We start from the raw sequence: 55,506 nt of genomic DNA on the forward strand, positions 1-55,506 counted from the left end.
AACGTGCACCCATCGAAGTCTTGTATAACTTCCACTGGAGTAAACCCCAGCTTCCGTTCGCAAGAACCTCGCCGTCCACGTTTCTCTTTCTTCAATCTTCACAATGTCAAAGAGCTGACCCATCGGCGCAAACCGGACACGTCATTTTGGAAGCTAAGCTTCCGGAGTTCTTAGAGACAAAGCTTTTTGCGCCGTTACCGGCCAAACTGCCTGATCTTTCAGATTTCTGTGCCGCTAGAACTCAGTGCCGGAAGGCGCTGTGCTCTGCAGCGATGACCGGGTTATAGGGGCAGGCCGTTTTGCTGGCAACCCCCTCATGACAAAATCACGACAGTTTTACGTTTCGCAACAAGGGTCAATGTGCAGAACTCGACTGAGTTGCTAGAGTTTCTGCGCCTTAGCGCTATCCGCTCTCATTCTGTGAAATATCCCTAGGCCCTGTGGGTTTTCGCAAGCATTCAAGAAACTGGGGTCACCTCTCCTGAGGCTAGGTCATAGTGAGCGCCGAGGACCGCTAGTTTCCCCTCCCGGTGCGCAGCGCCGATGACGACACTTCGGGTAATAAGGTTGGAGACAGTCATGCGGATGTTCTCATTGACCGCTTCGGCAAGAACGTCATCCGCGCCGGAGAGGAGCGCTTTATTGGCAGCAGGCACAATGTTGTCGATGAGCTTGGGAAGGAAGCCCGGCAGATCGGCATTGTCGCGGGCGACAGCGAGTGCCGCATCGACAGCTCCACACCTTGAGTGTCCAAGAACAACGATGAGACGCGTATTGAGTGACGCCACAGCGTATTCGAGGCTGGCGATTTCGTCCTCCCCAGCGAAATTGCCCGCCACGCGGGGGACAAAGAGATCGCCCGGCGCTTGGTCGAAGGCGAGTTCAGGCACAACACGCGAATCTGCGCAGGTCAGGACTGCAGCGTAGGGATGTTGGCCGAGCGCTAGTGTTGGACGCGCTGCTGCGAAATCGACATTGCGGCGGGTATTATCGAGGAACCGCTGATTGCCGAGCATCAACCTGTCCCACGCTTCTTTTGGTGAGACGGAGATCGCGGGTGCCCCATGCATATCAAGGGCAATGGCACTCTGCGGCGGGAGAGCTGTGGCTGCCGCTAAAGCAAGGCTGCCGATAAGCAGATGACGGCGGGAAAGCGAAACGCTTGAACATGTGTTGCACATTGTCGGGCTCCGAATAATGAAACCCAATATGGCGCACTAAAGCGCTTAGATCACTCTGATTTTCAGGCAGGCTAGGCGCGCGGTGCCGCTGCGCGGGACAAGCGATCATTGATGGCTTCGCCCAGACCCGTGCTCGGGATAGGCGCCACAGCGATCAGACTTGCGCCAGCTTTGTCGAGCTGATGGAGATAGGCAAAGAGATTGCGTGCCGCTTCTCGCAAATCGCCGCTTGGCGAGAGATTGAGCGTCGGACCATGGTGCGCGACAGCGGAGCCGAACGCGAGATAGGCCTCACCCTCTTCAGGGATTGCGTTGAGGCGGATCGCGGCATTGGGGGCATAATGGCTCAGGAGCATGCCGGGCGCGGAGATCTTCGCGCCCTTTTCCGCCAAAACAACAGTTTTTCCGGTGAGGGCCTCTATCTCTTCGCGCGCGAGCGCACCGGCGCGGAGCTGGACGATGGTATCCCCATCGACGGTCACGATAGTGGACTCGACGCCCGATGTGCATGGCCCGCCGTCGAGAACCGCCACACGGCCGGCAAAGCCTTCACTGACCTGCAGAGCCGTCGTCGGCGACAATTTTCCAGATGGATTGGCCGAAGGCGCGGCAAGTGGCCGGTCTGCGGCGCGGATCAAGGCGTTGGCGATTGAATGATCGGGCACGCGAATGCCTACAGTATCGAGCCCTGCCGTGGTGACATCCGCGAGGCCGTGACCTGCGGCCAAAGGCACAACGATTGTCAGCGGGCCCGGCCAAAAGGCCTGCGCCAGCTTGCGCGCCAATGGGCCAAAGACGCCGTAGCGTTCGGCCATCGCCAGATCGGCGCAGTGAACAATCAGCGGATTGAAGCGCGGACGGCCCTTGGTTTCATAAATCGAAAGTACCGCGTCGGCATTGGTCGCGTCAGCACCGAGCCCGTAAACGGTCTCGGTTGGGAAGGCGACAAGCTGCCCTGCGCGCAGGCTTTCGCCCGCCTGCCGGATGGTTTCGATAGCTGGAACGTTCATGCTTGGGTGTTTGACAATAGGCACGCCTGCCGTCAAGACAAACCATCACCCTGATGTATACGGCGGAATAGGCTGGGCGTAGATTATGCGTGATCAGGCCAGTATCGGCATGGAGCTAATGTGACGACCCTTTTGGTCAGCCAGACAAATTACGAAGAGCATCTGACGCCCAAAGGGCATCCTGAATGCGCCGCTCGGCTGGTCGCCGTGGCTGAAGCCTTGTCTGCACCTGAGTTTGACGCTCTTGTCCGTCAAGACGCGCCTTATGGCGATCTCTTTCTGGCCGAACTCGTGCATGATGCCAATTATCTGCCAGCGCTCCGCGACGCGCGCCCTGCCGAAGGCATTCGCTCGCTAACCAGCGACACTGTGATTTCCGGCAACAGTCTGGACGTTGTGGCCACGGGCCTTGGCGGCGCACTGGCTGGTCTGCGTGGCGTTTTGCTCGGCGAAGTTGACAATGCTTTCTGCGCCATTCGCCCGCCCGGTCATCACGCTGAAATCGCGGACACCAGCGGTTTCTGCCTGGTCAACACTGCAGCCATTGCGGCACGGGAAGCCCAGCGCAAGTATGGCGCGGAACGTATCGCCATCGTCGATTTTGACGTTCATCATGGCAATGGCACCCAAGACATCTTTAAAGACGACCCGAGCGTCTTTTATGCGTCGAGCCATCAGATGCCGCTTTTTCCCGGCACGGGTCGGCCCGATGAACATGGCGTAGGCAATATCTTTAACGCTGCGCTCAAGCCCAAAACGGCTGGAGCGGAGATGCGCGCCGCCTATAATGAGATCATTCTGCCCGCGCTCGACAATTTCGCGCCCGATCTGATCATTCTCTCTGCCGGGTTTGACGCGCATATTCTCGATCCGCTCGCCCAGTTGGAATGGATAGAGGATGATTTTCGCTGGGTAACGGGCAAGTTGATGGACATTGCCGAGCGCCGATGCGGCAATCGGATTGTGTCACTCCTCGAAGGTGGGTATGACCTCAAGGGACTTTCCGGTGGGGTCAGCACCCATGTTGCGACCCTACTCAACGGGTAAACAGGATCAGGATTTATCATGGCCGACACTGCACATGACGATGTGAAATCGCTGAGCTTTGAAGCTGCACTCGAGCAGCTCGAACAGATCGTGCAGAAGCTGGAAAGCGGACGCGCGCCTTTGGCTGAATCCATTGCCATTTATGAACGCGGCGAAGCGCTCAAAGCGCATTGCGAGACCCTGCTGAAGACAGCAGAAGCGCGGATCGAAAAGATCACGCTGTCGCGTGAAGGCAAGGCCGTAGGCACCGAGCCGCTCGACGCAAATTGATTTTGGGCTGACCAGCCCTCCTTATTATACGGTCACAAGGTCATGCGAGTGCCGAGCACTGCGTGACCTTTTGGCTATCTGAAAGGCGAAACACATGTCCTCAAACAACTCCTTGCGCATTGTGCGCATCGCACTTTGGGTGCTGGTTGCCGTCGCGGCAATTGGAGCCACGGCTCTTTACGCCTTCCGCCCACCCCAGCAGACCATCGGGGAAGAAGGTCATACGTTTTCGCTCACATCCTCGCGTGGTGGCGAGTTTACCGATCTTGATCTGATGGGTACGCCGAGCCTCGTGTTCTTTGGCTATACCCATTGCCCCGATGTTTGCCCGGTCACTCTGGCCGAGACAACCGCATGGCGCGCACAGCTGGGCCTCACCCAGGACGATCTGCGTATCATCTTTGTTTCGGTTGATCCGGCGCGCGACACCGCCGAGATCGTCAAGGACTATGTCGAAGGCTTTGACCCAAGCGTTATTGGTCTGACCGGCACAGCTGAGGACACAGAGAGCATCAAGAAGGCCTTTGGTGCCTTCTCGGAAATCGTCGGTGAAGGCGAGTATTACACCGTCAACCACACCTCGCTGACCTATATAATCGACGATAAGGGCAAGTTTGTTTCGAGCATTTCCTACGGGGAAGATGCCGAGACAGCGAAGAACAAAATCCAGCGTGCGGTGAAGGTGTGAGCCGGATCCGGCTTGATCTTGCGCTTGAAGAGCGTGGCTTGATGCCAAGCCGCGCTCGTGCGCGCGATGCGATTTTGCGCGGCACGGTTTCAGTGAACGGCGCTCCGGCGAAAAAGCCCAACCAGATGGTGGGGGCCGATGATGTTTTGGGAATTGATGACCCGGCAGCGGACTATGTTTCGCGCGCTTCGCTCAAACTGATTGCCGGGCTCGACGAAGGCAAAATTTTGCCGGAAGGCAAAATCTGTCTCGACGTCGGGTCCTCAACCGGCGGCTTCACCCAGGTTCTGGTCAAGCGTGGCGCGGCCAAAGTCTATGCGGTCGACGTTGGTCACGACCAACTTCATCCCCTGCTCCGCGCCGATGCGCGCGTTGTCAGCTATGAGGGCACCAATGCCCGCGACCTCGATCGAGACCGCATCGTGGAGCCGATTGATCTCGTCGTTTCCGACGTTAGCTTTGTGTCGGTCACCAAAGTGCTCGAAGCCCCGTTGTCCCTCTGCGCTCCAAAAGCGGACGCCATCATCCTGTTCAAACCGCAGTTTGAAGTCGGGCGGGACTTTATCGGCAAGGGCGGGATCGTTAGCGATCTTGAGGCGTCCGACCGCGCCATGGGCGAGGTCATCGCCTTTGTCGAAGCGCAAAACTTCGCGCTTCAAACCAAAATTCTGTCACCGATTACGGGCGGCGACGGCAATCAGGAAACCGTTCTGGTGTTTTCGCGCGGCTAGGCTTTACTGTCGCCAGGCCTCAAACGGACCGCCTGCGATCAAGGCCCAATAAATTTTCCCAGAATTGGTCCGCGCCGTCGCCAGACCGAACTCGACAAAGCGCGTCGACAGCAGCGTCTTGCGGTGACCAGTGGAATTGAGCCACCCCTGAATTGTGTCGGGAAGGGTTTTATATCCCTTGGCGAGATTTTCGCCGACAGCCAGCTGGTAACCTGCCTCCGTCACACGCTCGCGCAGCGTTACACCCAGATCGTGGCTCAGCGTATCCTTGCGTGCCATGAGCCGCGCTTGCGAACGCGCTGCCGCCTCAAGGGCCGAGCTATAGGTCCACTCCCCTGCCCCATTCGCCCGACGGACGGCGTTGATGGTGGCAACGATTTCCTCGCGCGACAGCCCCTCTGGCTGGCTCGACGCCTTGGCCGGAAGGGGCGGGATCGTGGTTGAACAGGCAGAGACGAGGCCCGCAGCGCCAAGAATAAGCAAGGAACGGCGCGAAATAAGGGTCATGAATTAGGCCTGATCGTAAGCGCTGAGCAAGAGAGGCAAGACAGCAAGGTCCCCGTGAATAGCGTTTCCGGCCTGCAAATTCCAGCAGGCGGCAAGGCCCGAATGGACAGCCGCAAAGCCTAGGATGCGCTTACGGTTGAGCTGCAACTTTGCCGAAAACACATCCGCCATATCGCTGATGCGCTTGGCGTTCGCTGCAACCTTGATGGCATTGTGCGGATTGCGGAAGGCAATGGCGACTTCATAATGCGGGTCGCCGTATAGCCCCTTGGGGTCAATCGCCAACCAGCCCCGATCAGAGCGCATAATATTGTCGTGGTGCAAATCGCCGTGCAGCGGCACTTCGCGGGTCGGCTTATCAAAGAGCTTGAGTGCCGTGCCTGCGCAGCGCGCATAAAGATCGCGCGCCGTATGGGGCCATTGCCGCACATCGGTTTCAAACAAGGCATCGAAATTTTGCCGGAGCGGCGCGAGCCCCTTCGGGAAATCCGCGCGTGGCATGTGCAGCTTCTGGACGGTCGAAGCAAAAGCCTCGGTGGCTTCCGCATCGCGCCCTGAACGAGACAGAATTCCCAGCGTGCCTCCGTCGAGCCATTCCATAAAGATGGCGTCTTCGTGGACGTCGAAAACCGTCACCGCGCCTTCACCGGAATAGTATTCCAAAAGGCTTGTGCCGCGCCCTTCTTGGTCGCGGACGTGGGGCTTGATGATTTTGAGGGCCGCCATATCGCGACCGTTCTGCTCGACCTTAAAAACCCAGCCGTTTTGGGTCTCGGCGACCAGCGCCGATTTCGTCAAAGACCAACGGATCATGGCTCGATTGAGCGCCGTTTCGAGAGGTGTCTGATTCATCATTACGCCATTAGAGCAGATGCCGATGCAGGATACGACGGGAATGGCGCGAAAAGCGGGCTGAAGTACGGCACGCCCTAGAGATTTGGCGGAGCCATGCCCCGCCAAATCATTTTCCTGTTTAGCGTATTTTGTAGGCGTCCTTGGCGGCCTGATAGCTCAAGTGCTTGGCCAGATCTTCGGCGGTCGATTTGGTGATGCGATTTTCGCCGACCCAACGGCCTAGGAAACCACAAACCTCACGCCGCCAAACGTCATGGCGCGCCGGGATCGACAGCAAGGCCCGCGTGTCGTCGTTGAAGCCGGCCAAGTTATAAAAGCCAGCGCTCTCCACCACCTGATCGAGATAGCGGCGAATGCCCTGCGGACTGTCGTGGAACCACCAAGGTGGTCCAATCATCAGCGATGGCCAATAGCCTGCCATAGGCGCGAGTTCTCGCGCATAGGTGGTTTCATCCAGCACGAACATCAACAGACGAAGATTCTTCTCGTTGCCACAGCGCGACAACAGGGCCTTCAATCCGCCAACATAATCGGTTGGTCCGGGGATGTCGGCGCCAAGGTCGGTGCCGCGCTCGTCAAAAAGCAGTGGATCGGTATTCCGACGCGAACCCGCGTGGATCTGCATCACCATGCCGTCTTCGACCGAGAGCAGAGCCATTTCCGTCATCATCTGGGCGCGGAACAGTTCTGCGTCCTGCGCGTCGTGGCGCTTGGCCAGAATTTTGTCGAGCAGCGCCTGCTTTTCGACCAAGGGCAAATCGGCGGTATTGGCCGTTGGCACGCCATGGTCGGTCGCCACAGCACCATAGCGGCGGAAATATTCGCGCCGCGCCCGATGCGCATTGATCAGGCCATCCCAGCTCGTAATATTCTCGCCAGTGATCTCACCAAATTTTTGCAGGTTTTCGGCAATAGCTGCGCGGCTTGGATCGGTCACATCGTCGGGGCGATAGGTGGTGCGCACCGGCCCAATGAGCCCCTGTGCCAACATCGACTGATGATGCACAAGCGGATCAAGCGCAAATTCGGTGGTCGCGATCACCTCAACCGAAAAGCGCTCGAGAATGGCGCGCGGACGCAGCTCTGGTGAGCCCAGCTGGCCCTCGATCTGATCAAAGATCGCGTCGGCTGTCGCCCCGGACAATTCCTCGGTGATCCCGAAAACAGCATGCAGCGAGTGATCGACCCAGGTCTTGGACGGTGTGCCTGCGAACAAATAATAGTTTTCCGCAAACAGCTTCCACGCCTTGCGTTGGTCGGTCTCGACCGGCTTGCCATCCTTGCGCGGAATACCTAGCGCATCATAGCTGATGCCGCGGCTCTTGAGCATACGCAGCACATAATGGTCCGGCGTCAAAAACAGAGCTGTCGGCGAGGCAAAGCGCTCGTTCTGCGCGAACCAGCTTGGGTCGGTGTGGCCGTGCGGGGAGACAATGGGGAGATCTTTCACAGCCGGATAAAGGTCCCGGGCAATCGATTGCGCGGGCTCTGAGGCCGGAAAGAGACGATCGGGGTGCAGATGGGCTGGGTGTGTCATGAGGGCGTTTGTGCCACGTTCGCGCGGGCCAATCAACATCTGCCATACAAGATTACAGCGCTCGGCATTTAAGTCGAATTAACCGCGTTCATCAGTTCTGGTTCGGAAGATAACCCGGTGCAGCTAAGCTCCCTTATCCGGGCGAGAACAGAGACAATCGCCAGCCCGCCAGTTGCTCCATCCCAGGAGGAAAAGGTGTCACACAGTCCCGCTCCAATTTCGGCCACCGCGCTGTCTGAAGCACGGCGCAATGCGCGCCATCGCGCGCGCGTCGACCGCATCTACATTATGTTGGCGTCGGCAAGCTTAGCAGCCTTTGGCATCGTGGCCACGGCGAGCGCTTTACTCACGAACCTCTTATAAGCACCGAGCACATGGCTGGTATGCGCTTGGAATTTTTCAAAGCGTACCTATCTTTCCAATCAAGAGAGCGACGACCACAGTTGCTGCTCTCGCAGTTCGGATCGGGTTGAGCTTAGCCTCGTGCGTTTCTCCTCCCTCCATGCGCGCGATGCGTTCCCCGCCGACACCAAAGCCCGGATGCTGGTTTCCCTCCCCAGCGTCCGGGCTTTTTTTTATGCGCGCGCATCAACCATCAAACAACGCCCTCACACCCAAACAAGACTTGGGCAATTATTTCTAGTAACAGCAATTAATTATGATTTTTATTTCTGCCAATTGCGCCACAGCAGCGCCAACAAATCTGCAACACCACGTCAGATGAAGAATATCAAATCCTCAATCGCAGACGTTCTTTCCGAAAAGTGAATAGTCTTTACAGTGCCTTATGATAAATCTTTCTCGAATAATTGAATTCGAGAGAGGGCTTTGAGACTGACGAGAGAACTTTCATTGCGCAGTCTTCTGCGCGCAGAAACCAAAGACATTCATAGTCAACTCGACAGCATCACAGGAATTTTTTCAAATATTGAGCAATATAGGCACTTTGCAACGGCTACCTACCGGTTTAGGCTCTCTTTAGAGTTTGCCCTAGACTCACTCGACATCTGGAGCCCGCAAAAGCTGGGCCCGTATCTTTGCGATGATCTTGACGATTTAGGCGTCACGCGCCGCCCTTGTCCTCGCTCTTATTCCATTCGTTTAAACACCGCCGAACAAGTTGGAGCGCTTTACGTGCTGGAAGGCTCGTCCCTCGGGGCGCAGCTATTGCTGCGTCGTGCCACCGCCCTAGGTTTTGATGCCCAATTTGGCGCCCGTCACTTGGCGCAGCAAGTAAGCGAGCCTAGGCGTTGGCCTCACTTCGTCGCCCTTCTCGATAGCCTTCCTGAACACCTCCATCATCAGGCCATCGCCTCTGCCAAGCGCGTGTTCGAGCTCGCGTTTGAGATCTATAGGGACCCAGCCAATGACATCCATTGACAGGTCCGATCTGAATGCCTGTGACCTCGAGCCCATTCACATTCCCGGCTCGATCCAAGGCAATGGCGCGTTATTTATCGTTGAGCCGACCTCCGGCACGCTGGTTGGTTTCGCCGGCGCGCTCGATGAGAATGTTTTGGGCCAAAAGCTTGCCGATATCCTGGATCTGAATTGGGAGACCTTGAGAGATCAAACACCAGCGCAGGGCGTCCATATCAGCGCCCCAGTGGTTTTCTCTGGTCGCACCTACGACGTTCTCAGCTATCGCAGTGACGAACATTTGGTTGTCGAGCTTCTCTATAGCGAGGAAGCAAAGCCCATTGATGCCTCTTTCCTCGCGCAGTTCCACGCGCATGAGGCTCGGCTTGAACGGGCGGGAACGCTGGAAGACCTCGCCAATGAAACCGCCCTCGCCTTTCACAGGCTCACCGGCTTTGACCGCGTTATGGTCTATCGCTTTGTCGAAGGCGATGCCGGAAAGGTCTTGGGCGAGTATCGCTCCCCCGGCTTCTCCAGCTTTATGAACCATCATTTCCCGGCAAGTGATATTCCCAAGCAGGCCCGGGCTCTCTACGTCCGGAACAAGGTACGGGTCATTGCCGATGTGCACTCCCAGCCCCAGCCGATTATCAGCGCCAGCTCCAAGCTCAAGTCGATCGACCTCTCGGTCTCTGCCCTGCGCAGTGTGTCGCCTGTTCACATCCAGTACTTGAAAAATATGGAGGTGGGCGCCTCAGCGTCCATGTCCATTATCAAGGACGGGCAGTTGTGGGGGCTCATCGCCTGCCACCACCATTCGCCTAAAAACATCGCGCTGACCAATCGCATGGCCAGCCAAGCGCTGGCAACGAGCCTGTCGCGGCTGTTGAAGGTGCGAGAAGAAGGCGAATTTTACCAGCAACGCATTCGCTTGCGCACGCAGGAAGATGCAATTCTCTCGCGCCTCGGCGATGAATGTCACCTCGGGCAATTCTTCGCCAAATCAGGCAGCTATCTGGCCACGCTCTTGGATGCCGATGGCTTTGCCGCTGTGCAAGGCACAGATGTTTATCAAGTCGGAGCCTCGCCGAGCGAAGCGAATATCCGCGAACTGGCAGAATTTGTTCGCGCGCCCGCTCTGGTCAAGCCAATCGCAACCCATCACCTATCGGTGCTCGTGCCGTCCGCCGAGGCTTATAAAAACATTGCCAGCGGTCTCCTCGGCGTCACCATGCCCACGGAAGTGCCGACCATCCTCATGTGGTTCCGGGCCGAACATCTGCAAACGGTGCAATGGGCGGGCAATCCGCACAAATCCAGCACGGGCGACCCCAGCACGCCTTTGACGCCGCGCGCCTCATTCGATGAATGGTCCGAGACCGTCAGTGGTCGCTCACGCCAGTGGTCGCTTGCCGAAATTGAATCCGCGTCACGCGTCGCGCGTATGCTGCTCGATGCACGCAACAACAGCCGCATCCGCCAGCTAAATCGTGAGCTTACGGCGACGGTTCAAGAAAACGAAAACCTGATGCGGCAGAAGGATTATCTGCTCAAAGAGGTCAATCATCGCGTTCAAAACAGCCTGTCCATCGTCGCGGCTTTCTTGCGCATGCAGTCGCGCGGGACGAGCGATGAGGCACGCCGAGAATTGCAGCAAGCAGAGCGCCGTTTGATGGCAGTGTCGCTGGCGCACCGACGCCTCTATCAAGACGAAAGCGTCGAGACCATCGATCTCTCGCGCTATCTTGAGGAGCTGGTTCACGAACTTTTCGACACACTGGACGGCCTGTGGCGCAAGTCGCTTCAACTTGACCTCGCCCCTGTGCTCATTCCCACGGACAAGGCTGTCACCCTTGGCCTGATGCTAAACGAGCTGGTCACGAACCTCGCCAAATACGCCTATAACGGCGCGCCGGGGCCAGTCCATATTTCGCTGTCACAACATCTGCAGACTATTCAGCTGACGGTTTCAGACAAGGGCAAGGGGCTCGACGGCACGGTTACGGGCACTGGTTTTGGCCAAAGAATGGTTCAGGTCTTGATCCAGCGCCTCGACGGAACCCTGAGCTTTGAGGACAATAACCCAGGCACGCGCGCGATCGTCCGTATCCCAATAACCGACGATAAGGATTGATCGGCCAAGGCGTTAGCACGATAGTGTGAGGGAACCTATAGTTAGCGAGATTCATTGGGGTCATGGAAGGAAAACCATGCCCCAGTTTCGTATTGTCGATTTGCGCGCAGCGCAGAAGGAAACCGAACACAAGTTGGACGCACAGACGCCAGAGGCGGCGGCTGGCGAAGCCTTGGGAATGCACCTATTCCGTAGCGGCGCAAAAAGAGACCTTATCTGTCGCGTTTATTGGCAAAGCCCAGGCGGCACCAACATGGTCCGCCTCTACGGCAAGACCCTGCCCAGCCATTCCTGATCAGTCCTGTGATCCATGGTCGCCCCGCGACCTGTATTTCAATACGAAAAGGGCCGCCCCAAGGGCGGCCCTTTTCCTGTATGAGGTCGAGGCTTCTTAGAGCCCAGAAAACCGCTGACGCAGTTCGTCCTCGTTCTGTGGGAAGCGGCCATCTGGGGTTGCCCGATCGACAGCTTCCGGAATGTTTTGCGCAAGGCGATTGAGCAACTCATCATAGTCCAGCCCAGTATCGCGCGACAGATTCATAAGGTTGTCCCGGCCAATGGCCTGCTCAACCTGATCTCGCGACAGTCCCTGCGTGGGCACGCCGGGTGTGATCCAAGAATCGGCCTGTTCACGCTGACCTGAGTTGCGGAAAGTGTCGAGCAGATCATTCAGTCCGCCCATCAGTCCGCCCTGACCAGTGGCAGAGGAGTTTGCACCTTGCCCTGATCCCGCGGTCCGGTTGCCCACCTGGTCTCCAACTTGCCCTAGGATCTGGCCAAGTTTGTCTCGATGCTGAAAGCCTGCGACGGCTGCCATGCCTAGAAGCGCCAGAATAGACGGCATACCACGGTTTGACATGATGAAACTCCTCTTGTGTTTGATTAGGCCCGGCGGCCAGCGACGGCACCCCAGACGAACAGGATGATGACCGCACCAACGATCGCGCCGATCAGCCCTGCACCTTCACCGGCGGAGTACCAGCCGACGGCTTGGCCGAGATAGGAGGCGACGAAAGCGCCGATAATCCCGAGAATGGTGGTGAGGATAAAGCCCGAAGGCTCATTGCGGCCCGGCACGATGAACTTGGCGATCACGCCGGCGATAAAGCCAATGATGATAGTCCAGAGAATGCCCATTTTTAGCCCTCATGTTAACGACTAGAGGGAAACGGGCCTGCACCGACTTCGTTGCGCCTAAGAGCGCATTTGGCGTTCACATTTCAACATCAGCGTCCGGCAAGCGCTTCAGCTGCCGGATAATCGCCGAAAAAATGCGCCCGCCTAAGAGGCAGACGCATCACTTCGCAAGGGATAAAAAAGTTAGAGAAGCGCAGCGCGCACGTCGTCGATGATCACACCGAAACTGATCGGGCCAACCGACTGGTTCCAGGGTTCAATATTCACTTCGTAAACATGCCCCGCCGCAACGGCTGGCAGGCGCTTCCAAAGGTCCATCTCTTCAATCGAGGACATTTTGTTCTGGTCTTCGACCATCAGGAAAATATGGTCTGCCGTAAGCTGGGTGAGGTTTTCAAGCGAGACCTCGGCGTGGTCATCCGCCATTGGAACGCTCTGATGCGCCGTCAAACCCAAGTCTTGATAGAGCACTGGGCCAGATCGACGGGCACCGCCATAAACGCGAATGTCCTTTTCGCGCACGCGCAGCAGCAAAATGGTCTGCTCGCCCAGCGCGGCCTGCAGCTCGCTCTTGGCTGCAGCGGCCTTGGCTTCGTAAGCCTCTAGCGTTGCCTTAACCGCGTCCGCTTGGCCAAGCGCATCCCCGAGCCCGACATACCATTCACGCCATTCTGCTTCCGGTTCATCCAGCAGAATAGTCGGCGCTATGCCGGTGAGGCGCTCGTAATTGCTCTCTTGCTGCTTGGCTTGCGCTAAAATCAGACCGGGATTGAGGTTGAGCACGCGCTCAAAGTCAGGTTCGGAATGGTTTCCCACGGTCTCAGTGGCCGCTAGGCCGTCGACCAGTTGCGATGGCATGCCGGAGGGCCGATCAACCGAACCAATCGGAGCCAGGCCCATAGAGATCAACGCTTCAGCAAAGACATTGTGCAAGGTGACAATGCGCTCTGGGGCGACGGGAATAGTGGTCTCGCCTTTCGCGTGCTGCACGACGCGTTCGGCATCGGTTGCACTAACCACCTGAGCCACTTGCGCCAAAGCCGGCGTCGAGAGGGCAAAGCCAGACAGCAGTCCCGCTACAGACAAACACAACACCCGGTATGACAATCTCACTTCAGCCTCCAGCCCAAATAACATGACAGTGAATGTCACGTTATTAAGCTAGGCACAATAGGGCTGCAGCTTAGGGTCCGTTGTGTGTCCGGCCTTAAGTTTCGGCGTCGAAATCGGGGAGAGGTTCGTCATCCTTTGCCGGGATGACATAGGCGCCCGAAAGCCAGCGGTTGAGATCTACGTCCGCACAGCGACGCGAGCAAAAGGGCTTAAATTTTTCTGCGGCCGGGGCCCGACCGCAGATAGGGCACAGAGCTTCAGCTTTCTCGGCCATTAGACGCCAGAAACGCTGGATTGGTTGAGCCAGTTAAAATGCACGGGGTAGCCATCGCCAGCCAGAAGCTGCGTGGTTTCGTGCAAGGGCAGGCCCACGACGGCTGAGTAGGAGCCGACGAGTTTGACGACGAAAGACCCGGCAATGCCCTGAATAGCATAGCCCCCTGCCTTGCCCCGCCATTCGGCGCTAGCAAGATAGGCTTCCATCTCTTTATTCGAGAGACGCTTGAAGCGAATACGTGTCTCCACCAGACGCTGGCGTTTCGCCCCGGATGGGGTGAGCAGCGTGATGCCGGTGTAAACACGGTGGGCGCGACCCGAAAGCAGCCGCAGGCATTCTGCAGCTTCTTCCATTGTTTCTGCCTTGGGCAGAATGCGCCGCCCCACAGCAACCACTGTATCGGCGCCCAGCACCAGGCCGGTGTCGCCATATCCGGCGATACGAGCCTTGTGCTGTGCGGTGATCGCTTTCAGGTCTGCCAGACGTTGTGCGAGCTTTCGCGGCAACTCCCCCTTCTCAGGGGTTTCATCGACATGGGCTGGCACCAGGTGTTCCGGCTCGATGCCGACCTGGTTGAGCAATGCCAAACGACGAGGCGATGCGGACGCCAGAATGAGTTCCGGACGACTGGCCACGGTTTGCCTTACTTAAAGCGATAGGTGATACGACCCTTGGTCAGGTCGTAAGGCGTCATTTCGCAAAGAACCTTGTCGCCTGCGAGAACGCGAATACGGTTCTTACGCATACGGCCAGCAGTATGAGCGATGATTTCATGCTCATTCTCTAGCTTCACGCGGAACGTCGCGTTGGGTAGCAATTCGGTGACCACGCCCGGAAACTCGAGCACTTCTTCCTTGGCCATACTTTCTCCTGAGAAGGCCCCCGCTGCCACACATTGGCGCGTCAGGGCCACAAATTTGGGCGGAACCTACTTCAATTCAATTGTTTTGTGAACCACCGGAAACCAAAGGTTCCAAGCGTTCGCGAACACGACGTCGCAATTGATCGCGCAAACCTCGATAGGCATCCAAAACGAGAACGCGACTTCCCTCTACAAGGGAGGGGTCTTCCACCTGCCAGTGCTCCACCGCTTTTGCTTCAAGGCCCTTGCGGGCCACAGCATCGGGGGCGTCATCAGACAGTGTGATAACAAGGTCGAACTTGTTGGCAACCAGTTCGTCCAGAATATGGGGCGTATGAACGCTCATATCAATACCAACTTCCTCCATGACCTCATGAACGAATTGGTCGGCCTTACCGCCGTTAACCCCCACAGAACGGGCAATTATTCGTCCTGGGAAGGCTTGGCGCGCAAGCGCCGCAGCGATCGGCGAGCGCACTGAATTCATCGAGCAGACAAACAGCACTGTGGGCAGTTCGCTGGTCGCTTCGTCAATGCGGGAGGCATAGGGTTGCACGGCGCAAATCAGCGTAAACAGGCGGCGCGCGGTGTTGAGATCGATGATGATCTTATTGTCGAGCCGCGTCCTTAAAAGCTCTGCGGCCTCATTGTGCAGACCGCGCCGCGCCATATCGACGGTCTCGATCTGGAACGGTTGCGCCGAACGAATGGCCTCATAATAGGCTTCGCGGATGCGAAAATAGTCGCGGATAAGTCTGCGAAACGGCGTCAGCGAGAGATAATGGGCAGCAATGGGCTTAAAATTCTCTGGGTCGCGGACGTCTAAAACGATCGAATTGCCGATAATCGAGACGTGCAGCGCATAAGGTCCTTCCGCCGCAACGCGTGCGGGGCGGAAGGTGTTGTCCTCAAGCAGATCATAGATAGCAATGCGCCACTCATGCACCTCGTCAGGATTGATCGAGGTGATGGTGTTAGGGTCGAGCGTGACGGTGACCAGACGATTGGTGTCTTTGGTCACCGGCTCTGTGCCCATGCTTATGCTCAACGGTTCAACCGTATGGAAATCGAGCGACCATGCCCGGCGAGGCCTTCGACCTCGGCAATGGTCACTGCAGCATCAGCCAATGCAGCCAGCGATGAGGGCGTGCAGCCCAAAATCGAGGTGCGTTTCACAAAGTCCAGCACACCGAGCCCCGAGGCGAAGCGTGCGGTGCGAGCTGTTGGCAAAACGTGATTCGAGCCACCGACATAGTCACCGATAGCCTCTGGCGTGTGATGGCCCATGAAGATCGCGCCGGCGTGGCGAATCTTGGCCACCAGCGCCTCAGGCTCATTGACCGCCAGCTCCACGTGTTCAGAGGCAATGCGATTGCCCAGCTCAATGGCAGTGTCTAGATTTGGCACGGTGATAACCACGCCAAACTCTTCCCAGCCTTCGCCCGCAATCGCGGACTTTGGCAGAATAGCGATCTGGCGCAAAACTTCAGCTTCGACCGCATCAGCCAGCGCCGCATCGGTCGTGACCAGAATGGACTGTGCACCGCCACCATGTTCAGCTTGCGCGATCAGGTCTGCAGCAACCCAAGCTGGGTTCGCTGAACTGTCAGCGATGACGAGCACTTCGGACGGTCCGGCGATCATGTCGATGCCGACTTGGCCAAAAACCTGGCGTTTGGCTGCCGCCACAAAGGCATTGCCCGGACCGACCACCTTGTCGACACGCGCGATGGTGTCGGTGCCGTAGGCGAGCGCTGCAACAGCCTGCGCGCCGCCAACGCGGTAGATCTCTGTGACCCCCGCAATTTGCGCAGCACAGAGCACCGCTGGGTTCACTTCGCCGTTTGGCGTTGGCACGACCATGGCGATGCGCTCGACGCCCGCAACCTTGGCCGGAACTGCATTCATCAAAACCGAGGATGGATAAGAGGCCAAACCACCCGGCACATAAATGCCAACAGCGTCCACTGCAGTCCAACGGCTGCCCAAAGTCACCCCAAGATCATCAGTATAGAGATGATCGACCGGCTTTTGCTTTTCGTGGTGCGACTTGATGCGGTCATGCGCGGTCTGCAGGGCCGCACGCACATTTTCCGGAACTTGCGCTGACGCGGTAGCAATTTCCTCAGCGGTGAAGCGCAGCGTTTGCGCTGTCACATTGGCGCGGTCAAACTTATTGGTCAGCTCAACAACCGCAGCGTCACCACGGTCGCGCACATCAGCGATGATAGAGGCGACGATATCGTTGACGTCTTGGCTGGCTTCACGCTTGCCCGACAGGAGCGCCACAAATTGGGCTTCAAAATCGGACGCGGCGCTGTCGAGGCGAACGGGCATAGTGAACTTTCGTTAGTCTAGGGAGTGGGCCGGGCGCGCAGTCGCTGCCCAGGCGGCACCAAGATCGGCCAAGCGCGCTTCAAGGCAATCGACCGTCAGGCGCACAGTGCCACCACCGGCAAAGCGCAGCTCAACGATGCCCGCAGGCGCATTTTGCTCTTCAAAGGTAACGGCCAGCAAGGACACCACGCCTTCAGGCGAGGCCGGGTCAAAGCCAGCAAATGCAGTGTTGGTCACGTGCTCGAAATGCATGCCCGTGCGCTTGCGCAGGCCTTTGCTCCGCGGTTGATCGGCGGTCCAATCAAAACGGTTCATCAGCAGGGCGAAACGCTTATCGCCCTTGGCATAGCCCATGTCAGAAACGCGAATAACGGCGTCCTGCACATGTGCGGAAACAACTTCGAGGTCTTCGCTATCGAGCGCGAGCAGCTTGAGGTCGGTCATGGGGCGGCCTTGTTCTTTGTCGGTAAAGCCCATTTGGTCGTGACAGGACCGATCTACAAGGTTGGCGGGCCAAGAGCAATCGCATGCACGCCAGTTGAAATGCATGGGCGCTGTGCAAATGCGCTTTTTTGGAGCAAAAAAGCGCAAAGCTTTTGATTTGAAAGATTTGGACCGAACATGCTGACCCGTCGTCTTTTTCTCACCACCAGCTTGGCGTCGCTCACCGCCCTCGGACTACTCCCCGCAAAAGCGGAACTGTTTTTCGTCGAGCCCAGCGCGGTTTCTGCAGATCAATGGGCGGTACTGAAAAAGCTTCTCGGCGATCAGCTGGTTGCCCCAAGCGACTCAGCCTTTGCCAATGCGGCCCTGCCCAATAACCTTCGTTTCGAAGCGGTAAGGCCCCAGGCCATCGCCTATTGCCGAACGGCTCAAATGGTGGCGGAGGTCGTTCTTTGGTGCCGCGACAATGCAGTGCCCTTCGCCATTCGTGGGGGCGGCCATTCCTACGCCGGCTACTCCACCAGTGCCGGTCTCATCATCGACATGGCCGATATGGGCGATATTGCTTTGGACCCAACGAGCGGGGTCGCCACCATCGGTGCGGGCGCGATCAATTCTGCCATTTACGCTGCGTTGGATGAAGCCGGGCGCACCATCACCCACGGCCGCTGTCCCACTGTCGGTGTTTCCGGTTTCCTCCTCGGCGGCGGCATTGGCTTCAACATGCGCCGCTTCGGCATGGGATGTGATCATGTTGTGGGCGCTGAAATCGTCACCTCCGACGGCAAAGTTCTACAACTCTCTCAAACTGAGAACGCCGATTTGTTCTGGGCTGTGCGCGGCGGCGCAGGCGGCAATTTTGGCGTGATGACCAAGTGGCAGCTACAGACCCACCCCGCCGATGAAAGCTTGACGGTCTTCCGCATGGTCTGGCGCGACAATGTTCTGGACGTCGCTACCAAGCTCTTTGAGACGCTAGATGCGGCCCCAACCACCATCGGCACGCGCGTCTCACTGGGCGCGTTGAACCAAACTATGGCCAACCGTGGTCGACAAGTGCCTTTGACGCTCCTTGGGCAGTTTGCAGGCCCTAAGGAGGCCTTCCTGGAGCTGATGCAGCCTGTGCTTGAAATCGGCACACCCGATTTCGAATCTATCGAGGAAAATACCTATTGGGCGGCCCAGGATTTCCTCGCCGAAGAAGGCGAGCCCGCCTACTACCGCGAGCGTTCGACCTTCCACCAGAGCTCACCCAACCGGGCGTTTCTGGCAAGCGCCATTGAGAAAATGGCCAACTGGCCCGGCACCGGTTCCTCGGGCAATCTGGTCTTTTTCCAGACGGGCGGCCAAGTGAACACTGTTCGCAGCGACGCAACGGCCTTTGTTCATCGAACCAGCCACTGGCTCAGCACAGCAAATCTGAGCTGGTCGGAAGATGACGCCACAAAGCCTGCGATTGTCGATGCCGCCTGCGCTTGGCAGGACGACCTCTATAGCGTGGTCACAAGCGCTGACACCAAGGGCGCGTTCCAGAATTTTCCGGACCCAAGCCTATCCGATTGGCGGACCCGCTATTACGGCGAAAACCTGCCACGCCTTGAAGCCATCAAAACCGCGACTGATCCCGAAAAACTCTTCCGCTTTGAGCAGTCGCTGTAGTCGCGCACAACGCTATACCCATCCCCTCCTCGATCACCGGGAAAAGCCCGGTGACGAGGTGACCGGGCGATAGGCCCAAACAAAAAGCCCCGAACCGAGGTCCGGGGCTTTTCAATGATTGACGAAACGCGTCGACTAGCCAGCCAGACGCTCGATCTCGGCGCCGCAGCGGCTGAGCTTGTCTTCGAGACGCTCAAACCCGCGGTCGAGGTGGTAAATACGGTTCACAACCGTTTCACCCTTCGCCGCCAGACCAGCGATGACCAGCGACACCGAAGCGCGCAAATCAGTTGCCATCACCTGCGCGCCCTTAAGCTGGGACTTACCGGTGATCGTTGCGACCTGACCATTGACCGAGATATCAGCGCCAAAGCGCACGAGTTCTGCCACATGCATGTAGCGGTTCTCGAAAATGGTTTCCCGGATTTCGCTGATGCCATTGCTCATGGTCATGAGCGCCATGAACTGCGCCTGCAAATCGGTGGGGAAGCCGGGGAATGGCTCCGTTTCGACATGCACTGGCAAAATCGGCGAGCCATTGCGGCGCACACGAATGCCATTGCTTTCAGTAATCAGCTCAACACCGGTCTGACCCAGAATGGTCAGAGCCGACTGCAAGTGATCAGCGCGTGCGCCACGCAGCAGCACATCGCCACCGGTCATTGCGGCCGCCATGGCAAAAGTGCCGGTTTCGATGCGATCCGGAATCACTTCCACGGTTGCACCATGCAGACGCTCAACGCCTTCAATGGTCAGCGTGCGCGTGCCAATGCCCGAAATCTTAGCGCCCATGGCAACCAAGCATTCGGCGACATTGGTGATTTCAGGTTCTTGCGCCGCATTCTCAATAACGGTCGTGCCCTTTGCAAGGGTCGCCGCCATCAGAATCGTGTGCGTTGCACCGACCGAAACCTTGGGGAAGTTGACAGTTGCGCCCACCAAACCACCGGCTGGTGCGCGGGCAACCACATAACCCTCATCAATCTCGATCGAGGCACCCAGTGCGCGCAGACCTGTCAGGAACAGATCAACCGGACGGGTACCGATAGCGCAACCGCCCGGCAGGGACACACGCGCTTCGTGGCAACGGGCCAGCAGCGGGCCAATAACCCAGAAGCTGGCGCGCATCTTGGAGACAAGATCATAGGGGGCGGTTGTGTCGACGATATCAGCGGCGTGGAAGGTCATACGCTGACCCACGCCTTCTTCTTCGCCGCGACGACGACCGTGAACGGCGATATCAACGCCGTGATTTTCTAGGATGCGTTCAAGCTGCTTAACGTCCGCAAGGCGCGGGACGTTGTGGAGAACCAAAGGTTCATCGCTCAGCAACGACGCAATCATCAGTGGCAGTGCAGCGTTCTTCGCGCCCGAGATCGGGATTTCGCCCCGAAGCTCATTGCCGCCGACCAAACGAATACGATCCATAAAGAGAAGTCCTCAGAAATGGCCTTAAGGGCCTGCTACCTGAAAGGGAGGTAGGCGAGGTCTTCGTTGCCGCGTAGGCTAGACCAGCCGCACTCTGGAAAGGGTGACGTGTTAAAATCGCCCGAAAATGGTTTACGGAGTCTTGTCCGGCACCGTTTTCGACACCTCAAATTCTGGCCCCGCCTCGCGTCCTGAGACACGAGCGCGAGCCTGCTCTTTGCGGCGCTTGAGATTCTCACGCAGCTTTGCGGCTAATCTTTGCTCACGCATCAGTGCTTGCTCGGTTTTTCCCACAGTTCAGGCCTTCGATTCCAACGGTGGTGTTAATAGAGGCTTTTTGCGCTTGCGTCGACCAAATCGCTATGGCAAATGAGCCCTCGTCGCCGCAAGGAACACCAAGCCTTAGCGAAAATGCTGCCGTAGCTCAGTGGTAGAGCACTCCCTTGGTAAGGGAGAGGCCGACAGTTCAATCCTGTCCGGCAGCACCATTTCCCGAAAGAGGTTCTGTACAGTCCTCCTTTGCGAGCGCAAACCATGCTGCCGTAGCTCAGTGGTAGAGCACTCCCTTGGTAAGGGAGAGGCCGCGAGTTCAATCCTCGCCGGCAGCACCATTTTTCCTCCCAAGACGACACGATCTTTTTAAAGCGATCAGTCGTTTGACCTCGACTTACAGTCTTAAAGAAAAAGGTGCGGCGCGCCCGGCTAGCGGTTCAGTGCCGCGAAATGCGCGCGATTGGTCGCTCCAGATTTTTGCAGAATACGGCGCACGTGCACTTTTACCGTTGAGGGCTCGATGCCCAAACGGTCGGCAATAATCTTGTCCGACTTGCCTTCGGCCAGCAGCAGCGCCACTTCCCCTTCCCGCTCAGACAAAACCCGTTCGGCAGGCGCCACCAACAGTTCTGGTGGGACAAAGCGTTCGCCATCCAAAATCAGCCGCAGCGCATGAATCAGTGTTTTGGGCGTCAGGTTTTTCGGGATCCAGCCGCGCGCACCCTTATCGAGCGCTGATTTGACCAGAACGTTATCCGTATGCCCCGACAAAATCGCCACGGGCAAATCTGGATAGAGTTCGCGCAATTGCGCGACGGCTCTAATCCCATCCGTATCAGGCATGGAATAGTCCAGCAGAACCAGATCCGGCAGGGCTTCAGTTTTGAGCAATCCGAGCAACTGCGCGACGCTGGTCACCGCCTTCACCACGCAATCAGGATCACTTGCTTGCAAGAGATAATGAAGCGCTGAACCAAACATGGCGTGGTCGTCTGCAATCAGAATGCGCATTATTTTGTTCACTCAATGCTAATTATAAAGCTATATATGAATTTTTACGTTCCGCACCAGAATGATAGCTAAAAAATATGTAGGGCAAATCGGTCAACTCGCCATTTTAGTTGTGGCGTGGCTGGCCGCTTATAAGCTCGCCGCGATGGCCGAGGTCTTTAAGCCCTTCTCCAGCTTGTGGTTTTTACCTGCGGGCGTCAGCCTTTCCATATTCTTGGCCGCGCCCGGCTGGCTCAAACTTTCGCCACTGGTCGCCAACCTTGCACTCGCCGTTCCAGGGTTAGATAGTTTTTTCAACGTCGGCGACAATGCGGCTCGAGACCAAATACTGCACGCCATACGTCACTGCGGCATCTATTTTACTGCCGCTGTCGTGCTCAAAAAGCTCCTCGGCCCCAATATGGCTGTGCCGAATATGCGCGCCACCACCACATATATTGTGGTGATCACCATTGCCGCTGCGCTCTCGGCATTTAGTGGCGTTTCGCTGCACGCCCTCTTGGACAATATCTCATGGGACATTGCACTGGACATCATTGCCCACTGGGCCATTGGTGATGCTGTCGCGACCCTTGTGCTGCCGCCCCTGCTCGTCCCAGTTCTCAGCGCCGTATTAGGCGTCAAACCGCTCCCACCCCATTGGCCTTCACTATCCGATTGGCTTAGGGAACTCGGCATTATTGCCCTAGCGATGGGCGTTGCGTTTGGGGCTATGGTGATTGACCCCGCCCTGGGCAGTCTTTGGTACATCACCCTGCTGCCCCCGATTTTCGCCGGTGTGCGCAAGGGCATTATGCAAGCTGCGATCAGCGCCTTTCTCATCGCCTCGTTTACGCCGATCGTTGCCAAGCTGTCCTATTTCAGCAGCGAGCCTTTGGCGCTTTCCGTGCTGCTGGCGATAACGGCCACGGCCTCATTACTGGTCGGGACAGCTGTCTCCATGCAGCGCCAAACCCTCGAGCAATTGGACGCGCAAAACCAAAAGCTTGAGGAAAGTGTTCTCGCGCGCACTTCTGAACTCGCTGAGGCGTACGAGTTTGAACGCCACTTGGTCCGGTCGCTCGGGCACGATTTGCGCCAACCGCTGCAGACCATAACCATGCTGGTCGAAGGCCTGGCGATGCGCAAATCTGAAGACGAACCTGTCCTCAATGCGCTTCGTCAAATCAGCGCAACCATGAGCAATTTTCTCGATGGCGTCCTCAACTACGCCCTCACCGACCCGGGCACAGTAAAGCCCCGCAACACGCCTCTCCGCGCCTGCGCAGTCTTTGCTGCGCTCGAAACCATCTATCTCCCCATTGCCGAAAAGCGCGGGGTGAGGCTGCATGTGCAACGCGCCGATGCTGAGTTTCAAAGCGATGAGGTGCTTCTGCGCCAGGCCCTCTCGAACGATCTCGATAATGCCATTCGCCTCAGCGCGCCGAACAGCACGGTCTCGCTGCGACACGAGATGCGCGACGGAAAGCATGCCTTCATCGTCGCCGATGAAATCGCTGTCGAATACGCCCATCCTCCCGGAACCGCAGGCTTTGGCTACGGCATCATCGCCCGGGTATGCAAAGTCCTCAACGCGACACGGATTAAAGAGAAAAACATCCGCGGGATCTTGCTACCCGTTAACCCATAGTGAGTTTCCAGCGATTTCTGGAACGGACCTTGGAGTGTTGCGTTGATTTCGTGATGGGCTGAGCATGGGGCGACCCGGCATGCGCTTGCCTATCGGTACCGCAGCTCTGTTCCCCCGAGGTCCATGCCCCAGCCGACAGACTACGACCTGTCCTATTGCGGCCCCGCGCCCACACTCGCCGATCTGGCGACCCGCTGGAACTTTGAGCCGTTTCTTCTCACCGCACTCGCCCTTGTCGCCCTATGTGGCTGGCATTTTCTTAAGCACCAGCCGCGCGCGCAAATGAGGGCCTTCTGGGGTGCGTGGTCGCTCGCGGCTCTGCTCTTTATCTCCCCACTGTGCGCGCTCACCGTAGCCCTCGTCTCGGCCCGTGTTAGCCACCACATCCTCCTCACCATGCTCGTTGCGCCCCTGCTGGCCTTAGCTCTGCCAATACGGCTGGGGCAGGCCATGCCAGCTCTCGCAACACTCATCCTCGCCACCATCACGCTTTGGTTCTGGCATTGGCCTGATCTCTACACAGCGGCCTTCGCCCACCCGGCGGTCTATTGGGCCATGCAGGCGACCTTTCTGGGCAGCTATACTGCGCTCTGGCTCGTGCTTTTACGCAGCCCAAGCATTTTCACCGCAGGTCTCACCGCCTTGGCTGCCGCCATTCAAATGGGGTTTTTGGGTGCTCTTTTGGTCTTCGCGCCAACCCCGCTCTACGCACCGCATTTGGCAACGAGCTTTGCCTTCGGCTTAACGCCGCTCGAGGATCAGCAACTAGCGGGTCTCATCATGTGGGTTCCAGCCAATCTACCACTCCTAGGCGTTGCCGTCTGGCGCCTCATGGCACTCCTCGCCCCCGCCACCCAGCACGGGCGCACCAATGGGCAGTGATCTTCTGCTCATCTGGCTCAAGTTCGCCCATGTTGGCTCTATTGCCCTATGGTCCGCCGGGCTCATCTGCCTGCCCGTGCTCTACGCCCAACGCAAAGCCCTCGTCGACGAGCCGCTCCACCGCCTCCACAATTTCACGCGTCTTTTCTATATCGCGCTGGTTTCGCCAGCGGCCTTTGTCGCCATAGGTTCGGGCACGGCGCTGATCATCCTTCAAGGAACCTATGAGAATTGGTTCTCGGCCAAGCTTTTTGCCGTTTCCATCATGACCGGCATCCACATTTTCACCGGTCTCACCATTCTCAAGCTCTTCGAGCCGCATAAATCCTATCCACTCTGGCGCATGGTTTTGGTCATCACCCTGACGGTGATCGTCATCCTCACCATTCTCACCCTTGTTCTGGGCAAGCCGCGCCTTGAGTGGCCCGAATTCTTCATCACCCACTTCAGCCCCGGCAAGCTTCGCGAAATCGCCTCAGACCTCACTGGCGGGTGGAAATGACGGTGCCGATGCCATGATCAAACACCAGTTTGCCCCCGTGCCATCCGGCAAAACCCGCAGCCATGGCGCTGAGCAACGACAACATCAGCCCGCCGGGCAAAACCGCCTCGGGGTTGGTAATGCGCAGCCCGGCATTGGCGGCAACAATGGCCAGCATGACCATCGCCGCGATGGCGTGGTTCCAGCTGGCAACACGCACCCGGATACCCGGCACGGCCAGCAATTCGAGCGTACCAACGATTGCCGCGAGCACACCGAAAACAAAGGCCGCACCCGCCGCCCACATGCCAACTTCCAGCCAAAACGGATTGGCCGACCACCAGTAGAAAATATCGACGCCCAGCGTTGCCATGACGAAGGCGATAGGGAAATGCACCAGCATGGCGTGGATGGGGTGTCCCGCCACCGCAATGGCCGAACTAATGTCCTTGTCCGCCACTTGGCGAATTTGCGGATTGGGATGATCCGAATGCGCCTCGGGGGGCGCTTCTTCCCGCTCGATTTCCCGCTCTTCCGCCTGCCGCGTATTCTCACCCATCACGTCCCCTCCAAACTCGTTGCTCTTGGAGCAACGTCGCTCGTGCTGGCCGGTTGCACAGGCGAGCTCTCCACCCTCGACCCCGCAGGTCCGCGGGCCGAAAATCTCGCAGCGCTGTGGTGGGTGATGTTCTTTGGCGCTGCAGTTCTTTTCGGCCTGGTCTTAGCGCTGTTTGCGCTGGTCTATCTGCGTCCCCATTGGGCGCAAAAGATTACCCCGCGCCAATGGATCATCGGCGGCGGGCTAATCCTGCCTTTTCCGGTCCTGACAGTCCTCACCGGCACGGCATTTTTTTTGGGCGAGCAATTGCTGCCAAAAGGCGATGCACCCCTCGTCATTGGTGTCGAGGCGCAACAATGGGCTTGGACAATATCCTATCCAGCAGCCCCGAATATGGCCCCCGGCTCAACCCTTCACATTCCTTCCGGCGTGCCCGTTGATTTGGAGATCACCTCAAGGGACGTGATCCACAGTTTCTGGATTCCCCGCCTCGGCGGCAAGATCGACGCCATTCCCGGCAAGACCAATCGCTTCCGCATCGAGGCCAGCAAGCCCGGCGTCTATTGGGGCACCTGCGCCGAATATTGCGGCATTGGCCATGACACCATGCAGATGCGTGTCGAGGCCCACACGCCCGAAGACTTCGCCGAACTGATGGAGACTGCGCCATGAGCGATCAGCCCCTATCGCCCATTGCCCTACACAAAGCACTTGACCGCATCTGGCGCACGCCACCCGGCTGGGGTCGCCTATCCAGCGTCAACCACACCATATTGGGCAAGCGCTTCATGGCTTTGGCGCTGGTGTTTTTCGCCATCGGTGGCCTGCTCTCCATGCTCATTCGCGCGCAGTTGGCGACACCCAACAGCGCTTTCATCGGCCCCGAAATCTACAATCAGATTTTCACCATGCATGGCGTGGTGATGATGTTCCTCTTCGCCATTCCCATGTTTGAAGGCTTCGCCATCTATATGCTGCCCAAGCTGTTGGGCGCGCGCGATCTCGCCTTCCCGCGCATGACCGCCTATGGCTATTGGTGCTATCTGTTCGGCGGCAGCATTTTGATCATCGCGCTCTTGGTCGGCGCGGCACCTGACAGCGGCTGGTTCATGTATACCCCGCTGTCCTCCAAGCCCTTTACCCCCGGCATCAATGCCGATGTCTGGCTCTTGGGCATCACCTTTGTCGAAATTTCCGCCGTCACCGCCGCAGTCGAAATTTTCGTCACCATTCTCAAAATGCGCGCGCCGGGGATGTCGCTCACCCGCATGCCGCTCTTTGCTTGGTATATGCTGGTCACGGCCGGCATGATGATCATCGGCTTTCCGCCGTTGATCTTGGGCTCCATCCTTTTAGAGCTTGAACGCGCGTTCGGCCTGCCCTTCTTTGACCCCACACGCGGCGGCGATCCGCTTCTCTGGCAACACCTCTTTTGGCTCTTCGGCCACCCCGAGGTTTACATCATCTTCCTGCCCGCAGCCGGGGCCATCTCGACCATGATCCCGGTCTTTGCCCAGCAACCAATCCTGGGCTATCGCGCCATTATCGCCGCGATTGTCGCCATGGGGTTTTTGTCATTTGGCCTGTGGGTGCACCACATGTTCACCGTGGGCATTCCGCATTTGGCCCTTGCCTTCTTCTCGGCAGCCAGCGCGCTCGTCGCCATTCCCACCGCCGTGCAAATCTTTGCGTGGCTCGGCACCTTGGCATCAGGGAAGCCACGCTGGGACGTGCCGATGCTTTACATCTTCGGCTTCTTTTTCGTCTTTGTGTGTGGTGGGCTCACCGGGGTCATGCTCGCCATGGTTCCCTTCAACACGCAGGCGCATGACACCTATTTCGTCGTCGCCCATCTCCATTATGTGCTGGTGGGCGGCTTCGTCTTCCCCATGCTCGCCGCGCTCTACTATTGGCTTCCTCACCTCAGCGGTCGGCAGAGCCTTTATAAGCTCTCGATTCCGGCCTTCTGGCTGATCTTTATCGGCTTCAACCTCACCTTCTTTCTGATGCACCTCACCGGCCTCATGGGCATGCCGCGTCGCATCTCCACCTATCCCTCAAACTGGGGCTGGGACTGGCTCAATCTCTTGAGTTCGGTCGGTGGTTTCATTCTCACCATGGGCTTTGCCCTCGTCCTCGCCGATCTCATCTTGCAGATAAAACTTGGCCGCCGCTTCGGCCGCGATCCGTGGCAGGCGGCAACGCTGGAATGGGCCACCCCCACCCCGCCACCGAGCTATAATTTCGCCTCCCTCCCCCATATCGAGAGCCGCGCTGACCAAGTACTACCCGCGCTCATCGGGCCACGCCTTGCCGCAGGGGAAGGCTATATCGGCTTTGCCCGCAACAATGAGCAGGAGACCCTCGCCGTTGACATTGTGACGGGCGCGGTCGAGCATCTCGTCATCCTGCCGCAAAATTCCTTCCTGCCCCTGTGGACAGCCCTCGCCACCGGCACGTTTTTTGTGTCCTTCCTCTTTGGGCTCTATTGGTTCGCCCCATTTGGCGCATTGCTCACCATTGCCCTCTTCTTCTGCTGGCCCCATCGTTTGGGTCGACAGCACGACACCGGCCCCGTCGATATCGGCCGCGGCGTCTCTGTTGTCCGCGATGGCGAGAGCCCTTGGAACCTCACGGTGCTCGCCAACCGCACAGCACTCGCGGTCGATAGCACGCTCTATGCCTCGCTGCTGTTCGGCGGGGTTTTCCTTCTCACCATCGCCCCCGCGTGGGATCGGTTGACGCCTATCGCCCTGCCCTCTGTCGGGCTTGTCGCGGCGGCCCTCGCCTCTGGCCTTGCAACACTATGCGTGTTCTGGGGCCGCCGCTCGAACGCACAAAACACCTCCATAGCCATGCCCCTGATCGGCGCGCTGTTCTTCCAACTCACCACGATCATTGCCTTGCTGACACTAATGTTTGCCGTGCCGAACCCAACAGAGCACGCGCGCAACGCCACAATGCTGGTCACTTTGGGCTACGCGGCCATTCACGCTGGCGTCGCTGCCCTCATCACGGGCCATGCGCTCTGGCGCGCCGCCCGAGGCTATGTCTCCGCCGCTCGCGCCACCGATGTCACGCTCACCTGGCTTTGGACTGCCTATGCGTTCGGCGCGCTCATTCTCGCCCTCGCCATGACCCATGGCCTCTCCCTCGTTGGAGGGCTGTGATGATCCGCAACCAGAGGCCGCTACTTCTGCTCATCGCAGGCTTCACTGTTTGGGCGCTGGCTTTCATCGCGCTTTACGCCATTCAGGCGTTGGGCTGCGTGTACAATTGGGGTGGCGCACACCGCGCCATGCTCATTGCCGCCTACACTATTTCTGTTCTGGCCTTAGCGACGATTGCTCTGCTCACGCCCAAACTCACAGACCCATCAATGCCAACGCTGTCCCAATCTGCCATTTGGGCGAATTGGGCAGCGCTGTTCTCCGGCGTCTTGGTGTTCTTGCCCGTCACCTTCGCCAGCACTTGTGTGTAGCTACACAAAGAGAAAGCCCCCTCAGTGACGAGGAGGCTTTCCTTACAAACTTCTGCGGCTGGTTAGATCCAGTACGGGGTCACACCATAGTAGTCGTAGATGCGACGACCGTTGTTTTCCTGCCAGAACGCTTCTTCATCGTCGCTGTAGCGCGGCGCGCCTTCCAGCTGGTCCTTGCTGATATCAACGCGATAGCCGCCAAGGCTTTCATCGTATTTCAGCTTGTCCCATGGCAGCGGGTAGTGGTCCTCACCGAGGCCCAAAAAGCCTCCGAAACTCAGCACGGCATAGGAAACCTTACCGCTGCGCTTTTCGATCAAGAGACGGTTGACCGCGCCGATATGTTCTCCAGCAAGGTCGTAAACCTTGGTGCCTTCAACCTTGTCGGAGGCGATGAGGTCATGGGTTTCCTTAACGTCGACGGTAGCGACGCGGGCGTCATCATAGGCCATTTTCGATGCTCCTTCTTGTGTTGCGATGAAGGTCTAACGGCTCAACACCCGAGGGGTTTCCTCAGATAACGGAGCTGTTACTCGCGCAGCACACAGACGAACTTAAGAGTTCATTCCTAGGAATGATGTCTTTTTACTTGCAAATTCTAAAGAATAAAAATAGCATCATCGCAGTCGCACTTAAGTACTACCCCTATCGGACGGCGCGACTGCTTAGTGCAAACTACAGTTCACGGATGAGTGATGAGGCACGTTGGCCAGAGACCCCTGGGCAGCGCACGATCTTCCTCGTCATGTCCACGACGTACTCAGATGATGAGGGTTTGGATGACGACGCAACCGTACTACCACGCCTATCTCAACCGCGACCGGCTCGTGCATATCGTGGACAGCGATCCCGGCACCTGTGAAGCGCTGAGCGTGCTCTTCCGCTTAGAGGGCTTCCAGACCGTCTTCTCGCTCGACATAAGCAGTTTCCAGCAGGTGCTCGAACGGCGACGCGTCGACGTCATGGTCGTTAATCTCGAGCTTGGCGCGGACAATGGTCTTTCCGTCCTCCGCCGCGTGAAGATGCAACACATGGGTGCCACCGTCATCATGCTGGCCGACCGACCGCATGTTGATCTCGCCGTTACGGCCATGAAAATGGGCGCGACCGACGTCATCACCAAGCCCATCGATACCGAGCACCTGCTCTCCGTCGTCCGCGAGGCCTTGCGCAAAGACATTCACGTCGGGGCCATGCAGGCGGGCGGACGCAGCGTTGAGGTGCGCGGGTTCTCTCAGCTTACCCCGCGTGAGCGTGAGGTGTTGCAGCTCATCACCGATGGTCAATCCAACAAGGAAGCCGGGCGCGAGCTAGGCATTTCCCCACGCACGGTTGAAGTGCATCGCGCCCGTGTCATGGAGAAGCTCGGCGCGCGCAACACCGCCGATCTCATGCGCATCGTATTAACCAGCTAAACAATGCCTGATGACAGAAGCCAGACTGCGTGATCGTATGGCCTCATCACAGGAGGACTGCTCATGGCTCGGGTCACAGGAATTGGCGGCGTCTTTTTTCGCGCAAAAGATCCCGATGCCCTATCGGACTGGTACGAAACCAATCTGGGCATCTCCCAGTTCTGGCAACAAGAGGGTGGCCCCACTGTCTTCGCGCCTTACGAGCTGACCAGCACCTATTTCGACCAGAGCAAACCCTTCATGCTCAATTTCCGGGTCGACGACCTTGATGGCGTCATCGCCGCGCTTGAGAGCAATGATATTGTGGTCGAGCGACGGGAAGAATGGGACAGCCCGGACACGGGTCGCTTCGCGCGCATTACTGACCCCGAAGGTAATCCGATTGAGCTGTGGGAACCCATCCCTGAGTTGCGTTAGCGCCAAACAAAAAGCGCGCGACCGAAGTCGACGCGCTTTGAGAGCGGCACCGAAGTGCCAGCAGGTGCCCCCTGCGGCGAAATTCTGTGCCCGAGGACAAGAATTCCGTGGCCGTCATAAACGACAGTCTGCCCGGCTTGGCAAGGCCGATGACCGCTGTTTGATCGCCCAAAATTGCTTACAATTGGACCGAACAAGACAAAACCCAACGCAAACCAGATCTTGCGGTAAAGACGCGTGGCCCAAATAAAAAGGGACGCATCGCTGCGTCCCCTTCGTCATTCCTGGACCTAATCCTTAGCCGCCAAGGTTAGGCAGCGTCAGATCACCCGAGGTCAGTTTATTGGCAGTGATTGCCGTCTCTGGCTTGCCCAGTGGCAGCTCAAGCGCCTTCCACACCGACACCAATGCATCGCGCAGCTCGAGGATCATTTCCTCAGAGTGCAGCGGCGTTGGGGTGATGCGCAGACGCTCTGTACCCTTGGGAACAGTGGGGTAGTTGATCGGCTGAATATAGATGTTGTGCTTTTCCAGCATCATGTCGCTTGCCGCCTTCACAGCACGCGCATCGCCGACGATGACCGGCACGATATGGGTCGGGGTTTCCATGACTGGCAGACCGGCTTCCGCCAGAATGCGCTTGGTCATGGCTGCCTGACGCTGATGCGCTGCACGCTCTTCACCATTGCCCTTGAGATGCTCAATCGAGGCGCGCGCCGCAGCGCACAGCGCTGGTGGGAGCGAAGTGGTAAAAATGAACTCAGCCGCATAGGAGCGAACCGCGTCGATGATCGCCTTATTGGCAGCGATATAGCCGCCCATCACGCCATAACCCTTGGCCAGCGTGCCTTCGATAACGTCGATGCGTTCCATCAGATTATCGCGGTCGGCAATGCCACCGCCGCGCGGGCCATACATGCCAACGGCGTGGACTTCGTCGATATAGGTCAGCGCGCCAAATTCATCCGCAAGATCGCAGATCTCGGCGATTGGGGCGATGTCACCATCCATCGAATAGACAGATTCAAACACGATCAGCTTGGGACGCTTGCGGTCCACCTGGCTGAGCAGTTCGCGCAAATGCGCAACGTCATTGTGGCGGAAAATCTTCTTTTCCATGCCCGACTGACGCACGCCCTGGATCATCGAGGCGTGGTTGAGCTGATCGGAGAAGATCACGCAATCGGGCAAAAGCCGCGCAATGGTCGAGATCGAGGCTTCGTTCGAGACAAAGCCGGAAGTGAAGACGAGGGCGCTTTCCTTGCGGTGCAGGTCGGCGAGCGAACGCTCAAGCTCAACGAGCGGGCGATTGGTGCCCGAAATATTGCGCGTGCCACCAGCACCAACGCCCATCTTGCCGGCAGTTTCCTGCATCGCAGTCACGACTTTTTCGTGCTGACCCATGCCGAGGTAATCGTTGGAGCACCAGATGGTGATTTCGCGGGCATTGTCGCTGTCGTCACGGTAGATGGCGCGCGGGAATTGCCCAGCAATGCGCTCAAGGTCAGCAAACACACGATAGCGTTTCTCTGCCCGCAGCGTGTCCACTGCATCTTCAAAAATACCGCGATAGTCCATTGGGGCCGTTCCTTTGCGCATGCGCTGGGTCGGGGCAACGCCTCGCCAGGCACCGTAAGATGTAGTTATTCTTCGCTCCGCCGCATTGATATGGGTCAATTCGACGCGCTCGCAGTGGGCCCTCCTGACACCAACCGCGCCATAAAAGCTATACTCATTCTAAAGTGGGCTGCTCCAAAATCAACATCTATAGCGCTTCTGTGAACCGGAAATAGTGTAACGCGCAGGCGCTGCCCGCCGTTGCGTGGTTCCATTATAATCCATCACAGTTGCCGACTTGGCCTGCACAATGTCACAAGAGCTCTCAGCTTTTCAGGCAGGAGAAAAGCACTCAGCCGCTGCGGAGGACATTTATGGAGCAGGCGCATTATCCCAGTTTACGGGACCAAGCTGTTGTTATTTCGGGAGGCGCGTCTGGCATTGGCGAAGCGCTGGTGCGCAATTTCGCACGCCAAGGGGCAAAGGTTGGGTTTGTCGACATCGCCCAAGCGCAGGGAGAGGCGCTCGCGACGGCGCTAACCGCCGAAGGTCACACGGTTAAATTCATCGCGTGTGACATCACCAACACCGCCGCCTACCAAGCCGCTATTGCCGATCTAGCCCAGCTTCATGGCGATGCGCGCGTGTTGGTCAACAATGCCGGTCACGATCAGCGCCACGACTGGCGTGAAGTGACGCCGGAGTATTGGGACGACCGCATGGCGGTAAACCTCAAGCATTTCTTCTTCGCCATTCAGGCCGTCGCCCCCGGCATGAAGCGCGCGGGCGGCGGGTCGATCATCAATTTCGGCTCGATCAGTTGGATGATCCTGACCCCCGGCATTCCTGTCTATGAAACCGCCAAGGCCGCCATTCATGGCATGACACGCGCCATGGCCCGCGAATTGGGGTGCGATGCCATTCGCGTTAATTCGCTGGTTCCCGGTGCTGTCGTCACCCAACGCCAGCTTGAACTTTGGCTGACGCCAGAGGATCTTGCGTCCATAGAGGCTCAACAAGCACTCAATGGCCGGGTCATGCCAGACGACTGCGCGCGCATGGCGCTATTCCTCGCCGCCGAAGACAGTCGCATGATCTCAGGCCAGCAGTTTCTCGTCGATGGCGGTTGGGCCCATACCTAGGCGCAAGAGCCCGTTCATCACGGGTTCAGCCGCCTTCACTCATCTTTCACGCTCCTGCCTTATTCACAGAACAAAAGTCCACTCCGGAATCCTTTTGGGGGAATCACCATGAAGTCCAAGGTCCTCGTCGTGCTCGCGGCAACGCTTGCTCTGACAGCCTGCACGACCACTGATCCGTTCACCGGACAGGGTAAGCTTTCGAACACTGCTGGCGGCGGCCTTTTGGGCGCGGGTGGCGGTGCTATTGCTGGCGCGCTCGTTGGCGTTGCCGTTGGTGGCGATCCGCGCGTTGGCGCGTTGATCGGTGCTGGCGTCGGCGGCCTGACCGGCGCAGCCATCGGCAATTACATGGATCAGCAAGAAGCTGAACTGCGTGCGCAGCTGCAGGGCACCGGCGTTTCGGTCACCCGCGTTGGCGACCAGATCATCCTCAACATGCCTGCCAACATCACGTTTGCGACCGATCAGTCGACGGTTCAGCCGCAGTTCAACCAGACGCTGGTCTCGGTTGGTCTTGTGCTGCGCAAGTTCGAAAAGACCATTGTCGACGTGTACGGCCACACCGACTCGACCGGCTCGAACGAGCACAACCTTTCGCTCAGCCAGCGTCGCGCGGTTTCCGTCGCAACCATCCTGTCGAGCCAGGGCGTCACTCAGGGACGCTTCTATATCGAGGGCAAGGGTTCGGCATCGCCAATCGCTTCGAACGCAACCGAAAGCGGTCGCGCACAGAACCGCCGCGTCGAAATTCAGCTTTCGCCAATTCGCGGCTAAGAGCTGCTCTAGCGATAGACGATTTAAAACGCGGCTCTCGGGCCGCGTTTTTTATTGCGCAGCCGGTGCCGTTGCGGGCGTCTCAACCACAGGCGCCGATGTGGGGCTGCCCGGTTGCATATCCGTGCCCGGCGCGCCTGAGAAAACCTGCAACACGGCCAAAATGCCAATGATCACCGCGAGAGCAATCAAGCCATAAAGGGCCCAGTTTGTTGGCCCGGTCGCACCGACACTCGCTTCGATACCATCAGCCGCCTTGATCGGCGTTGCTGGCTCCAACTCGATCCGCGAGGCATTTTCGTCGAGCAGATAGTCCACCCGAGCATCGGCTGGTTCTGGTTTGCGGGGGTCGACCATCATTGTCTCCTCAGTTGGTGCTGAGGCCCTTCAATGCTTGGTGCCAATGCCGGTTCCGCGCCTTGCCCAACCCGCCCAACAAAAAAGGCCGGCGAAACGCCGACCTTTCCGATTAAAATGTGATCGACCGAACTTAGTTTTTGGCGCGCAAGGCGTCGCGAATTTCGGTGAGCAAGACCTGTTCAGCGCTTGGCGCTGGGGTGGTTTCAACTGGCTCCTTGGCCGCATCGCGCTTGAGCGCATTGATGCCCTTCACAACCATGAACAGCACAAAGGCGATGATGGTGAACTTGACCACCGCATTGATGAACAGGCCGATGTTAAGCGTGGCAATGCCCGCTTCCTTGGCAGCAGTGATCGATGGCACCGCGATATTATTGGGGTTCGACAAGACGATAAACAGGTTCGAAAAGTCGATACCGCCGATGATCAGACCGATCAAAGGCATAAACACGTCGTCGACGATCGATGAGACGATGGCGCCAAAGGCAGCACCGATGATCACACCGATAGCGAGATCGATCATGTTGCCCTTAATGGCAAAGTCGCGGAATTCCTTGAATACGCTCATGGCAAACCCTCTGAAATGACCGCTAATGGCGGTTGTTCTGGCCTATTCCGCCAGCATTGCCGAGGTTTTGTCGCTATTGCAATGGGCAGAATGGCGACTTGTGAACTTGGTGTGCGCAGCTGATAAGGAAGCCACACTGATCGCTGTTCCAAGACCATTGGCTCCCATGACTGCTCGCTCTACCAACCTCGATACTGCCCTGCACCTTGCCATGGATCACATCCCGCAAGGCGTTGCTGTGTTTGATAGCGCGCTCAAGCTGACCTTCTCCAACCACCGCTACAATTCCATGCTGTCGCTGCCTCCGGCACTGACCGAGGCCGGCGTACCGTTGGAGGACATTGTGTTATTCTTGGCCAAGCGCGGCGACTTCGGGCCCGGCGACGCCAAAACCCGCGCGCAAGACCGTATCGCGCTGCTCACCTCGCAGCCGCAGACCGTCACCCAGCGCATGACCAGTTTTGGTCAGACCATGGAGTTTTATACGGCCCGCCTGCCTGAGGGCGGGATGGTCATCAGTTTTTCTGACGTGACCGCTCGCATCAGCGCTGAGCAGCAATATGAGCAGATCAACCAGACGCTCGAAAAGCGCGTTGAAGATCGTACTGCCGCGCTCAAACAGGTCAATCTTGAGCTCGAAAAGGCCCGCCACAAGGCCGATGCTGCCAACCACGACAAGACGCGTTTTCTCGCAGCCGCCAGTCACGATCTGCTGCAGCCGCTCAATGCCGCCCGCCTCTACACCTCGACCCTGATCGAGCGCGCCAAAACCACCGATTTCGCTGAGCTGGCCAATTCCATCGAAGCCTCGCTCACCGCCGTTGAAGACATTATGTCGGCGCTCCTCGATATCTCCCGCATTGATAGCGGGGCGCTTCACCTCGCACCGACCCAATTGGCCGCGCAGGACATTTTGAAAAAGATCGAGGTCGAGTTCGCCCCCATGGCGCGCGAACGCTCGATCTCGCTGCGCATTGTCAAAACCAAAGCCACGGTTTTGGCCGACCGCTCCATCGTTGGCCGCATCGTGCAAAATCTGGTGTCCAACGCCATCAAATACACCCCGGTCGGGGGCAAGGTTCTGGTCGGCCTGCGCCGTCGCGGCAATCGCTGGCGCATTGATGTCATCGACACCGGCATCGGCTTTAACAAGGATCAGTTCAAGCTCGTCTTCGCCGAGTTCTCACGGCTAGAAAAGGGCGCGCGCATGGCCCAGGGCTTGGGTCTCGGCCTCTCCATCGTCCAGCGCCTCGTCACCGCCGCCGATCTCACTCTGGAGCTCGACAGCAAGGAAGGTCGCGGCTCGCGCTTTTCCATCTATCTGCCTGTTGCGCGCCCACTGCGCGGCACCATCAGTCTCAAGCGCGAGACCCCGGAAGCCACCATCGGCGTGCTGAACCTAAAAGTCCTCTGCGTCGACAATGAACGCGACATCATCGAGGCCATGGAAGGCCTTCTTACCAATTGGGGTTGTGAAGTCCGCTCCGCCCTGTCGCTCAAGCAGATCGACAAAGAGGGGCTATTGGAGGGCTGGTACCCTGATCTCGTGCTGATGGATTATCACCTCGATCAAACCTCCGGGCTCGACGCGATCGAATGGCTCCGCCACAATCTCGGCGGCCACTTGCCCGCCGCCCTCGTCACCGCCGACCGCAGCCCGCAGGTCCGCGCCATTGCCGAAGAGCGCGGCATTGCCGTGGTGACAAAGCCGGTCAAACCCGCAGCGCTGCGCGCGACGATTTCCAATCTCGGCAATCAGCGCAGCCACTAAAACGAAAAGGCCGGGCGCAAGCACCCGGCCTTCTCATGTCATGGGTTGGCTTTCTTAGCTTGGCAGCTTGAACGAGACCATCTTGGTCGAGTAGCGCGATTGGATCGCACCCTGACCACCGGCCATGATGGTGATGTATTGTTCGCCATCCAGCGTGTAGCTGATCGGCGCGCCACCAGCGGCTGGCAGTTCATACTGCCAAACAACTTCACCGGTCTTGAGATCATAGGCGCGGAAGATGTTGTCCGAAGCCGCCGAGATGAAGCCCAGACCACCAGCGGTAATCATCGAACCGCCGTGTGTTGGTGTGCCCATTGGCAGTTCAAACGGCACCTTGATGCCCAATGCGCCCTGGCCCTTGGACGAACCAAAGGTGTTGCTCCACAACAGCTTACCGGTATTGAGGTCAACAGCACTGATATAGCCATATGGCGGATCAATGCACGGCACGCCAAGCGCGGTCAGCCAGAACTGTGGGAAGGCTGCGTAAGGCACGAACTTCTGCGCCACGACGCCACCCACTTCGCGCGGGTCACCCCATTCGCCCTGTGGCTCAATGCCCATCCCGTCAGCCGTTTCGCGGTCGAGCAGCTTGATGTAGCTGGCAAAACGGTTGTTGTTGACCAGCATCACGCCATTGATCGGATCGACCGAAACGCCGCCCCAGTTGATCGAGCCAAAGGTGCTCGGCGACTGGATCGAAGGGGTCAGACCCGGAGGGGTATTATTGCCTTCGTAGCGCGCCTGCTTGAACATGATGCGGCAGTAGAGCTGATCGAAAGGCGATACGCCCCACATATCCGCTTCCGTCAGATCTGCGCCACGGAAGGACGGCAGAGAGTTGGAATAGGGCTGGGTTGGGGAGATACGTTCTTCCGGCACACCGCCGGTCTGCGGCATTGGGGTTTCGGTCACGTCAAAGATCGGCTCGCCGGTCCTACGATCGAGAACGAAAACTTCACCAGCCTTGGTCGCCTGAATCAGAGCCTGACGCAGAGCGCCGTTGGAATCTGGCAGATCGATCAGTGTCGGTGGGGACGCAATGTCATGGTCCCAAATGTCGTGATGCTTGGTCTGGAAGGACCACTGAACACGGCCAGTGGTCGCGTCGAGCGCCACAACCGAAGAGCTGTACTTGTCGTCAAACTCACGACGCTGCGCCCCGTAGAAGTCTGGGGTCGCATTGCCGGTCGGCAGGTAGACAAGACCGAGCTTTTCGTCCGCTGCGGCCGGAGCCCAGCTGTTCGGCGTTGCAACGGTAAAGCTTTCGCCATTTGGTGGCTGGCCCGGCTCATCCGGACGCCCCATATCCCAAGCCCAGGACATATCACCGGTTACCGCGTCAAAGGCGCGGATAACGCCAGAGGCTTCGCCCCAGTACTGACCGTCAGTCACCCAACCGCCAACAACCACCTTGCCACGCACGAAGGTTGGAGCGGAGGTGACCTTGTAGTAACCGCCGATGATCTTGCCTTCATGGTCTTCCATGCCAACGAGCAGGTCGACAAAACCGGCATTGCCGAAGTCCGAACAGGCCTCGCCGGTCTTGGCGTCAAGCGCCACAAGCTTGGCAGAACCGGTGCCAGCGATAATACGCTCAGCGCATTCTCCGGTCAGGCCCGGTGCCTTGTAATAGGTCACGCCACGGCAGGTGCTGCCATGACCTTCAGAGGCGTCAAAAGTCCAGTTTTCAGCGCCAGTGCGTGCATCGAGGCTGAACAGTTCGCTATTGCCATTACAGATATAGATCGTGTCATCGATCTTGATCGGCATAGCGTTGTTGGCCGGACGCTTACCAACCGGCATTTCCCAAGCCACTTGCAGCTTGGAGACGTTCGAGAGGTTGATCTGGTCAAGCGGCGAATATTTCTGCTGGCCCTGATCGCCACCAAAATATGGCCAGTCTTCGCCAGTCTGCCCGGAGGCTGCGCCTCCATTGGCTGCAACAGGGAATGCCCCCATGCCGGTCTGGAACCTTGGGTCCTGCGGCAGGTTCGGCGCATTCACCGCAAAGAGCCCTGCGCCAAGACCAACCGAAACCACAGTACCAGCAGCAATCAGGCCTGCGGCCCCAGCTGGAACGCGGGTGGCAAAGCCCAGCTTACCCTTAAGCGCGGTCTGCGCCCAAGGCATCAGCAGCCAAATCCCAAAGGCAACTGGGATCAGCAGGCGTGGCATCAGTGCCCACCAATCAAAGCCCACTTCCCACAAGGCCCAAATGACCGAAAGGGCAAGAGCGCCGCCGAAAATCCACGCGCCGAGACGCTTTCCGTGGAACAGATAATGGGCCGCGACGACGAACAATGCGCCTGCGACCACGTAATAAATCGAGCCACCCAGGCTCGCGAGGTAAGCACCAGCGCCGACATAGATCAGCCCGATGACGCCCAGCACAACAGCGAAGAGCCACATCAGGCCCTTCGCAACGATGTGCGGCTTGTGCTCCGCACCCTGATCAACCATTGAAGTTCACTCCCATAAGCCTTGCGTCCACGGTCTTGGCGCTTGGTCTTTTGCCGTAGGCTTGGCTTTCTGGGAGGCACGAATGTGCATGCAATTGCACACCAACGCTTGCCGCGTTTCCGTGAAATTACCCTCCCAGAGCCATGGGTCGCCCCATGCCTAGTCGCAATGGAGTATCGAAAAATTGTGTCCTAGGCAACAATGTCGCAGGGACAAGTATACGCATACCCAATCCGTCACATTGACGGCTGGATTGAAGCCACCCTCCTGCGCCTTGTTTAGCCGTTAGGGCGCTTAATTGGCATTGTCCGGATTGGCCTCAGGTGTTGGCGTCGCCTTGTCGGCCACGGGTGCCACCGGCACCACTTGCGGCATGCGGTTCCACGCATCGAGCGCGGCGATCTTATAGGCCTCCGCCAGCGTCGGATAATTGAAGGTGGCCTCGACCAGATAATCGAGTGGCGCGCCCAGATTGATCACCGCCTGCCCGATGTGAATCAGCTCGGTCGCCCCTTCGCCCACGATATGAACGCCCAAAAGCTTGCGGTTTTCGAGCGAAACAATGAGCTTCATCATGCCCGATTGCAGCCCCATGATGTGGCCGCGCGAGGTTTCGCGGAAACGAGCTATGCCGCATTCATAGGGGATCTTTTGCTCGCGCACCTGCGCTTCGGTGAGCCCAACCGTTGAGATTTCTGGCACGGCATAAATGCCATACGGAAAACTCTCCTGCTTCTTGGGTACCTGCGCTTTAAAGGCGTGCAATGCCGCGAGTCGCCCCTGCTCCATCGAAGTTGAAGCGAGCGCCGGAAAGCCAATAACATCGCCTGCGGCATAAATATGGGGCACCTGAGTTTGCAGCGTATCGGGATTTACCGCCAGCCGCCCGCGGCTATCCGGCACGACCCCACAGCTTTCAAGCCCGAGATCCGCCGTCGCCCCGACCCGCCCGGCAGCATAAAGCAACATGTCCGAGCGCACTTGTCGCCCGTCACCCAGCGTTGCCACCGCCTGCCCCATATTGTCCTTTTCCACCTTGGTCACGGGCGAACCGAGACGCATGGCGACGCCACGTTGGCGCAGGTCATGGGTAAACTCTTCGATGATCTCGCGATCAATAAAGTCCAAGAAGTTTTCGCGCGGCTCGACAATGGTCACAGGCACGTCAAGCGCCGAGAAAATCGTGGCATATTCAATGCCGATCACCCCGGCCCCGACAACAGTGAGACTGCGCGGCACGCGAATTTCGCTGACCATTGCGTCACTATCGACAATGGTATGGTGATCAAATTCGATATTGGCCGGACGATAGGGGGCCGTGCCCACCGCAATCACCGCAAAATCAAACCCATAACGATGATCTTCGCCGTCGTGATCAGTGACCACAATGGTGTGCTCATCGGCAAACCGGGCGATACCACCGAAAGTGCGTACGCCATTGCGGGCAAACTGATGCTCGAGCACTTCGATTTCATAATCGAGCGTTTTGCGCAGACGCGCCGTCAAATCTTTGCCGTCGATCTCTTTCTTGACGCGGTAAGACATGCCGTAAAAGCCGCGCTCACGCCAACCGGAGAGATTGAGTACTGTCTCGCGCAGCGTCTTGGAGGGAATAGTGCCCGTATGCACGGACACGCCCCCCAACCTCAGCCGATTTTCCACCACCAGCACAGAGCGCCCTAGCTTTGCAGCTTGGATCGCTGCGCGACGCCCTGCGGGACCGGAACCAATGACGACAAGATCAAACTTTTCCACGCGCGCGTCCTGTGCTGATGGGGAGGAGATTTAAGTCGGTTGAGGCAGATTGTAGTGTTGGCAGACGACGGCCCAGCCCTCCTCGGCAGTATCAACCACCGTGAATAAGTCTGGGTCGGATGGCGAAATCGTCCCGGCTTCGGCCAGGGCCTCAAGGTTGATCACCTTGGTCCAAAACTCGCGCCCGAACAGCAGCACGGGTACTTTGTCCATGCGTCCAGTCTGGATGAGCGTCAGGGTTTCAAAGAACTCATCGAGCGTCCCGAACCCGCCGGGGAACACGGCCACCGCCTTGGCGCGCAGCAGGAAGTGAATTTTGCGCGTGGCGAAATAGTGGAAGTTGAACGCCAGTTCTGGCGTCACATAGGTGTTCGGCGCCTGCTCATGCGGCAAAACGATATTGAGCCCGATTGAGGGTGCGCCAACATCGTCAGCGCCGCGGTTGCCCGCCTCCATCACACCCGGACCACCGCCCGTCGTCACCACAAATTCCTTGTAGTCGAGCGTTGCTGCGGTCTTGGACGCGAGCTGCGCAAAATGGCGCGCTTCCTCGTAATAGCGCGAGGCGGCCTCAAGGTTCTTCTTCTGCACCTCGTTCTTGGCGGCCCATGCCGGCTTGCCCGGCTCAGGAATACGCGCCCCGCCGAACAAGACCACGGTGGAGTTGATCCCCTGTTCGCGCAGTCGCCATTCTGGCTTGAGGTATTCCAGTTGGAAGCGAATGCCCCGCGTGTCTTCAGACGTCATAAATTCATCGTCGGCAAAGGCCAGACGATAGGTCGGACTACGCGTTTGAGCGGTATCGGGGGCCTTGCGCGAGGCTGCAATATCCTCGCTGGAGGTGCGTAAAGGCGTCGGATGGCGGCGTTTGGCCAAGAGAGATTTCCTCTTTGGGTTCGTCAGACTACAATCTGAGTGGATAGACGCGTCAATCAGCATGAGCAAGGCGATTTGAAGCCAAAAGAGACCCCGTTATTACCGAAGGCTCAACCGAGTTCATGCAAGGTATTCAAAGCACATAATATCTGAGAATTATTATACAAATGCACCGAAAATCTATTTCTCTTTTCCTCCTCTCAAGCATTGTCTCTACGTCTTCCTTTGCCAACGAAGCACTGCCAAAAGACTTCGTCTACCTCTCCCAATATGCGCCCGAAATCGCTCAAGACATGCGTTATGCTGGCGCGCATAACTTTGTCGGCCGCCCAATCACCGGCTATCAAGCGCCCGAGTGCATTCTCACTCAACAGGCCGCCGCTGCATTAAAAGCCGCCGCCACCGAGCTGGCGACCGAAAACCTCGCCATCCGGGTTTATGATTGCTATCGCCCGGCACAGGCCGTTGCCGATTTCGCCGCCTGGGCCCGCGACATCGATGATCTGGCCATGCAAGGCGAGTTTTATGTGCGCGTTGCTAAGTCCACGCTGTTTGACCTCGGCTATATCGCCGAAAGATCCGGCCACAGCCGCGGCAGCACGGTCGATCTCACCATCCAGTCGCTCGATGGCGCTCCATCCACGCCCTATACGCCCGAGCAGCCCCTCGTCGATTGCATCCTCCCAGAGCGCTTTGACGATGGTGTTTTGGACTTTGGCTCCGGCTATGATTGCTTTGACGAGATGTCCCACCACGGCGCATCGGGCATTTCAGAGCTTGCCACCACCAACCGCGACAAGCTTAAAACCTTGCTCGAACGCCACGGGTTCAAACCCTATGCCGAAGAATGGTGGCACTACACGCTCGCGAACGAACCTTTCCCCGACACCTATTTCGATTTCCCCGTCACCGCGCCTTAACGTGCAGCATAGGCTGGCCGACGGCGTTTCTGACTGTCCGAGCCAGCCTCTGCGCTTTGTGCGACAGCCTTGGCAATGGTTTCACCAATGTCGTCGGAGACCACAATGCCCTGCGCGAAGGGACGCTCGTGCATCAAGTAGGGGATCGCGGCGAGATAGAGCCGACGATGGTCTTTGACCGGGCTCAGAAGCGAATAATCCTCCGCCACCTGCGGAACGTCCTGCCCGGCCGCGAGCAATTCCTTGCGCAGCGTCGGGAATTTCAGGTGCCCGGTTTCCAGCGCCTTTTGCCCGCGCGCATCGATGAAAACCGCAAAATCCAGCGTCTCGCTGTCGGTCACAATGCTCGTCCCCTGCTCGCCGTGGTCGAGCTGATAGTCCTCGCCCAGCGCCACCACCTCCAACACCCCTGCATCCCGCAGCGCCAGAAGGCGTCGTATCGATTCCGAGGGCACTGCCGCATAGTTATCGATAAAGACCCGCTTGAGCCCCTGGGCAAAACGCTCGGCGTCCACCTCCGAAAACTCTGCGACCAGCGTCTCAAATTTCTCGTGCATCCGTAAAAGCGCATAGCGCCACTCAACCGTGACACGGTTCTGCTTATTGCGCTCCACTTCAGCCAGATTTGCGCGCGCCCAGCGAAACGGGTCCGCCGCGAGACGTTGGGCAAAATAAGCATCGGCAAAACTGTCAGCGGTAAGGTCAGCGAGCCCAATCGCACTTGCATAGTCCGGGTCCGCCTCCCCCAGCTCCTGCGCAAACAGAGCAAAGGCGTCGTCGAGCACGTTCTCGCTATGCGCACATTCTTCCAGCGCAGCTGAGGTCAAAAACCGCAAATCCGTATAGGGAATGGGGCAATAAAAATCCGCCTCCGGCAAAATCCCATGACGCGACATCAGCGTGATGCGCAGGGGCGAGCCCTCATTGAGCTCAAAGCGCAATGCGTCCTCATCCGGGATAAAACGCCCGTGCTGGGTCACCACCGCCATGGCCGCATCAATGGACGACAGCGACGTCCCCATAATGCCGACGCGGACGCCGGGAATGTCAGCACTCAACAGTCCCGACCAAGGGTTCGGAAAATAGCCATCCGAAAGATCGTCGTCAGGCTCAAATTCATGCCCCGTCGCAACCACGACCCGCTCAAAAGGCCCAAATCTTTGGCCCTCACCCGCGACGAGATAAAACAGCCCCTCGTCCCGTTCCACATCGATAATTTCGGTGTTTTCCGAAACACTCACCAGAATGCCCCGGTCCTCTGCCGTTTCGACGAGCTTTAGAAATTGGTGGCGAAAGAACCGCCCCAGCAACACCCGTGGCGTAAACGCCCGATCATCAAGCTCAAGCGGATCAACGCCATAATCGCGCAGAACCGCGTGTGGCAGTGATCTCAGAAAGTCGAGATAGGTCATCTCAATGGCAGGAATTTCGATACTGGCGATATTGGCCAACATGGTGCGATCGGCCGTCTGTGGCGAATAGGGCATGCCGACACCGGCCTCCCACCCCTTTTCAAAAAGCGTGATGGCTCCAACACCGCCTGCGTCGACCAAATGCTTGAAAGTATAAATCCCGGTCGGGCCCGTACCAATAATCGCAATATGCGGGGGCATTCATCTGCCTTGTCAAACCTCGTTCGATCTAAACCCTGCTGCGGCCGATTGGTTTCCGCTTGGGACGAAGTTGATCAACCCCTTGCATCTTCCGCGATTACTCCGCATATAGCGCTTCGGGAGGTTGGCGCGGACGTGTTCCTCGTCGATCGGGTCAGGTCCGGAAGGAAGCAGCCCAGGTGAGATCCTCACGGGTCGATGTCCAACCTCCTACTCACTTCTCTGTTCGTATCGAGCTTTTTCGTCCCCAATTGGCCAAGAGGCTTTTGCGGGATGGCTTTCCATGTCCTATGTTCAGAGAATGAACCAAGGCAGATTCCCCGATATGCGATTGGACGGGCTCAATGGCTGAAACCAAGACCTCGCCCTACCTCGTCCTCGCCCGCAAATATCGCCCCACCGATTTCTCGACCCTCGTGGGTCAAGACGCGATGGTGCAGACGCTGGGCAATGCCTTTGCGCAAAACCGTATCCACCACGCCTTCATCATGACGGGTGTGCGCGGCGTGGGCAAAACCACAACCGCGCGTATTCTGGCCCGCGCCTTCAATTATGAAGACGAGAACGGTCGCCACCCCCAGCTTGACCTCAGCAAAGAGGGCGTGCACTGCCGCGCGATTATTGAAGGCCGCCATGTCGACGTGATCGAAATGGACGCGGCCTCTAATACCGGCATTGGCGACATTCGTGAGATTATCGACTCGGTCAAATACGGCCCGAGCTCAGCGCCATACAAAGTCTACGTCATCGACGAAGTGCACATGCTCTCGACCGCCGCCTTTAACGGGCTGCTGAAAACCCTCGAAGAGCCGCCGCCATACGTCAAATTCATTTTCGCGACGACGGAAATCCGCAAGGTTCCGATCACCATTCTGTCGCGCTGCCAGCGTTTCGATCTGCGCCGCATTCCAGCGGAGATCATGTCCGACTATCTCGAGACTATTCTCGATAAGGAAGGTATCAGTTTCGAAACTGACGCTTTGGCAATGATCGTGCGCGCCGGCGAAGGCTCGGCCCGTGATAGTCTTTCCTTGCTCGATCAGGCGATCGCCCACGGCAATGGCACAGTCACCTCCTCAACAGTTAAGGCCATGCTTGGCCTTGGCGACCGCGCTCGCATCATTGATCTCTTCGAAGATTTGATGGGCGGTCGGATTGGCGAAGCCCTCACCACTTTGCGTGAGCTTTATGATCTCGGCGCCGATCCGCAGACCATGCTGTCGGACTTGGCTGAGTTCACCCATCTCGTCACCCGCATCAAAGTCGTCCCCGCCGCAGGCGAAGACGCCTCGCTGACGCCGGACGAACGCAATCGCGGCCAAGACCTTGCCTCCCGTCTCACCATGCGCGCCCTCACCCGCGCTTGGCAGATCCTCTTTAAGGGTAATGAAGAAACCGGCCGAGCGGGCAATGCTTTGCAAGCGGCCGAGATGACCCTCATTCGCCTCGCTTACGCCGCAGACCTGCCAAGCCCCGATGAAGTGATTGCCAAGATCACGCAGGGTGGTTTCCCTGCTGGCAACGGCAATGGTGGTGGCGGTCAGTCCATGCCTCCGCGCATTCCAAGCGGCCCGTCTGGTTCTGGCGGCGGCGGCGCAACCGCCATGCGCGTCAATGCTCCGCAACTGGTCGCGCAGCAACCCATGGCGCAAGTATCAACGCAACCGCGTGCCGAAGTCGCCCCGGCCTTTGCTACCATCTCGAGCTACCGTGATATTATCTCCTTGGCCTCGGCCAAGCGCGATGTGCTGACCAAGCTCGCTCTCGAAAGCCAGATGCGTCCCGTCTCCTTTGAACAAGGCCGCATCGAGGTCGCTTTGGAACCGGGCGCAGACCCAGCGATTATCGGTACATTGTCTGCCCGCTTGCAGACATGGACCGGCCAGCGTTGGCTGGTCATGGTTTCGACCAAGGCGCCGGAAGGTCTGACCATCCGGCAAGAAGTTCAGAAGAAAAAAGACGCCGCAACCGCCGAGGCGCATGACGATCCGGTGGTCAAAGCGATCTTTGAAGCATTTCCGGGCGCAAAACTTGTGAACGTGACCGTGCGTGAAGACGCCGTTGTTGCAGAAGAAGAAGTAGCGCAAGCCCCACTCGAAGAGGACGACGAATGAAAGACATCATGGGAATGATGAAGGCCGCCAGTGAAATGAAGGCCAAGATGGAAACCATGCAGAACGAGCTCGCTGAGCTGGTTGTCGAAGGTCGCGCCGGCGGCGGCATGGTCACCGTTGCTCTTTCGGGCAAGGGCGAGATGAAGTCGATAAAGATCGACCCATCGCTGGCCAATCCCGCGGAAGTGGAAGTTCTCGAAGACCTGGTGTTGGCGGCGTTCAACGATGCGCGCGGCAAGAGCGAAGCGGAAACCCAGCGCAAGATGGCTGAAGTCACCGCTGGCCTGCCCCTGCCTCCAGGCATGAAGCTGCCGTTCTAGGTCTCAATTGTTCTCGGGCCATCATTGGCCCCACTGCGCCAGCCTTGCGCCCCTCGTCGGGCGCATAAGTGCCAGCCAGATGCCCCAAAAAGGCCCATAAATGGCAACCACCGGCGGACCGGAAATTGAGCAACTTATTCTGCTCTTGGCACGTCTGCCGGGGTTGGGACCGCGTTCGGCCCGCCGCGCCGTTTTGCAGATGATCAAGAAAAAAGAACAGCTGATGATCCCGCTGTCAGCAGCCCTTGATCGTGCCGTCGCAGCCGTCTGCACCTGCGAAGTTTGCGGCAATGTCGATACCAAATCCCCCTGCACAATTTGCTCTGACCCCAAGCGCGGGCAAAGCGGGATTTTGATTGTCGTGCAAGATGTTGGCGACCTCTGGGCGCTGGAACGCGCAGGCGTTGGGCAGGTTCGCTATCACGTCCTCGGTGGCGTTCTCTCGGCGCTGGATGGCGTTGGCCCGGAAGACCTCAACCTCGACGCCCTCATCGCCCGCGCACCAGAATATTCCGAGATGGTGCTGGCCATGAACGCGACCGTCGAAGGCCAAACCACAGCCCATTACATTACCGATCACCTGCTCAACACAGGCATTCGCATCACCCGCCTCGCCCACGGCGTGCCCATCGGTGGCGAGCTGGATTATCTCGACGAAGGCACGCTCAGCCAGGCGCTGCGCGCCCGCACCGAAATCTGAGCGATTTCAGTTAGATATGGGGACGAAACTCGTCCGACCCATTCCAGCTGTGCTCGTCATCGACCGGCCCGTCGTCGTCACCATAAAGCTCTTCTTCGCCGATCAACGCGTCTCGCGCATCGACATCGTCGGGCGATAGGGCATCGAGATGATCTGCCGGATCTGATGACACAGCGCCAGTGATATCGGGATAGTCCTCCGCATCTTCCAAATCACCGGTCAGCGCCGAGATGGCACTATCGAGTTCATCAACCAGCGATTGCGGATCACCGCCACCAAGATCGCCGCTCACGCGCATCGCCATTTCATCGCGAATTTCGCGCAGCCGCTCGACCCGCTCTTCGACCGAACGATCTGATCCATAAAGCAAATCGTCGATTTCATTCTGGCTATAAGGGTGGGCAATCCCCGGCTGATCGGTGCCATCTTCCATCACGTCCTGCGGCAGGAGGTGACCGGGATTATCGTGCTGACGTACCATTTCCTTCTCCCATTCAGCGTGTGCTGTCGGCTAGGAACGGATCATAGCGGTCCGTGGTTCGTCGCTATTCTCAAATGTGATAAGTAAAGGCCCCGCTTTCGACGGGGCCCAAACCTTAATTCAAATCAAGAGGTTCGTCGTTGACCAACCTCAGAACGGGAGCATCATCGTCCCGTCCTTCCCACCCAGGGGGTAGCGATTTGCTGGTCTTTGCTCCCAAATCCCGCAACTGCTCGACCTGCCGAACGACATTGCCGCGACCGGACGACAGCTGATCCTTGGCCTTGGCGAAATTGGCTTGTGCGGTGTTGAGGCCCTTTTCGACCTGATCCATGCTCGAGAGGAATCCGGCAACCTTTTCATAGAGTTTGCCAGCGCGTTCAGCGATTTCCTCGGCGTTCTGGTGGCGCTTTTCGATGTCCCAAACATTGCGCACCGTGCGCAACACGGTCATCAGCGTTGTCGGGGTCGTCAGCATGACGCCCTTGGACATGCCAAACTCGACCAATTTGGCGTCGTGCTGAATGGCGGTCGCCAGCGCCGATTCAATCGGCACAAACATCATTACGTAGTCCAGACTAGACTTTGCGGCCCGGTTATACCCCTTGTCGCCCAGCGTGGTAATGTGCGTCCGGACCGAATGGATATGCGCTCGGAGGTATGTTTCTCGCTCGTCTTCGGGCGAATTGACGAAGGATTCAAAAGCAGTGAGGGACACCTTGCTATCGATCACCAGCACATCGCCATTGGGCATGCGGATTTCGACGTCTGTGCGCAGGCGCTGATTATCCTCACTCGTGTGGCTCTGCTGGGTGAAATACTGCTCACCCTCACGCAGGCCGGACTGTTCAAGAATTGTGGAGAGGATCATTTCCCCCCACGCGCCTTGCGTCTGCGAACTGCCCTTAAGCGCACGCGTCAGGTTCTGCGCTTCGGTGGTGATCTGGAGATTGCTTTCCGACAAGGCCCGAATCTGCTCGGACATTGCCGATCGATCCCTTATAAGCCCTTGATGGAATTCGGTTATTTTCTCCTGAAGGGGTTTCAGGAGGACATCAACCTGTTCGCGATTCTGCTTGGTAAAAGTCTCGCTATGGGTGCGCATGACGTCACCCGCGATGGCCTTGAACTCATCCGTCATCTGCTGGCGCGCTTCGGTGAAGCGCTTCAGCTCGGTGGCATGATTACGGGCCTGCTCGTCAAGCCGCGTGCGCATTGCCGCCAGTTCCGCCTGCATGTCGGCCGCACGATCCCGCTCGGAAAACATCTGCTCAGTCGCGCGCTCGCGCTCGTGCTGAAGCTGTCCCTCGATTTCGCGCAAACGGGAATCACGCTGCAAAATCTGATCGTTAAGCCCCGAGCGTACGCTCTCTAAATTCTGCGCCGCCTGCATTTCGGCGCGCTCTAGGGTGCCACGATTGCTGGACATCACAGCAATAAGCGCGATCAGCAGCGCCAATGCCAACACGCCCACGAGGGTGACGCCAATGGAAATCGGCAAGCTGCCGAGAGTAAAAAGAGTTTGGTCGAGATCGCTCATGGAGCAATCCTAATCCGATTCTTTCGTTCGCAAAATGTTCTCGTGTGACACCACTAAGGTTGACCAAGAGCCCGGAAATCGCCATATCCATGACAATCCTTCCATTGCCGGACCTTCTGCCATGGCTATCCGCCCCATTTTGATCATTCCCGATGCGCGCCTACGCGCTGTTTGCGACCCGATCGTTGAGATCGACGACGAGATCAAAACGCTGGCAGCAGACATGCTGGAAACCATGTATGCCGCGCCAGGCATTGGCTTGGCTGCGCCACAGATTGGCGTCATGAAGCGTATCGTTGTGATCGACGTGGCCAACGAAGGCGATGAGCCTGCGCCCCATGTCATGATCAACCCAGAGATCACCCAATTTGGTGAGGAAATTCAGGTCACTGAAGAGGGTTGCCTCTCTATCCCAGAACTCTACTACGAAGTAGAACGCCCGAGCACGGTGACGGTAAAGTACACCAACCTTGAAGGCAAAGAGATCACTGTCGATGCCGATGGCAAGCTGGCCGTCTGCATTCAGCACGAACTCGACCACCTCGATGGCGTTCTTTACATCGACTATCTGAGCCGCTTGAAGCGCGATCGCGTCATCAAAAAGTTCGACAAGCAGGCCCGCCTGTCTGCGCGCTAAGCCAATTTGGATTGAGGGGCTCCGGCCCCTCTCCTTTTCCGTTGGGACAATATTAAAAGAGGCACTTGGCCATGCGTATCGTTTTCATGGGCACGCCCGAATTTTCTGTCCCAACGCTGACCGAAATTGTTTCGGCAGGGCATGAGGTTGTCGCCGTTTACACGCGCGCTCCAAAGCCTGCAGGCCGTGGCCAGGCCGAGCGCAAAAGCCCGGTTCACGAGGCCGCTGAAGCCTTTGGCATTCCAGTATTCACGCCGAAATCGCTGAAAAGCGAAGAAGAACAAGCCACTTTCGCATCCCTTGAGGCCGAGGTCGCAATTGTTGTGGCCTATGGTCTACTGCTGCCCAAGGCGGTTCTGGAAGCGCCGGAATACGGCTGCTTGAACCTTCACGGCTCCCTCCTGCCACGCTGGCGCGGTGCCGCGCCGATGCAGCGCTCGATCATGTCGGGCGACAAGCAAACTGGCATTGTCGTCATGCAGATGGACGAGGGCCTTGATACTGGTGGCATGGGCCCCACCGAGATCATCCCCATCACCCCGACCATGACGGCGGGCGAGCTGCACGACAATATGATGCGTGTCGGCGCAGACCTTATGGGTCGCGCACTGGCCGCACTCGAACGCGGCAGCCTCGATTTTACGCCTCAGCCAGCGGAAGGCGTCACCTACGCCGCCAAGATCGACAAGGCTGAAGCCAAGCTCGATTTCACCCAATCTGCGGAAGCGGTCCACAACACCATTCGTGGTCTCTCGCCCTTCCCCGGCGCTTGGTTTGAGATGACCCTCGGCGGCAAGACCTATCGCGTTAAAGCCCTCCGCTCGCAGCTGGAGACCGGTTCTGGCGCTCCGGGCACCTTCCTGGGCGGAGAACTCGTTATTGCCTGTGGCGAGGGTTCTGTGCGCCTCACGCAAGTTCAGCGCGAAGGCAAGGGCGCTATGGACGCCGCCACCTTCCTGCGCGGCGCCGGCACACTCCCTGAGATGGTCGGCTAATGCCACGCTACAAGTTCACCATCGAATATGACGGCACCGCCTTTTACGGCTGGCAGCGTCAGAAGAACCAGATCAGCGTTCAGCAAGTGCTGGAAGAAGCTGTCCTGAAATTCTCAGGCGAAACGGTCAACAGCCAAGCCGCTGGGCGCACCGATGCTGGTGTGCACGCCCTTGGTCAGGTCGCCCATATCAATCTCTCGAAGGAATGGGATCCGTTCCGTATTCGCGAGGCGATGAATTATCACATGCGCAAGCATCGTGTGGTGATCGTTGAGTGCGAAGCTGTTCCGGACACGTTCGAGGCACGGTTTTCGGCCAAAGCCCGCCACTACGAATATCGCATCCTCACGCGCCGCGCGCCTCCCGCGCTGGAGCTCAATCAGGTCTGGCATGTGCCCAAGCCGCTTGATGTCGCCACGATGCACGAAGCGGCCCAACTCATTTTGGGCCTTCACGATTTCACCACCTTCCGCTCGTCCGAGTGTCAGGCAAAATCGCCCATGCGCTCCCTCGATGAGCTCAACGTCACCGGCGACGACGAATATATCTCGGTTACGGCGAGCGCCCGCAGTTTCCTGCACCATCAGGTCCGCTCGATGGTGGGTTCGCTCAAAATGGTGGGCGAAGGCAAGTGGACGCCTGCGGATTTCCGTGCGGCGCTTGACGCAGCCGACCGCACCCGCTGCGGCGCCATGGCGCCATCAACGGGTCTCTACTTTGTCGGCGTTGACTACTGATTAGCCGGCGGTTGGGACGGGAAGCACCAGGGCGATGATGCCCATTGCCAGAAACACACCCACCGCCTGCGAAATAAACAGCAAAGCAATCTGCCAGCCGCGCAGGGTCATGATGTGTCGGCCAATGTTGACGAACGTCACAATCGCCGCGATGGCCACAGCGAGCAGCACAATCAGCCCGGCCTCGTTGAACAAGACCGAAACCAATAGCAGCGCCCCCGACACCAGCGTGATCCAATTGCTGGCCACCAGGTACGGAATAAAAGCGTCCTGACGCTTGATCTGGCGCAGGACCATCGAGGCCGTTAGCGCCTGCGCGCCAAACAGCGCTAGGTTCATCACCACGGTTTGCGTCGGTGCGCCTGCCGGAGTGCTAAAGCCCAGCAGCATCGGGCCAAACCCAGCCAGAATCATGGCCAGCAGCACAGCAATTAAGCTGCCGACGAGACCTTTGGTCGAGAAGTCATAGTATTGCGCGGCGTCGCGCCGACCCAAAACAAGGGCCCATGTCCCTTTTGCGGCACTAGCGGCTTCGGCGAAAAAACTCGGGAACGACTGGGCCAATGCGGTTCAACTCGTCAGACAGCAGAAAGGGTGGACGCAGCAAGCATGTAGAGTGTCTGAGGCACCCCGACAAGGAGCACAACTGTTAGGATTGCAAATGCGGCTGAAACGCCGCGCTGAAATCCTGCCCCTACACGCCCCAAAGCATAGAGCATATAGGCAAGCCCAAGCCAAAGAATGGGCATGAGGGCCGGGCTAATCATGATCACAACCGTGCCAACGAAGAGGTAAAAGATCAGCGCATAAACGCCCGGGACATAAATATCCGGGCGCCAGATTGGCCCGGAAACGGCAAAGCGCGTGCTCCACACCCCGATCAGCAAGGCCGCCAACCATATGGTCTGGATAAAGAATATCTCGATAAAGCTCTCTGGCGTCGGCACACCCATTTGCATCGAGGCCAGCATAACGACCAGAAACACAACCGCGTAAAACAGCACGATCGCTGTGAACAGCCCTGCGCCAGAGAGTTGAAACTGCTCCAGCCCTTCGCGTTTGTTGCGCAGGATCAGCTTCCAGCCTGCAAATGCGTAGCGCAGCGCCGCAATAGTTCTCATCGTGAGGAGCCCGCGAAGAAGCGGGTCATGAACTCGGCGTAAATTTCCGTCAGTCCTTCAAGGTCGGCCAGCGCGATATGCTCATCTGCCTTGTGCATTGAAGGGCCAACGAGACCACATTCCACCACCGGACCATAGTCGGCGATAAAGCGTGCATCAGACGTGCCACCGCCAGTGGACAGCTCAGTCACCTTGCCGGACCGCTCGGATAGAACGGCTGTCAGCGTCTGGACGTCGTCGCTCAAAGGCGAAAGGAACGACCGCGACGGGGTGCCGACAATGTCAAAGTCGATTCTGGTGCCCTTGGCGTCGACGGATGCAATGCGCTCCTTGATCCAAAGAGCGAGCTTTTTCGGCGTCCAGAGATCGTTGTAGCGGATATTAAAGCGGAGCGAGCCGCTCATCGGAATGACATTGGATGTCGGGTTGCCGACGTCGATTGTCGTTACTTCGAGGTTCGAAGCCGGGAAGTGCTCCGTCGCCTCATCGAGCTTGGTTGTTGAAATGGCAGTCGTCACAGCGGCCAGCACCGGCAGCGGATTGTTGGCCTTATGCGGATAGGCAACGTGGCCCTGCGTGCCGGTGACGGTGATCTTGCCCGAGAACGAGCCGCGACGACCGATCTTGATGCTATCGCCCAAGGTTTCGGTGGAGCTCGGCTCCCCCACTATCGCGAAATCGAAGCGGTGACCGTTATCCGCCATCCAGCGGCAAATCTTCTCGGTGCCGTTGATGCTGTCGGCTTCTTCGTCATTGGTAATGGCGAGCTGGATGATCCCCGCATCCGCCGGGATGGTCGCGCAAGCAGCAACAAAGGCTGCAACACCCGACTTCATATCCGCAGTGCCACGGCCAAACATTTTGCCATCAGCAATTCGCGGCACAAACGGATCAGAGGTCCAGAAAGCCAAATCGCCCGGCGGCACTACATCGGTGTGACCACCAAAAAGCAATGTGCGGCCCGACGTACCACGCGTCGCAAAAATATTGTCGACGGGATAGGAGCCGTCGCCCTCAAATTTAAGGCGCGTTACCGTGAAGCCGAGCTTGGTCAGCTCAGCGTCCAGCAAATCAAGAACGCCTGCTTCTGTCGGCGTTACCGAAGGGCAGGACACGAGGGCATGAAGAAGCGATTGGGCGTAAGAAGTGGTCATACCCAATGGGTACCGACCACTTCGAGATTTGACAATGCCAGACGCTATTTCACGCTGCAGCATTCACCGGATCAGCGCCATAATTATTGGTGCCGTGGGAGCCCTTTAGAAAACCGAGCTGGATGAACATGTAGATCGCAAAAACCGCAAAAACGAGAACGAGGACACTCATCCACATTGGCGGGACCATATAGGTCAGCCCATTTTCTGTGATGGCGGTCGCTCCGATGGCACTGGCTTGCAAAAGATTGATGACGACGCTGCCCCCGAGAAGAATGAGAACATCTTTCCCGTCGTTATTGCGATCGTGACGGCGTTTTAGGCCAATGCAATAAGTCGGGTAGAGCAAGGCAAGATTGATCAGCACAGCGAACCAAGCCACGGCAGTGGTGTTGCCTCCAGCCAAAATCCCCAAAACTAATGATGCGATAATCGAGACAACGAACAGGCACAATACGCCGATCCACCACTGTTTGCGCGAAATGCGCCCGTCCGTGGTCAACAGCAAGGACTTCAAACTGTCCATATTTCCCCTCCACATCGGAATCGATCCGACAGTTGAGGATAGGACGCCGACGAAAACTCCGCCAGCGCCCCAAATTTGATCGCGGATTAGTCGCGCAGCAGCTCGTTGATGCCGGTCTTGGAACGGGTCTGAGCGTCCACGGTCTTGACGATAACGGCGCAGTAAAGGTTCGGGCCGGGCGTGCCATCCGGGAACGGCTTGCCTGGCATGGAGCCGGAAACCACGACGGAGTAAGGCGGAACCTTACCGATGTGGATTTCGCCGGTGGCGCGATTAACGATCTTGGTCGACTGACCGATGAAGACACCCATCGAAATGACCGAGCCTTCGCCAACGATCACGCCTTCAACGACTTCCGAGCGTGCGCCGATAAAGCAATTGTCTTCGATGATGGTCGGGCCAGCCTGCAGCGGCTCAAGCACGCCACCGATACCAACGCCACCGGAAAGGTGAACATTCTTACCGATCTGAGCGCAGGAGCCAACGGTTGCCCATGTATCAACCATGGTGCCTTCATCCACGAAAGCGCCGAGGTTAACGAAGGACGGCATCAGAATGACGTTCTTCGCGATGTGTGCGGAACGACGAACAACGGCACCCGGCACAGCGCGGAAGCCCGACGCGCGCCACATGCTTTCGTCCCAGCCTTCAAACTTG

At 58.0% G+C, this 55,506-nt stretch carries 59 protein-coding genes, 2 tRNA genes, 1 other RNA gene and 1 pseudogene (1 of these 63 only partly in view); 30 read left to right on the top strand and 33 right to left on the bottom strand.

Annotated features, from left to right (window positions below; translation table 11 throughout):
- Nucleotides 1–458: 458 nt before the first annotated feature.
- Together JHL21_RS17090 and JHL21_RS17095 are read right to left on the bottom strand one after the other, a co-directional pair.
- Nucleotides 459–1,016 carry a carbonic anhydrase gene (locus JHL21_RS17090; RefSeq protein WP_254082111.1) on the bottom strand — a complete coding sequence of 186 codons (558 nt, stop codon included), beginning with the start codon at nt 1,014–1,016 and terminating at the stop codon, nt 459–461.
- Between the two features lie 236 nt (nt 1,017–1,252).
- Nucleotides 1,253–2,191 carry an L-threonylcarbamoyladenylate synthase gene (locus JHL21_RS17095; protein ID WP_200214864.1) on the bottom strand — a complete coding sequence of 313 codons (939 nt, stop codon included), beginning with the start codon at nt 2,189–2,191 and terminating at the stop codon, nt 1,253–1,255.
- Between the two features lie 120 nt (nt 2,192–2,311).
- On the opposite strand from JHL21_RS17095, the gene JHL21_RS17100 reads away from it, so the two are divergent.
- From JHL21_RS17100 to JHL21_RS17115, 4 genes are all read left to right on the top strand, one after another.
- Nucleotides 2,312–3,238 carry a histone deacetylase family protein gene (locus JHL21_RS17100; protein ID WP_169196662.1) on the top strand — a complete coding sequence of 309 codons (927 nt, stop codon included), beginning with the start codon at nt 2,312–2,314 and terminating at the stop codon, nt 3,236–3,238.
- Nucleotides 3,239–3,256: 18 nt separating this feature from the next.
- Nucleotides 3,257–3,508, top strand: a complete 252-nt coding sequence (locus JHL21_RS17105; protein ID WP_169196661.1) for an exodeoxyribonuclease VII small subunit — start codon at nt 3,257–3,259, stop codon at nt 3,506–3,508.
- 94 nt (nt 3,509–3,602) lie between these two features.
- On the top strand, nt 3,603–4,196 hold the full coding sequence (locus JHL21_RS17110) for an SCO family protein (protein WP_199532731.1): 594 nt from the start codon (nt 3,603–3,605) through the stop codon (nt 4,194–4,196).
- Nucleotides 4,193–4,927 carry a TlyA family RNA methyltransferase gene (locus JHL21_RS17115; RefSeq protein ID WP_367948219.1) on the top strand — a complete coding sequence of 245 codons (735 nt, stop codon included), beginning with the start codon at nt 4,193–4,195 and terminating at the stop codon, nt 4,925–4,927. The genes JHL21_RS17110 and JHL21_RS17115 overlap by 4 nt, the downstream gene beginning before the upstream one ends.
- Nucleotides 4,928–4,930: 3 nt before the next feature.
- Here the strand turns inward: JHL21_RS17115 and JHL21_RS17120 are convergent, their stop codons facing one another.
- From JHL21_RS17120 to uxaC, 3 genes are all read right to left on the bottom strand, one after another.
- A complete protein-coding gene (locus tag JHL21_RS17120) occupies nt 4,931–5,434 on the bottom strand; it encodes a CAP domain-containing protein (protein WP_200214865.1) in 504 nt (167 codons plus the stop codon).
- 3 nt (nt 5,435–5,437) lie between these two features.
- Complete coding sequence (locus tag JHL21_RS17125) at nt 5,438–6,286, bottom strand: aminoglycoside phosphotransferase family protein (RefSeq protein WP_200214867.1); 849 nt, start codon at nt 6,284–6,286, stop codon at nt 5,438–5,440.
- Between the two features lie 121 nt (nt 6,287–6,407).
- Entirely contained in the window at nt 6,408–7,826 is a 1,419-nt protein-coding gene (gene uxaC / locus JHL21_RS17130; RefSeq protein ID WP_200214869.1) for a glucuronate isomerase, read from the bottom strand.
- Between the two features lie 483 nt (nt 7,827–8,309).
- Here uxaC and JHL21_RS17135 point away from each other — a divergent pair, with 483 nt between their 5' ends.
- The 4 genes from JHL21_RS17135 (at nt 8,310) to JHL21_RS17150 (ending at nt 11,614) form a co-directional block, all read left to right on the top strand.
- Nucleotides 8,310–8,594 (top strand): hypothetical protein, encoded by a 285-nt coding sequence (locus JHL21_RS17135; RefSeq protein ID WP_200214871.1) that lies wholly within the window; start codon nt 8,310–8,312, stop codon nt 8,592–8,594.
- Nucleotides 8,595–8,654: 60 nt separating this feature from the next.
- A complete protein-coding gene (locus tag JHL21_RS17140; protein WP_200214873.1) occupies nt 8,655–9,206 on the top strand; it encodes a biliverdin-producing heme oxygenase in 552 nt (183 codons plus the stop codon).
- Nucleotides 9,193–11,319 (top strand): histidine kinase dimerization/phosphoacceptor domain -containing protein, encoded by a 2,127-nt coding sequence (locus JHL21_RS17145; protein ID WP_200214881.1) that lies wholly within the window; start codon nt 9,193–9,195, stop codon nt 11,317–11,319. The genes JHL21_RS17140 and JHL21_RS17145 overlap by 14 nt, the downstream gene beginning before the upstream one ends.
- A 76-nt stretch (nt 11,320–11,395) precedes the next feature.
- On the top strand, nt 11,396–11,614 hold the full coding sequence (locus JHL21_RS17150; RefSeq protein WP_169196652.1) for a hypothetical protein: 219 nt from the start codon (nt 11,396–11,398) through the stop codon (nt 11,612–11,614).
- Nucleotides 11,615–11,710: 96 nt separating this feature from the next.
- Here the strand turns inward: JHL21_RS17150 and JHL21_RS17155 are convergent, their stop codons facing one another.
- The 10 genes and pseudogenes from JHL21_RS17155 to JHL21_RS17195 form a co-directional block, all read right to left on the bottom strand.
- On the bottom strand, nt 11,711–12,178 hold the full coding sequence (locus JHL21_RS17155) for a YidB family protein (protein WP_210338942.1): 468 nt from the start codon (nt 12,176–12,178) through the stop codon (nt 11,711–11,713).
- Nucleotides 12,179–12,201: 23 nt separating this feature from the next.
- Nucleotides 12,202–12,456 (bottom strand): GlsB/YeaQ/YmgE family stress response membrane protein, encoded by a 255-nt coding sequence (locus JHL21_RS17160; RefSeq protein WP_200214882.1) that lies wholly within the window; start codon nt 12,454–12,456, stop codon nt 12,202–12,204.
- A 183-nt stretch (nt 12,457–12,639) separates the two neighbouring features.
- Nucleotides 12,640–13,569 (bottom strand): ABC transporter substrate-binding protein, encoded by a 930-nt coding sequence (locus JHL21_RS17165; protein WP_200214883.1) that lies wholly within the window; start codon nt 13,567–13,569, stop codon nt 12,640–12,642.
- Between the two features lie 94 nt (nt 13,570–13,663).
- Nucleotides 13,664–13,843, bottom strand: coding sequence for a DNA gyrase inhibitor YacG (gene yacG / locus JHL21_RS17170; RefSeq protein ID WP_169196649.1), 180 nt, complete (start codon nt 13,841–13,843; stop codon nt 13,664–13,666).
- Nucleotides 13,843–14,481 carry a Maf-like protein gene (locus JHL21_RS17175; protein WP_169196648.1) on the bottom strand — a complete coding sequence of 213 codons (639 nt, stop codon included), beginning with the start codon at nt 14,479–14,481 and terminating at the stop codon, nt 13,843–13,845. The genes yacG and JHL21_RS17175 overlap by 1 nt, the downstream gene beginning before the upstream one ends.
- 8 nt (nt 14,482–14,489) lie before the next feature.
- The gene (infA, locus tag JHL21_RS17180; RefSeq protein WP_035082742.1) at nt 14,490–14,708 is read right to left on the bottom strand and encodes a translation initiation factor IF-1; all 219 of its coding nucleotides are present in this window, start codon (nt 14,706–14,708) and stop codon (nt 14,490–14,492) included.
- Between the two features lie 76 nt (nt 14,709–14,784).
- Complete coding sequence (locus JHL21_RS17845; protein WP_367948221.1) at nt 14,785–15,264, bottom strand: protein-tyrosine-phosphatase; 480 nt, start codon at nt 15,262–15,264, stop codon at nt 14,785–14,787.
- A 6-nt stretch (nt 15,265–15,270) separates the two neighbouring features.
- Nucleotides 15,271–15,744, bottom strand: a pseudogene (locus tag JHL21_RS17850) (UPF0262 family protein); the annotation flags it as partial.
- 8 nt (nt 15,745–15,752) lie between these two features.
- Entirely contained in the window at nt 15,753–17,045 is a 1,293-nt protein-coding gene (gene hisD / locus JHL21_RS17190) for a histidinol dehydrogenase (RefSeq protein ID WP_199532705.1), read from the bottom strand.
- Nucleotides 17,046–17,057: 12 nt separating this feature from the next.
- Nucleotides 17,058–17,489 carry a DUF2948 family protein gene (locus JHL21_RS17195; protein WP_169196646.1) on the bottom strand — a complete coding sequence of 144 codons (432 nt, stop codon included), beginning with the start codon at nt 17,487–17,489 and terminating at the stop codon, nt 17,058–17,060.
- A gap of 177 nt (nt 17,490–17,666) precedes the next feature.
- Between JHL21_RS17195 and JHL21_RS17200 the strand changes: the two genes are divergently transcribed.
- Nucleotides 17,667–19,148 (top strand): FAD-binding oxidoreductase, encoded by a 1,482-nt coding sequence (locus JHL21_RS17200; RefSeq protein WP_200214885.1) that lies wholly within the window; start codon nt 17,667–17,669, stop codon nt 19,146–19,148.
- Nucleotides 19,149–19,283: 135 nt separating this feature from the next.
- Here the strand turns inward: JHL21_RS17200 and murA are convergent, their stop codons facing one another.
- Nucleotides 19,284–20,576 (bottom strand): UDP-N-acetylglucosamine 1-carboxyvinyltransferase, encoded by a 1,293-nt coding sequence (gene murA / locus JHL21_RS17205; protein ID WP_200214887.1) that lies wholly within the window; start codon nt 20,574–20,576, stop codon nt 19,284–19,286.
- A gap of 413 nt (nt 20,577–20,989) precedes the next feature.
- Here murA and JHL21_RS17210 point away from each other — a divergent pair.
- Nucleotides 20,990–21,064 (top strand) — tRNA-Thr (locus JHL21_RS17210).
- 48 nt (nt 21,065–21,112) lie between these two features.
- Nucleotides 21,113–21,187: transfer RNA gene (locus JHL21_RS17215), tRNA-Thr, on the top strand.
- Between the two features lie 91 nt (nt 21,188–21,278).
- On the opposite strand, the gene JHL21_RS17220 is transcribed toward JHL21_RS17215, so the two are convergent.
- Nucleotides 21,279–21,860 carry a response regulator transcription factor gene (locus JHL21_RS17220; protein ID WP_200214889.1) on the bottom strand — a complete coding sequence of 194 codons (582 nt, stop codon included), beginning with the start codon at nt 21,858–21,860 and terminating at the stop codon, nt 21,279–21,281.
- 61 nt (nt 21,861–21,921) lie between these two features.
- Between JHL21_RS17220 and JHL21_RS17225 the strand changes: the two genes are divergently transcribed.
- The 3 genes from JHL21_RS17225 (at nt 21,922) to JHL21_RS17235 (ending at nt 24,874) form a co-directional block, all read left to right on the top strand.
- A complete protein-coding gene (locus JHL21_RS17225; protein WP_200214890.1) occupies nt 21,922–23,490 on the top strand; it encodes a hypothetical protein in 1,569 nt (522 codons plus the stop codon).
- Between the two features lie 123 nt (nt 23,491–23,613).
- Nucleotides 23,614–24,372, top strand: coding sequence for a cytochrome c oxidase assembly protein (locus JHL21_RS17230; protein ID WP_200214892.1), 759 nt, complete (start codon nt 23,614–23,616; stop codon nt 24,370–24,372).
- Complete coding sequence (locus tag JHL21_RS17235; RefSeq protein ID WP_200214893.1) at nt 24,362–24,874, top strand: CopD family protein; 513 nt, start codon at nt 24,362–24,364, stop codon at nt 24,872–24,874. Before JHL21_RS17230 ends, JHL21_RS17235 begins: the two co-directional genes overlap by 11 nt.
- Here JHL21_RS17235 and JHL21_RS17240 read toward each other — a convergent pair.
- The gene (locus tag JHL21_RS17240; RefSeq protein WP_200214895.1) at nt 24,855–25,412 is read right to left on the bottom strand and encodes a DUF2231 domain-containing protein; all 558 of its coding nucleotides are present in this window, start codon (nt 25,410–25,412) and stop codon (nt 24,855–24,857) included. The two genes, JHL21_RS17235 and JHL21_RS17240, sit on opposite strands and share 20 nt — an antisense overlap.
- Before the next feature lie 42 nt (nt 25,413–25,454).
- Here JHL21_RS17240 and coxB point away from each other — a divergent pair, with 42 nt between their 5' ends.
- From coxB to JHL21_RS17255, 3 genes are read left to right on the top strand one after another with little or no spacing between them, the layout of a single operon-like run.
- Nucleotides 25,455–26,084 carry a cytochrome c oxidase subunit II gene (gene coxB, locus JHL21_RS17245; protein WP_367948220.1) on the top strand — a complete coding sequence of 210 codons (630 nt, stop codon included), beginning with the start codon at nt 25,455–25,457 and terminating at the stop codon, nt 26,082–26,084.
- Nucleotides 26,081–28,582, top strand: coding sequence for a cytochrome c oxidase subunit I (ctaD, locus tag JHL21_RS17250; RefSeq protein WP_200214899.1), 2,502 nt, complete (start codon nt 26,081–26,083; stop codon nt 28,580–28,582). The genes coxB and ctaD overlap by 4 nt, the downstream gene beginning before the upstream one ends.
- Nucleotides 28,582–28,893, top strand: coding sequence for a hypothetical protein (locus JHL21_RS17255; RefSeq protein WP_200214901.1), 312 nt, complete (start codon nt 28,582–28,584; stop codon nt 28,891–28,893). Before ctaD ends, JHL21_RS17255 begins: the two co-directional genes overlap by 1 nt.
- Nucleotides 28,894–28,955: 62 nt before the next feature.
- On the opposite strand, the gene JHL21_RS17260 is transcribed toward JHL21_RS17255, so the two are convergent.
- Nucleotides 28,956–29,345, bottom strand: coding sequence for a PRC-barrel domain-containing protein (locus tag JHL21_RS17260; RefSeq protein WP_169196636.1), 390 nt, complete (start codon nt 29,343–29,345; stop codon nt 28,956–28,958).
- 327 nt (nt 29,346–29,672) lie between these two features.
- On the opposite strand from JHL21_RS17260, the gene JHL21_RS17265 reads away from it, so the two are divergent.
- Entirely contained in the window at nt 29,673–30,308 is a 636-nt protein-coding gene (locus tag JHL21_RS17265; RefSeq protein ID WP_169196635.1) for a response regulator transcription factor, read from the top strand.
- 63 nt (nt 30,309–30,371) lie between these two features.
- On the top strand, nt 30,372–30,725 hold the full coding sequence (locus JHL21_RS17270; RefSeq protein ID WP_200214903.1) for a VOC family protein: 354 nt from the start codon (nt 30,372–30,374) through the stop codon (nt 30,723–30,725).
- A 297-nt stretch (nt 30,726–31,022) separates the two neighbouring features.
- On the opposite strand, the gene hemA is transcribed toward JHL21_RS17270, so the two are convergent.
- Nucleotides 31,023–32,303, bottom strand: a complete 1,281-nt coding sequence (gene hemA / locus JHL21_RS17275) for a 5-aminolevulinate synthase (protein ID WP_169196633.1) — start codon at nt 32,301–32,303, stop codon at nt 31,023–31,025.
- 353 nt (nt 32,304–32,656) lie between these two features.
- Between hemA and JHL21_RS17280 the strand changes: the two genes are divergently transcribed.
- Entirely contained in the window at nt 32,657–33,424 is a 768-nt protein-coding gene (locus JHL21_RS17280; protein ID WP_200214905.1) for an SDR family NAD(P)-dependent oxidoreductase, read from the top strand.
- A 108-nt stretch (nt 33,425–33,532) separates the two neighbouring features.
- Nucleotides 33,533–34,198, top strand: coding sequence for an OmpA family protein (locus JHL21_RS17285; RefSeq protein WP_200214907.1), 666 nt, complete (start codon nt 33,533–33,535; stop codon nt 34,196–34,198).
- Between the two features lie 51 nt (nt 34,199–34,249).
- Here JHL21_RS17285 and JHL21_RS17290 read toward each other — a convergent pair whose 3' ends face one another.
- Together JHL21_RS17290 and mscL are read right to left on the bottom strand one after the other, a co-directional pair.
- A complete protein-coding gene (locus JHL21_RS17290; protein WP_199532692.1) occupies nt 34,250–34,555 on the bottom strand; it encodes a hypothetical protein in 306 nt (101 codons plus the stop codon).
- 133 nt (nt 34,556–34,688) lie between these two features.
- The gene (gene mscL / locus JHL21_RS17295; protein WP_200214909.1) at nt 34,689–35,126 is read right to left on the bottom strand and encodes a large conductance mechanosensitive channel protein MscL; all 438 of its coding nucleotides are present in this window, start codon (nt 35,124–35,126) and stop codon (nt 34,689–34,691) included.
- A 25-nt stretch (nt 35,127–35,151) separates the two neighbouring features.
- On the opposite strand from mscL, the gene JHL21_RS17300 reads away from it, so the two are divergent.
- Nucleotides 35,152–36,897, top strand: a complete 1,746-nt coding sequence (locus JHL21_RS17300; RefSeq protein WP_200214911.1) for a PAS-domain containing protein — start codon at nt 35,152–35,154, stop codon at nt 36,895–36,897.
- A 54-nt stretch (nt 36,898–36,951) separates the two neighbouring features.
- On the opposite strand, the gene JHL21_RS17305 is transcribed toward JHL21_RS17300, so the two are convergent.
- The 3 genes from JHL21_RS17305 to JHL21_RS17315 all read right to left on the bottom strand — a co-directional run bounded on the left by JHL21_RS17305 (nt 36,952) and on the right by JHL21_RS17315 (nt 41,991).
- The gene (locus JHL21_RS17305) at nt 36,952–39,360 is read right to left on the bottom strand and encodes a membrane-bound PQQ-dependent dehydrogenase, glucose/quinate/shikimate family (RefSeq protein ID WP_200214912.1); all 2,409 of its coding nucleotides are present in this window, start codon (nt 39,358–39,360) and stop codon (nt 36,952–36,954) included.
- Nucleotides 39,361–39,654: 294 nt separating this feature from the next.
- Complete coding sequence (gene sthA / locus JHL21_RS17310) at nt 39,655–41,115, bottom strand: Si-specific NAD(P)(+) transhydrogenase (RefSeq protein ID WP_169196626.1); 1,461 nt, start codon at nt 41,113–41,115, stop codon at nt 39,655–39,657.
- Nucleotides 41,116–41,145: 30 nt separating this feature from the next.
- On the bottom strand, nt 41,146–41,991 hold the full coding sequence (locus JHL21_RS17315) for an LOG family protein (RefSeq protein WP_248306091.1): 846 nt from the start codon (nt 41,989–41,991) through the stop codon (nt 41,146–41,148).
- A gap of 167 nt (nt 41,992–42,158) precedes the next feature.
- Between JHL21_RS17315 and JHL21_RS17320 the strand changes: the two genes are divergently transcribed.
- A complete protein-coding gene (locus tag JHL21_RS17320; protein ID WP_200214914.1) occupies nt 42,159–42,911 on the top strand; it encodes a M15 family metallopeptidase in 753 nt (250 codons plus the stop codon).
- Here JHL21_RS17320 and JHL21_RS17325 read toward each other — a convergent pair.
- Nucleotides 42,908–44,524 (bottom strand): FAD/NAD(P)-binding protein, encoded by a 1,617-nt coding sequence (locus JHL21_RS17325; RefSeq protein ID WP_200214917.1) that lies wholly within the window; start codon nt 44,522–44,524, stop codon nt 42,908–42,910. The two genes, JHL21_RS17320 and JHL21_RS17325, sit on opposite strands and share 4 nt — an antisense overlap.
- A 117-nt stretch (nt 44,525–44,641) precedes the next feature.
- Here JHL21_RS17325 and ffs point away from each other — a divergent pair.
- The 4 genes from ffs to recR all read left to right on the top strand — a co-directional run bounded on the left by ffs (nt 44,642) and on the right by recR (nt 47,658).
- An RNA gene (gene ffs, locus JHL21_RS17330) (signal recognition particle sRNA small type) lies at nt 44,642–44,740 on the top strand.
- Between the two features lie 128 nt (nt 44,741–44,868).
- The gene (locus JHL21_RS17335) at nt 44,869–46,638 is read left to right on the top strand and encodes a DNA polymerase III subunit gamma/tau (protein ID WP_200214919.1); all 1,770 of its coding nucleotides are present in this window, start codon (nt 44,869–44,871) and stop codon (nt 46,636–46,638) included.
- Nucleotides 46,635–46,958: a YbaB/EbfC family nucleoid-associated protein gene (locus JHL21_RS17340; protein WP_169196621.1), complete on the top strand. Its 324-nt coding sequence runs from the start codon at nt 46,635–46,637 to the stop codon at nt 46,956–46,958. The genes JHL21_RS17335 and JHL21_RS17340 overlap by 4 nt, the downstream gene beginning before the upstream one ends.
- Nucleotides 46,959–47,058: 100 nt before the next feature.
- Entirely contained in the window at nt 47,059–47,658 is a 600-nt protein-coding gene (recR, locus tag JHL21_RS17345) for a recombination mediator RecR (RefSeq protein ID WP_199532683.1), read from the top strand.
- A gap of 10 nt (nt 47,659–47,668) precedes the next feature.
- On the opposite strand, the gene JHL21_RS17350 is transcribed toward recR, so the two are convergent.
- Entirely contained in the window at nt 47,669–48,139 is a 471-nt protein-coding gene (locus JHL21_RS17350) for a hypothetical protein (RefSeq protein WP_200214921.1), read from the bottom strand.
- 115 nt (nt 48,140–48,254) lie between these two features.
- A complete protein-coding gene (gene rmuC / locus JHL21_RS17355) occupies nt 48,255–49,679 on the bottom strand; it encodes a DNA recombination protein RmuC (protein WP_200214923.1) in 1,425 nt (474 codons plus the stop codon).
- A 121-nt stretch (nt 49,680–49,800) separates the two neighbouring features.
- Here rmuC and def point away from each other — a divergent pair, with 121 nt between their 5' ends.
- The 3 genes from def (at nt 49,801) to truA (ending at nt 52,048) form a co-directional block, all read left to right on the top strand.
- The gene (gene def / locus JHL21_RS17360; RefSeq protein ID WP_200214925.1) at nt 49,801–50,316 is read left to right on the top strand and encodes a peptide deformylase; all 516 of its coding nucleotides are present in this window, start codon (nt 49,801–49,803) and stop codon (nt 50,314–50,316) included.
- Between the two features lie 71 nt (nt 50,317–50,387).
- Complete coding sequence (gene fmt, locus JHL21_RS17365) at nt 50,388–51,311, top strand: methionyl-tRNA formyltransferase (RefSeq protein WP_200214934.1); 924 nt, start codon at nt 50,388–50,390, stop codon at nt 51,309–51,311.
- Entirely contained in the window at nt 51,311–52,048 is a 738-nt protein-coding gene (truA, locus tag JHL21_RS17370) for a tRNA pseudouridine(38-40) synthase TruA (RefSeq protein ID WP_199532680.1), read from the top strand. The genes fmt and truA overlap by 1 nt, the downstream gene beginning before the upstream one ends.
- Here the strand turns inward: truA and JHL21_RS17375 are convergent, their stop codons facing one another.
- The 5 genes from JHL21_RS17375 to dapD form a co-directional block, all read right to left on the bottom strand.
- Complete coding sequence (locus JHL21_RS17375; protein WP_200214936.1) at nt 52,049–52,612, bottom strand: hypothetical protein; 564 nt, start codon at nt 52,610–52,612, stop codon at nt 52,049–52,051.
- A gap of 14 nt (nt 52,613–52,626) precedes the next feature.
- Nucleotides 52,627–53,169, bottom strand: a complete 543-nt coding sequence (locus tag JHL21_RS17380; protein WP_200214937.1) for a hypothetical protein — start codon at nt 53,167–53,169, stop codon at nt 52,627–52,629.
- Nucleotides 53,166–54,323, bottom strand: a complete 1,158-nt coding sequence (dapE, locus tag JHL21_RS17385; protein ID WP_200214943.1) for a succinyl-diaminopimelate desuccinylase — start codon at nt 54,321–54,323, stop codon at nt 53,166–53,168. Before dapE ends, JHL21_RS17380 begins: the two co-directional genes overlap by 4 nt.
- Nucleotides 54,324–54,372: 49 nt before the next feature.
- Nucleotides 54,373–54,849 (bottom strand): DUF805 domain-containing protein, encoded by a 477-nt coding sequence (locus JHL21_RS17390; protein ID WP_200214945.1) that lies wholly within the window; start codon nt 54,847–54,849, stop codon nt 54,373–54,375.
- A gap of 86 nt (nt 54,850–54,935) precedes the next feature.
- A protein-coding gene (gene dapD, locus JHL21_RS17395; RefSeq protein WP_200214947.1) for a 2,3,4,5-tetrahydropyridine-2,6-dicarboxylate N-succinyltransferase crosses the window boundary here: on the bottom strand, nt 54,936–55,506 show its 3' portion. 272 nt of this gene lie beyond the right edge of the window; only the last 571 of its 843 coding nucleotides appear in the window; its start codon lies beyond the right edge, outside the window; it ends in the stop codon at nt 54,936–54,938.

Origin of the sequence: Devosia sp. WQ 349K1 (assembly GCF_016595685.1) — a bacterium.
Lineage (GTDB): Bacteria > Pseudomonadota > Alphaproteobacteria > Rhizobiales > Devosiaceae > Devosia.

Excerpts from the sequence above, each read along its gene's own strand:
- truA (WP_199532680.1), top strand. The coding sequence starts at position 51,311 with ATGCCACGCTACAAGTTCACCATCGAATATGACGGCACCGCCTTTTAC.
- JHL21_RS17220 (WP_200214889.1), bottom strand. The coding sequence starts at position 21,860 with ATGCGCATTCTGATTGCAGACGACCACGCCATGTTTGGTTCAGCGCTT.
- JHL21_RS17110 (WP_199532731.1), top strand. The coding sequence starts at position 3,603 with ATGTCCTCAAACAACTCCTTGCGCATTGTGCGCATCGCACTTTGGGTG.
- JHL21_RS17280 (WP_200214905.1), top strand. The coding sequence starts at position 32,657 with ATGGAGCAGGCGCATTATCCCAGTTTACGGGACCAAGCTGTTGTTATT.
- JHL21_RS17120 (WP_200214865.1), bottom strand. The coding sequence starts at position 5,434 with ATGACCCTTATTTCGCGCCGTTCCTTGCTTATTCTTGGCGCTGCGGGC.
- JHL21_RS17300 (WP_200214911.1), top strand. The coding sequence starts at position 35,152 with ATGGCGGTTGTTCTGGCCTATTCCGCCAGCATTGCCGAGGTTTTGTCG.
- JHL21_RS17155 (WP_210338942.1), bottom strand. The coding sequence starts at position 12,178 with ATGTCAAACCGTGGTATGCCGTCTATTCTGGCGCTTCTAGGCATGGCA.
- mscL (WP_200214909.1), bottom strand. The coding sequence starts at position 35,126 with ATGAGCGTATTCAAGGAATTCCGCGACTTTGCCATTAAGGGCAACATG.
- JHL21_RS17200 (WP_200214885.1), top strand. The coding sequence starts at position 17,667 with ATGCTGACCCGTCGTCTTTTTCTCACCACCAGCTTGGCGTCGCTCACC.
- JHL21_RS17255 (WP_200214901.1), top strand. The coding sequence starts at position 28,582 with ATGATCCGCAACCAGAGGCCGCTACTTCTGCTCATCGCAGGCTTCACT.
- JHL21_RS17285 (WP_200214907.1), top strand. The coding sequence starts at position 33,533 with ATGAAGTCCAAGGTCCTCGTCGTGCTCGCGGCAACGCTTGCTCTGACA.
- JHL21_RS17160 (WP_200214882.1), bottom strand. The coding sequence starts at position 12,456 with ATGGGCATTCTCTGGACTATCATCATTGGCTTTATCGCCGGCGTGATC.
- JHL21_RS17270 (WP_200214903.1), top strand. The coding sequence starts at position 30,372 with ATGGCTCGGGTCACAGGAATTGGCGGCGTCTTTTTTCGCGCAAAAGAT.
- JHL21_RS17305 (WP_200214912.1), bottom strand. The coding sequence starts at position 39,360 with ATGGTTGATCAGGGTGCGGAGCACAAGCCGCACATCGTTGCGAAGGGC.
- uxaC (WP_200214869.1), bottom strand. The coding sequence starts at position 7,826 with ATGACACACCCAGCCCATCTGCACCCCGATCGTCTCTTTCCGGCCTCA.
- hisD (WP_199532705.1), bottom strand. The coding sequence starts at position 17,045 with ATGCCCGTTCGCCTCGACAGCGCCGCGTCCGATTTTGAAGCCCAATTT.
- JHL21_RS17335 (WP_200214919.1), top strand. The coding sequence starts at position 44,869 with ATGGCTGAAACCAAGACCTCGCCCTACCTCGTCCTCGCCCGCAAATAT.
- recR (WP_199532683.1), top strand. The coding sequence starts at position 47,059 with ATGGCAACCACCGGCGGACCGGAAATTGAGCAACTTATTCTGCTCTTG.
- JHL21_RS17265 (WP_169196635.1), top strand. The coding sequence starts at position 29,673 with ATGACGACGCAACCGTACTACCACGCCTATCTCAACCGCGACCGGCTC.
- rmuC (WP_200214923.1), bottom strand. The coding sequence starts at position 49,679 with ATGAGCGATCTCGACCAAACTCTTTTTACTCTCGGCAGCTTGCCGATT.
- JHL21_RS17145 (WP_200214881.1), top strand. The coding sequence starts at position 9,193 with ATGACATCCATTGACAGGTCCGATCTGAATGCCTGTGACCTCGAGCCC.
- JHL21_RS17260 (WP_169196636.1), bottom strand. The coding sequence starts at position 29,345 with ATGGCCTATGATGACGCCCGCGTCGCTACCGTCGACGTTAAGGAAACC.
- fmt (WP_200214934.1), top strand. The coding sequence starts at position 50,388 with ATGCGTATCGTTTTCATGGGCACGCCCGAATTTTCTGTCCCAACGCTG.
- infA (WP_035082742.1), bottom strand. The coding sequence starts at position 14,708 with ATGGCCAAGGAAGAAGTGCTCGAGTTTCCGGGCGTGGTCACCGAATTG.
- JHL21_RS17320 (WP_200214914.1), top strand. The coding sequence starts at position 42,159 with ATGCACCGAAAATCTATTTCTCTTTTCCTCCTCTCAAGCATTGTCTCT.
- JHL21_RS17235 (WP_200214893.1), top strand. The coding sequence starts at position 24,362 with ATGGGCAGTGATCTTCTGCTCATCTGGCTCAAGTTCGCCCATGTTGGC.
- JHL21_RS17350 (WP_200214921.1), bottom strand. The coding sequence starts at position 48,139 with ATGGTACGTCAGCACGATAATCCCGGTCACCTCCTGCCGCAGGACGTG.
- JHL21_RS17095 (WP_200214864.1), bottom strand. The coding sequence starts at position 2,191 with ATGAACGTTCCAGCTATCGAAACCATCCGGCAGGCGGGCGAAAGCCTG.
- JHL21_RS17390 (WP_200214945.1), bottom strand. The coding sequence starts at position 54,849 with ATGGACAGTTTGAAGTCCTTGCTGTTGACCACGGACGGGCGCATTTCG.
- JHL21_RS17150 (WP_169196652.1), top strand. The coding sequence starts at position 11,396 with ATGCCCCAGTTTCGTATTGTCGATTTGCGCGCAGCGCAGAAGGAAACC.
- JHL21_RS17195 (WP_169196646.1), bottom strand. The coding sequence starts at position 17,489 with ATGACCGACCTCAAGCTGCTCGCGCTCGATAGCGAAGACCTCGAAGTT.
- JHL21_RS17340 (WP_169196621.1), top strand. The coding sequence starts at position 46,635 with ATGAAAGACATCATGGGAATGATGAAGGCCGCCAGTGAAATGAAGGCC.
- yacG (WP_169196649.1), bottom strand. The coding sequence starts at position 13,843 with ATGGCCGAGAAAGCTGAAGCTCTGTGCCCTATCTGCGGTCGGGCCCCG.
- JHL21_RS17290 (WP_199532692.1), bottom strand. The coding sequence starts at position 34,555 with ATGGTCGACCCCCGCAAACCAGAACCAGCCGATGCTCGGGTGGACTAT.
- JHL21_RS17325 (WP_200214917.1), bottom strand. The coding sequence starts at position 44,524 with ATGCCCCCGCATATTGCGATTATTGGTACGGGCCCGACCGGGATTTAT.
- JHL21_RS17240 (WP_200214895.1), bottom strand. The coding sequence starts at position 25,412 with ATGGGTGAGAATACGCGGCAGGCGGAAGAGCGGGAAATCGAGCGGGAA.
- murA (WP_200214887.1), bottom strand. The coding sequence starts at position 20,576 with ATGGATCGTATTCGTTTGGTCGGCGGCAATGAGCTTCGGGGCGAAATC.
- def (WP_200214925.1), top strand. The coding sequence starts at position 49,801 with ATGGCTATCCGCCCCATTTTGATCATTCCCGATGCGCGCCTACGCGCT.
- JHL21_RS17380 (WP_200214937.1), bottom strand. The coding sequence starts at position 53,169 with ATGAGAACTATTGCGGCGCTGCGCTACGCATTTGCAGGCTGGAAGCTG.
- hemA (WP_169196633.1), bottom strand. The coding sequence starts at position 32,303 with ATGGACTATCGCGGTATTTTTGAAGATGCAGTGGACACGCTGCGGGCA.
- JHL21_RS17225 (WP_200214890.1), top strand. The coding sequence starts at position 21,922 with ATGATAGCTAAAAAATATGTAGGGCAAATCGGTCAACTCGCCATTTTA.
- JHL21_RS17090 (WP_254082111.1), bottom strand. The coding sequence starts at position 1,016 with ATGCTCGGCAATCAGCGGTTCCTCGATAATACCCGCCGCAATGTCGAT.
- JHL21_RS17230 (WP_200214892.1), top strand. The coding sequence starts at position 23,614 with ATGCCCCAGCCGACAGACTACGACCTGTCCTATTGCGGCCCCGCGCCC.
- ctaD (WP_200214899.1), top strand. The coding sequence starts at position 26,081 with ATGAGCGATCAGCCCCTATCGCCCATTGCCCTACACAAAGCACTTGAC.
- dapE (WP_200214943.1), bottom strand. The coding sequence starts at position 54,323 with ATGACCACTTCTTACGCCCAATCGCTTCTTCATGCCCTCGTGTCCTGC.
- JHL21_RS17105 (WP_169196661.1), top strand. The coding sequence starts at position 3,257 with ATGGCCGACACTGCACATGACGATGTGAAATCGCTGAGCTTTGAAGCT.
- JHL21_RS17125 (WP_200214867.1), bottom strand. The coding sequence starts at position 6,286 with ATGAATCAGACACCTCTCGAAACGGCGCTCAATCGAGCCATGATCCGT.